General features: G+C 58.8%; 49 protein-coding genes and 1 tRNA gene (1 of these 50 running past the window's edge). 15 read left to right on the top strand and 35 right to left on the bottom strand.

The features are described 5' to 3' along the window. The 3 genes from ACFC20_RS11405 to ACFC20_RS11395 form a co-directional block, all read right to left on the bottom strand. On the bottom strand, positions 1 to 5240 hold the 5' portion of the coding sequence (locus ACFC20_RS11405) for a DEAD/DEAH box helicase (RefSeq protein WP_375193126.1). It extends 13 nt beyond the left edge of the window; 5240 of the gene's 5253 nt are visible here — the first part of the coding sequence; its start codon is at positions 5238 to 5240; its stop codon lies beyond the left edge, outside the window. Positions 5241 to 5553: 313 nt separating this feature from the next. Beyond that, complete coding sequence (locus tag ACFC20_RS11400) at positions 5554 to 5769, bottom strand: hypothetical protein (protein ID WP_375193125.1); 216 nt, start codon at positions 5767 to 5769, stop codon at positions 5554 to 5556. 15 nt (positions 5770 to 5784) lie between these two features. Beyond that, entirely contained in the window at positions 5785 to 6042 is a 258-nt protein-coding gene (locus tag ACFC20_RS11395; protein ID WP_375193124.1) for a hypothetical protein, read from the bottom strand. Between the two features lie 436 nt (positions 6043 to 6478). Between ACFC20_RS11395 and ACFC20_RS11390 the strand changes: the two genes are divergently transcribed. Further along, positions 6479 to 6988: a hypothetical protein gene (locus ACFC20_RS11390; protein ID WP_375193123.1), complete on the top strand. Its 510-nt coding sequence runs from the start codon at positions 6479 to 6481 to the stop codon at positions 6986 to 6988. Between the two features lie 55 nt (positions 6989 to 7043). Here ACFC20_RS11390 and ACFC20_RS11385 read toward each other — a convergent pair whose 3' ends face one another. From ACFC20_RS11385 to ACFC20_RS11330, 12 genes are all read right to left on the bottom strand, one after another. Further along, on the bottom strand, positions 7044 to 7541 hold the full coding sequence (locus tag ACFC20_RS11385; RefSeq protein ID WP_375193122.1) for a terminase small subunit: 498 nt from the start codon (positions 7539 to 7541) through the stop codon (positions 7044 to 7046). Between the two features lie 88 nt (positions 7542 to 7629). After that, entirely contained in the window at positions 7630 to 7854 is a 225-nt protein-coding gene (locus ACFC20_RS11380) for a hypothetical protein (RefSeq protein ID WP_375193121.1), read from the bottom strand. Positions 7855 to 8031: 177 nt separating this feature from the next. Continuing rightward, on the bottom strand, positions 8032 to 10155 hold the full coding sequence (locus tag ACFC20_RS11375) for a hypothetical protein (protein ID WP_375193120.1): 2124 nt from the start codon (positions 10153 to 10155) through the stop codon (positions 8032 to 8034). A gap of 12 nt (positions 10156 to 10167) precedes the next feature. Then, entirely contained in the window at positions 10168 to 12024 is a 1857-nt protein-coding gene (locus ACFC20_RS11370) for a head maturation protease, ClpP-related (RefSeq protein WP_375193119.1), read from the bottom strand. 90 nt (positions 12025 to 12114) lie between these two features. Further along, positions 12115 to 12567 carry a hypothetical protein gene (locus ACFC20_RS11365; protein WP_375193118.1) on the bottom strand — a complete coding sequence of 151 codons (453 nt, stop codon included), beginning with the start codon at positions 12565 to 12567 and terminating at the stop codon, positions 12115 to 12117. Positions 12568 to 12834: 267 nt separating this feature from the next. After that, positions 12835 to 13257 (bottom strand): hypothetical protein, encoded by a 423-nt coding sequence (locus tag ACFC20_RS11360; RefSeq protein ID WP_375193117.1) that lies wholly within the window; start codon positions 13255 to 13257, stop codon positions 12835 to 12837. Positions 13258 to 13488: 231 nt separating this feature from the next. Further along, positions 13489 to 13878, bottom strand: a complete 390-nt coding sequence (locus ACFC20_RS11355) for a hypothetical protein (RefSeq protein WP_375193116.1) — start codon at positions 13876 to 13878, stop codon at positions 13489 to 13491. Then, complete coding sequence (locus tag ACFC20_RS11350; RefSeq protein ID WP_375193115.1) at positions 13875 to 14093, bottom strand: hypothetical protein; 219 nt, start codon at positions 14091 to 14093, stop codon at positions 13875 to 13877. The genes ACFC20_RS11355 and ACFC20_RS11350 overlap by 4 nt, the downstream gene beginning before the upstream one ends. Then, positions 14090 to 14299 (bottom strand): helix-turn-helix transcriptional regulator, encoded by a 210-nt coding sequence (locus tag ACFC20_RS11345; protein ID WP_375193114.1) that lies wholly within the window; start codon positions 14297 to 14299, stop codon positions 14090 to 14092. Before ACFC20_RS11345 ends, ACFC20_RS11350 begins: the two co-directional genes overlap by 4 nt. Before the next feature lie 74 nt (positions 14300 to 14373). After that, positions 14374 to 15243: a hypothetical protein gene (locus tag ACFC20_RS11340; protein ID WP_375193113.1), complete on the bottom strand. Its 870-nt coding sequence runs from the start codon at positions 15241 to 15243 to the stop codon at positions 14374 to 14376. A 1-nt stretch (position 15244) separates the two neighbouring features. Next, positions 15245 to 16543 (bottom strand): tyrosine-type recombinase/integrase, encoded by a 1299-nt coding sequence (locus ACFC20_RS11335; RefSeq protein ID WP_375193112.1) that lies wholly within the window; start codon positions 16541 to 16543, stop codon positions 15245 to 15247. A 147-nt stretch (positions 16544 to 16690) separates the two neighbouring features. Continuing rightward, positions 16691 to 16767, bottom strand: a tRNA-Arg gene (locus ACFC20_RS11330). A gap of 87 nt (positions 16768 to 16854) precedes the next feature. Between ACFC20_RS11330 and ACFC20_RS11325 the strand changes: the two genes are divergently transcribed. Both ACFC20_RS11325 and ACFC20_RS11320 read left to right on the top strand, forming a co-directional pair. Beyond that, complete coding sequence (locus tag ACFC20_RS11325; RefSeq protein ID WP_375193111.1) at positions 16855 to 17562, top strand: TIGR04283 family arsenosugar biosynthesis glycosyltransferase; 708 nt, start codon at positions 16855 to 16857, stop codon at positions 17560 to 17562. Then, complete coding sequence (locus tag ACFC20_RS11320; RefSeq protein WP_375193110.1) at positions 17549 to 18199, top strand: TIGR04282 family arsenosugar biosynthesis glycosyltransferase; 651 nt, start codon at positions 17549 to 17551, stop codon at positions 18197 to 18199. Before ACFC20_RS11325 ends, ACFC20_RS11320 begins: the two co-directional genes overlap by 14 nt. Here the strand turns inward: ACFC20_RS11320 and ACFC20_RS11315 are convergent. Further along, the gene (locus tag ACFC20_RS11315) at positions 18196 to 21018 is read right to left on the bottom strand and encodes an insulinase family protein (protein WP_375193130.1); all 2823 of its coding nucleotides are present in this window, start codon (positions 21016 to 21018) and stop codon (positions 18196 to 18198) included. The genes ACFC20_RS11320 and ACFC20_RS11315 overlap by 4 nt on opposite strands. A gap of 64 nt (positions 21019 to 21082) precedes the next feature. After that, entirely contained in the window at positions 21083 to 21382 is a 300-nt protein-coding gene (locus ACFC20_RS11310) for a hypothetical protein (protein WP_375193109.1), read from the bottom strand. A gap of 392 nt (positions 21383 to 21774) precedes the next feature. Here ACFC20_RS11310 and ACFC20_RS11305 point away from each other — a divergent pair, with 392 nt between their 5' ends. Continuing rightward, entirely contained in the window at positions 21775 to 23760 is a 1986-nt protein-coding gene (locus tag ACFC20_RS11305) for an SDR family oxidoreductase (protein ID WP_375193108.1), read from the top strand. A 51-nt stretch (positions 23761 to 23811) separates the two neighbouring features. On the opposite strand, the gene rnt is transcribed toward ACFC20_RS11305, so the two are convergent. Both rnt and pyrC read right to left on the bottom strand, forming a co-directional pair. Then, the gene (gene rnt, locus ACFC20_RS11300) at positions 23812 to 24468 is read right to left on the bottom strand and encodes a ribonuclease T (RefSeq protein WP_375193107.1); all 657 of its coding nucleotides are present in this window, start codon (positions 24466 to 24468) and stop codon (positions 23812 to 23814) included. Between the two features lie 47 nt (positions 24469 to 24515). After that, complete coding sequence (pyrC, locus tag ACFC20_RS11295; protein WP_375193106.1) at positions 24516 to 25547, bottom strand: dihydroorotase; 1032 nt, start codon at positions 25545 to 25547, stop codon at positions 24516 to 24518. 180 nt (positions 25548 to 25727) lie between these two features. Here pyrC and ACFC20_RS11290 point away from each other — a divergent pair, with 180 nt between their 5' ends. Continuing rightward, on the top strand, positions 25728 to 26651 hold the full coding sequence (locus ACFC20_RS11290; RefSeq protein ID WP_375193105.1) for an OmpA family protein: 924 nt from the start codon (positions 25728 to 25730) through the stop codon (positions 26649 to 26651). Between the two features lie 5 nt (positions 26652 to 26656). On the opposite strand, the gene ACFC20_RS11285 is transcribed toward ACFC20_RS11290, so the two are convergent. Continuing rightward, positions 26657 to 27583 carry a histone deacetylase family protein gene (locus ACFC20_RS11285; RefSeq protein ID WP_375193104.1) on the bottom strand — a complete coding sequence of 309 codons (927 nt, stop codon included), beginning with the start codon at positions 27581 to 27583 and terminating at the stop codon, positions 26657 to 26659. 202 nt (positions 27584 to 27785) lie between these two features. Here ACFC20_RS11285 and ACFC20_RS11280 point away from each other — a divergent pair, with 202 nt between their 5' ends. Further along, positions 27786 to 30530 carry a GNAT family N-acetyltransferase gene (locus tag ACFC20_RS11280; RefSeq protein WP_375193103.1) on the top strand — a complete coding sequence of 915 codons (2745 nt, stop codon included), beginning with the start codon at positions 27786 to 27788 and terminating at the stop codon, positions 30528 to 30530. Between the two features lie 16 nt (positions 30531 to 30546). Here ACFC20_RS11280 and rdgC read toward each other — a convergent pair whose 3' ends face one another. The 8 genes from rdgC to ACFC20_RS11240 all read right to left on the bottom strand — a co-directional run bounded on the left by rdgC (position 30547) and on the right by ACFC20_RS11240 (position 36379). Next, positions 30547 to 31473, bottom strand: a complete 927-nt coding sequence (gene rdgC / locus ACFC20_RS11275) for a recombination-associated protein RdgC (RefSeq protein WP_375193102.1) — start codon at positions 31471 to 31473, stop codon at positions 30547 to 30549. A gap of 111 nt (positions 31474 to 31584) precedes the next feature. Then, complete coding sequence (locus ACFC20_RS11270) at positions 31585 to 31785, bottom strand: DUF2788 domain-containing protein (protein ID WP_091992151.1); 201 nt, start codon at positions 31783 to 31785, stop codon at positions 31585 to 31587. A 24-nt stretch (positions 31786 to 31809) separates the two neighbouring features. Further along, a complete protein-coding gene (gene yaaA / locus ACFC20_RS11265; protein ID WP_375193101.1) occupies positions 31810 to 32580 on the bottom strand; it encodes a peroxide stress protein YaaA in 771 nt (256 codons plus the stop codon). Between the two features lie 12 nt (positions 32581 to 32592). Next, complete coding sequence (locus ACFC20_RS11260; RefSeq protein WP_375193100.1) at positions 32593 to 32826, bottom strand: glutaredoxin family protein; 234 nt, start codon at positions 32824 to 32826, stop codon at positions 32593 to 32595. Continuing rightward, the gene (locus ACFC20_RS11255) at positions 32826 to 33575 is read right to left on the bottom strand and encodes a YciK family oxidoreductase (RefSeq protein ID WP_375193099.1); all 750 of its coding nucleotides are present in this window, start codon (positions 33573 to 33575) and stop codon (positions 32826 to 32828) included. The genes ACFC20_RS11260 and ACFC20_RS11255 overlap by 1 nt, the downstream gene beginning before the upstream one ends. Positions 33576 to 33632: 57 nt before the next feature. Next, positions 33633 to 34301: a phosphoglycolate phosphatase gene (gene gph / locus ACFC20_RS11250; protein WP_375193098.1), complete on the bottom strand. Its 669-nt coding sequence runs from the start codon at positions 34299 to 34301 to the stop codon at positions 33633 to 33635. Then, positions 34291 to 35007, bottom strand: a complete 717-nt coding sequence (ubiG, locus tag ACFC20_RS11245) for a bifunctional 2-polyprenyl-6-hydroxyphenol methylase/3-demethylubiquinol 3-O-methyltransferase UbiG (protein ID WP_091992156.1) — start codon at positions 35005 to 35007, stop codon at positions 34291 to 34293. The genes gph and ubiG overlap by 11 nt, the downstream gene beginning before the upstream one ends. Positions 35008 to 35041: 34 nt before the next feature. Further along, entirely contained in the window at positions 35042 to 36379 is a 1338-nt protein-coding gene (locus ACFC20_RS11240; protein WP_375193097.1) for a TRZ/ATZ family hydrolase, read from the bottom strand. Between the two features lie 110 nt (positions 36380 to 36489). Here ACFC20_RS11240 and mtnA point away from each other — a divergent pair, with 110 nt between their 5' ends. Continuing rightward, positions 36490 to 37548, top strand: coding sequence for an S-methyl-5-thioribose-1-phosphate isomerase (gene mtnA / locus ACFC20_RS11235; protein WP_375193096.1), 1059 nt, complete (start codon positions 36490 to 36492; stop codon positions 37546 to 37548). Positions 37549 to 37562: 14 nt separating this feature from the next. Here mtnA and ACFC20_RS11230 read toward each other — a convergent pair whose 3' ends face one another. The 4 genes from ACFC20_RS11230 to ACFC20_RS11215 all read right to left on the bottom strand — a co-directional run bounded on the left by ACFC20_RS11230 (position 37563) and on the right by ACFC20_RS11215 (position 44173). After that, positions 37563 to 38351, bottom strand: coding sequence for a helix-turn-helix domain-containing protein (locus tag ACFC20_RS11230; protein WP_375193095.1), 789 nt, complete (start codon positions 38349 to 38351; stop codon positions 37563 to 37565). Between the two features lie 23 nt (positions 38352 to 38374). After that, positions 38375 to 40555, bottom strand: coding sequence for a carboxy terminal-processing peptidase (locus tag ACFC20_RS11225; protein WP_375193094.1), 2181 nt, complete (start codon positions 40553 to 40555; stop codon positions 38375 to 38377). A 229-nt stretch (positions 40556 to 40784) separates the two neighbouring features. Further along, positions 40785 to 42935, bottom strand: a complete 2151-nt coding sequence (locus ACFC20_RS11220; protein ID WP_375193093.1) for a 3-hydroxyacyl-CoA dehydrogenase NAD-binding domain-containing protein — start codon at positions 42933 to 42935, stop codon at positions 40785 to 40787. A gap of 29 nt (positions 42936 to 42964) precedes the next feature. Continuing rightward, a complete protein-coding gene (locus ACFC20_RS11215) occupies positions 42965 to 44173 on the bottom strand; it encodes an acetyl-CoA C-acetyltransferase (protein WP_375193092.1) in 1209 nt (402 codons plus the stop codon). A gap of 193 nt (positions 44174 to 44366) precedes the next feature. Here ACFC20_RS11215 and ACFC20_RS11210 point away from each other — a divergent pair, with 193 nt between their 5' ends. Continuing rightward, positions 44367 to 44630, top strand: a complete 264-nt coding sequence (locus ACFC20_RS11210; RefSeq protein WP_091992162.1) for a late competence development ComFB family protein — start codon at positions 44367 to 44369, stop codon at positions 44628 to 44630. Between the two features lie 14 nt (positions 44631 to 44644). Here the strand turns inward: ACFC20_RS11210 and ACFC20_RS11205 are convergent, their stop codons facing one another. Continuing rightward, entirely contained in the window at positions 44645 to 47107 is a 2463-nt protein-coding gene (locus ACFC20_RS11205) for a DUF349 domain-containing protein (RefSeq protein ID WP_375193091.1), read from the bottom strand. 170 nt (positions 47108 to 47277) lie between these two features. Here ACFC20_RS11205 and ACFC20_RS11200 point away from each other — a divergent pair, with 170 nt between their 5' ends. Further along, the gene (locus tag ACFC20_RS11200) at positions 47278 to 47748 is read left to right on the top strand and encodes a regulatory protein RecX (RefSeq protein ID WP_091992164.1); all 471 of its coding nucleotides are present in this window, start codon (positions 47278 to 47280) and stop codon (positions 47746 to 47748) included. A 14-nt stretch (positions 47749 to 47762) separates the two neighbouring features. Here the strand turns inward: ACFC20_RS11200 and mltF are convergent, their stop codons facing one another. Beyond that, on the bottom strand, positions 47763 to 49262 hold the full coding sequence (gene mltF, locus ACFC20_RS11195) for a membrane-bound lytic murein transglycosylase MltF (RefSeq protein ID WP_375193090.1): 1500 nt from the start codon (positions 49260 to 49262) through the stop codon (positions 47763 to 47765). A 348-nt stretch (positions 49263 to 49610) separates the two neighbouring features. On the opposite strand from mltF, the gene purL reads away from it, so the two are divergent. After that, a complete protein-coding gene (gene purL, locus ACFC20_RS11190) occupies positions 49611 to 53516 on the top strand; it encodes a phosphoribosylformylglycinamidine synthase (protein ID WP_375193089.1) in 3906 nt (1301 codons plus the stop codon). A gap of 416 nt (positions 53517 to 53932) precedes the next feature. Continuing rightward, positions 53933 to 54250 carry an NGG1p interacting factor NIF3 gene (locus ACFC20_RS11185; protein WP_375193088.1) on the top strand — a complete coding sequence of 106 codons (318 nt, stop codon included), beginning with the start codon at positions 53933 to 53935 and terminating at the stop codon, positions 54248 to 54250. 12 nt (positions 54251 to 54262) lie between these two features. On the opposite strand, the gene ACFC20_RS11180 is transcribed toward ACFC20_RS11185, so the two are convergent. Next, positions 54263 to 54808, bottom strand: coding sequence for an NUDIX hydrolase (locus ACFC20_RS11180; protein ID WP_375193087.1), 546 nt, complete (start codon positions 54806 to 54808; stop codon positions 54263 to 54265). 97 nt (positions 54809 to 54905) lie between these two features. On the opposite strand from ACFC20_RS11180, the gene ACFC20_RS11175 reads away from it, so the two are divergent. The 4 genes from ACFC20_RS11175 to purT are packed head-to-tail and all read left to right on the top strand — an operon-like array spanning position 54906 to position 57425. Then, a complete protein-coding gene (locus tag ACFC20_RS11175; RefSeq protein ID WP_375193086.1) occupies positions 54906 to 55493 on the top strand; it encodes an NUDIX hydrolase in 588 nt (195 codons plus the stop codon). A 1-nt stretch (position 55494) separates the two neighbouring features. Continuing rightward, positions 55495 to 56028: a gamma carbonic anhydrase family protein gene (locus ACFC20_RS11170; protein ID WP_375193085.1), complete on the top strand. Its 534-nt coding sequence runs from the start codon at positions 55495 to 55497 to the stop codon at positions 56026 to 56028. Further along, complete coding sequence (locus tag ACFC20_RS11165) at positions 56025 to 56213, top strand: DUF1289 domain-containing protein (protein WP_375193084.1); 189 nt, start codon at positions 56025 to 56027, stop codon at positions 56211 to 56213. The genes ACFC20_RS11170 and ACFC20_RS11165 overlap by 4 nt, the downstream gene beginning before the upstream one ends. A 21-nt stretch (positions 56214 to 56234) precedes the next feature. Further along, positions 56235 to 57425, top strand: coding sequence for a formate-dependent phosphoribosylglycinamide formyltransferase (gene purT / locus ACFC20_RS11160; RefSeq protein ID WP_375193083.1), 1191 nt, complete (start codon positions 56235 to 56237; stop codon positions 57423 to 57425). Positions 57426 to 57671 lie beyond the last annotated feature (246 nt).

Genomic DNA, 57671 nt, shown 5'->3' with positions numbered 1-57671 from the left:
GTCTCCCGTTTAGCTGGTTCAGTCATGGTGCCGAATACATCCGGATGGCGCGCAAATAAGGCGGGCCAGCTGTTGGTTTCTTTGGGGAAGCGCAACACCAGGAAGCCCGCGTCTTCAAGATCCCGTGTTTGTTGCTGGTCGATCATGCGGCGGTCTTCGTGGTCGTGATGGGGGCCGTCTACAAAGATCAGGGCCCGGCTATCGCGGTAGGCGAAGTCCGGCCGTACATTGAACTCTTTGAGGTAAGGCTGTGCCGCATCCGGTTGGCGCAGTGAATAGCGCTGGAGCGCATCCAGCCAGGCTTGCTCAAGACTGCTTCCGCTGGCCCGTTTGAGTTGCGCCGCCTGATCCGCTGGCCGATTGCCGCCAGAGCCTGTTTCCAGCGTCATTTCGGTTAGCTGGGTAAGCCACTGCAGTGCTTCCTGGTTGCGGCGGTCGATGTTTTCGTGATCTGGCTGGTTGAAGTAGCTGAGAATGCAGCGATAACAGCCCGCCTCGCAGCTGGCGTTGGTGTCTTGCCATTGGCTTTGAGGCAACTCATGCCAGGCAACGGTGTCATCCGGGCGCTGCCAGTGCATTAGCTCTAGGGCGGTTTCAGCCACCTTGCGCCATGCAGAGGGTTCTGTGGCAAGGCGCGTCAATACCCCGGCACCGCCTTCTGCGGCTTCATAAAAGAGCAGTGCATTGCGCTCATGCATGTTTGGCAGGGGCTCTGCCATCAGCTCGCTTTCTTCCAGCTGGAAGTTGAGCTCAATGCCGCGTTTGATCGCATATTGCAGCGTGGCTGCCGTGGTGGGCGACATGGCCAGTCTGGGCCGAATTACCAGGACATTGCGCCGATCGGTGACGAAGGGAGAAATACGCTGGCGCTGATTCACCGGTTCGTCGGCCTCGTTGTCTTCGTTGCCACCCTGTTCATCGTCTTTCAGCCAGGTGCCATTGAGCGGGTCAATCATGAACCCGTCAATTTCTTTATTTTTGCGTCGTTTCCAGCCCAGGTTGATGCGCCAGATGTGGGCTTGTTGCGCATACTCCATCTCAGCGAGCGGGTCATCGCCCTGTTGCATGTTGCTGCGCACAGCTTTCAGAACACCATTTTCTTCCGGGTACTGGAGCGTGGTGCGAAGGTCGTAGCCCTGGCGCATGCGCTCTTCTTCGTCGCAAGTGATGCGGGTTACCGGGCGCGTGGCCACGTTTTCAATGCGGAAAAGGTTGTGCACCATTTTCCCTTCCGACAGTGGTGTCTGGCAGGCGACGCACAAATCCAGGTCAAGTTGCTCGTTGAAGTGCCCGTAACCACAATGCCCGCACATTTTGGCCTGCTGCTCCGGTAGCTTGGCCTCTGTCACTTGTTGCTGATCCACGGCGCCGAGAATGACCCGTTTAACTCTGTACTGCTGGCCTTCGTGGTAGATAAGACTGAGCGGACCGAATTCCGAAATCGCCAGGAACCGGGGCCGTGACAAGACACGGTTATGGTTTTCCCGCCGACTGGTTCGGGTGCCGGGGATAAAGGCCGCCAGCGGCAGGCGGGGGAAGTTGTAGCCTGGAAGGAAACCCTGGCCAGCCAGATAACGGTAGGTTTCAAAATCCGACTGCCGCTTGCTGTTATCCTGAAGCAGACTGAACTGAATCGAACCTTCCTCCCAGCGCCTTTTTGCAATATCCCGCTCCCGCTTGCTGCTGGCCGGGCTGGTCATCAAGCGATTTGCTTCCTCGATCTGTTTCAACGTGGACTTATAAAGATCACGCCAGCGAGTGAAGCAGTCGTTGAGCCTTGCCATGGCCTGCTGAAGGCGTTTATCTGCCCACCCTGATGCAGCTACTTCCAGCGGCTCCTGGCTGTTGAGCCATACGCCTTGGGCCGGCGTTAGCGCATCGCCGAGCAGCTGCATCAGCCGCTTGCCACGTTGTTGGGCACCGGCAAGCGCCTTTTCGTTGGCCAGGGAGTCGGCATAGCTCTCACTGATTGGCATACCCTCTTCGGTTACGTCGATCAGTTCGTTGATAGCGGCTGGTAATCGAGTTCCCGTTTCAGATAGCCAGGTGGCGAACAGGTGACTGCTGACCAGTTCTTCGTTTGCCAGATCCAGCATGGGCGGGGTCACTTGCCCGTGTACCATGCGTCTCGGCTCTCGGAAAAAATACTGATCATGCGGACTTTGTGCTGCGCAGTACGTGACTACCAATGCTGGCTGGCCAGATCGGCCGGCCCGGCCGCTACGCTGGGCGTAGTTCGCCGGTGTTGGCGGAACGTTTCGCAGGTAGACCGTGTTCAGGGAGCTGATATCTACACCCAGCTCCATGGTCGGGGAGCAGAACATAACCCTCAGCTCACCGGATCGGAATGCACGTTCCCGATCTTCGCGGTCTTCTGGATCAACTTGTGCGGTGTGTTCGTGCGCCAGGAACTGGAACCAATCATGGTGCTGATGTTTCAGGCTGTCTGCGACAGCCTGGTAAAGCGCGGTGAAGTAAGGGTTGTTGGCAATGGCGGGTGCCAGGGGATCGCGCTCCGGAGTTCCACTGCCACGTTTCCAGACCAGAACTTCCCCAATCAACTGGTAACCGTCGAGCTCTTTATCGACGGCTTCGGCTTCAATCAATCCGTAGGTTTCCAGTGCCTGGAGAAGCGCTTCGATGAGCGCCGGCCAGTTCTTATCGTTCAGGGGCTCGTAAGGAGCATTGCCCCAAATACCTGGCTTTTTGAGCTCCTGGGCAAGACGGGACCGGCTGCCCAATGAAACGAGGTCGAACTCCCGGCCCTTGGGTCGGCGGCCGATGATGGCGTGGCTGGCTTTCGCCATGTCTCTTGCGCTGCCCAGCTGCCATTTCTCTGTCAGATGCGTAGTAGCCAGGTTCACCCATTGTTCGTGCTGCAGGTGATCCAGGTAACGGGTGCGGATGCAGAGGTTCTTGCGCATGACATCCAGTACCAGTTTGCACACCTGATAACGAACTGCAGGGGTTGCCTTTGCCAGCATATCGGGGGACTTTTCCCAAACGCTGTCATCTTCTGTCAGTTCTGTCAGTCCGTCGTAGGCTATTTCCAGCAAACCTAATTGTTCGAGGTTCGGCACTGTGAAGCGCCAGCCACGGCGCAGGTCGTGGTATGCCCGGTAGCCCAGTACGTTGCGCATGGCTTCCTCGGCATCACGCTTGAGCCGGGGAATACGTTGCTCTGGGTTCTGGAGGTAGTCTGCCCGGATGGCGGGGTCGTTACTGTCCATTCCCAGGGCGTTGAAGATGTGCTGGGCGAGGTCCCGGTCGGTTAACAGGGCACCATCCTGTTGCTCAAGAGAGGCAAGAACACCGGCTCGAACCAGCAGGATCTGCATAAAATCGTTGAAATGGCCGGCCTGGAGCGCAGCATCCTGGCGGTTGTCGCTGAATCCAAGCAGCTTTCTGGCTTCATCCGCCAGCTCATTATCAGCACCCAGAAGGTATCTCAGTGACGACAGTGTGAGGGTTGTGGTGGCCGAACTCCGACCTTCCGCTGATAAAGAGCCGAGTCGGGTCCAGTCGCGTCCGGAGCTGTGCGCCTGGCCACAGTTCAGGCAGAACCGGAAGCCGCCGGGTAGATAATAGCCGCGCGCGCCTTGTAAGTGCTGGGTGCCACTGGGCAGGACGTGAATCTCCTGGGGCCGGAACTTTGAATAGTAAGACTTTATTTTGGGTGGGTCTTTTTTGAAGTCCAGCCAGGTTTCCGGGTAGTCCTCTTCGTTCCAGTGACCGAGCATGACAAAGCCATAGCCCGTCTCTTCCTCTTCCGCAGACGTTTCCTTGATGTCTCTGGGCTGGAATCCGAGTTCGCCGGTTTCATCATTTTGTTTATGCCAGACAGGGTAGTAATCCTGGCCGCAACTACGGCAGAAATGCACGGTGTAAAAGCGTCGAGAGCGATCACCAGGAACGTATTGTTGGCCGTGTAGATCGAGGGTGCGTTTACCCGGCTCTTCGAGTGTGGCGTAGAGGTCGCCTGCACCCGAGATAAACTGGTGCAGGCGGAACGCAAACAATGGTTTATCGTTTATGTCTCTGGTGCGGTAGGCCAGTAACAGGAACTGTGCGTGGTAACGCTGGCAGTGTTCGGGGGCAAGGCCAGAGGCCTGACTCAGCAGGTCCGCCGCTTCTTCGAGTGTCTTGGGTTTTGCTCGGACCCACATCCCTTCTTCTTTAACAATGCCGAGAGTGAGTTCCACCCAGGCGGCGACAGGGTGCTTTCGTAGAGTGTCGAAATCGATCTGCGCCGGGAGTGGCTGTTGCAGTGCCGCTGCAAGTTCGCCTTTATCCGGCATGTCACCGGGGATTTGGCGCTGCAAGGTTTCGCCAATTATGTTCGCCGCAGGCACTTTCTGGCCAAACATCTTGGAGGCAACCTCTGCTACCTTGGCCTGCCGCTCTTCCCGGGTGCCATCGGTAGCCATGGTCGCAGAGGTACCGATGCAGACAAGGTTTAGATTCATCCGTTCCCGAACACGGCGGACAAGCATGGCAACATCGGCACCCTGGCGGCCCCTGTAGGTGTGCAGTTCGTCCAGTACCAGGAACTGAAGCCCATTGGAGTGCCTGATAACTGCCTTGTCCCGTTCGTTCTGCCGTGTCATCAGCAGTTCCAACATCATGTAGTTGGTCAGGATAATGTCGGGAGGGTTCTGCATGATTCTTTCCCGCTCTTCCTGATCTTCCTGACCGGTGTAGCGGGCGTAACTAATAGGCCGGGTGTCGTCGGCGTAGTCAGATAGAAATTTTTCCAGTTCTTCCTTCTGGCTGTTCGCCAGAGCGTTCATCGGGTAAATGACGATAGCTCGAATTCGAGCGGTGGGGTCTTGCTGCTTATCCCGGATGATGGCATCAACCATGGGAATGAAGTAGGAGAGTGACTTGCCAGAGCCGGTGCCTGTAGTCAGTACGTAGGGCTCACTGCGCTCACAACAATCAATAGCCTCTCGCTGGTGCTTGTAGAGCGTTGCAGGCACTCCAGTGGAAGTGGCGCTCTTGCCGAACCGGAAGATGCTGGCGGTAACGGGCGTAAGAATGCCTTCAGAGGCCAGGGAATCGACGGTGCCAGTGGTGACGTAGGACGGGTTGATCTGAATCAGTGGAGAGGGCCAGTAGCGGCCTCCATCATATTCACTGTCCAGGAAGCTGCTGATGTCTTCAGCCTTGGGTTGAATAAAGGAGCGGGTAAAGTCTCGGTAGTCACCGACCAGCTTGTCCCGAAATTCAAAAACGTCCATCAGGCTTGGCGCCTCCCTTGCCTTATTATTGGTGCCCCAGCAGGCAGAATACTGTTGGCATTGAGCGTTTCAGACTAGCTCCTAAAGTCTACCAAAGTTTCAGGAGAAAACGTGGATAGATCAAGGGCATATTAGCGGCCCTACAAGCGACGAGGCGAGATTTGAAAGCGCGCGATGCATCCGCGAGTAAACGCTGGCGGATTTAAGTATCGTTGCTGGAGGCAAAAATCGTGCGGGTGTCTATTTATGAGTCTAGCTGGCCGAAGCCCACCCTCGCGAAATTGGACTCGGAGGGTGGGCTTTTTGCGACGCCTCAGTGTATGGTTTTCCTCGCATCAAGTTGAGCGTGCTGGCTGGAAGAGTAGTCAACGGTCGCATAGAACTTATTCGGCTCCTCAGAATTCTGGAAGAGATCGAGCGTAATCCAGTCCTCTGCCCGTCGCATCTGGACGGTGAGGTTGATCTCCTCGCAATTGAATTCTTTGGTGAGCGTCGCGGCCAGGTTCTGGGTCTTTTTCATGAAGTCCATGTTGAATCCCTCCGCTCAGAACCAGACGTTCTTTTTGATGGTGCCCAGCTGGTCCGCCGCGCTGGCGGTCGCTGGAGTCAGCTGTGACAGAGAGCTGTCACCGGTGGTGCCATCGCTGTAGTTCTGGAGACTGTCGCCGATCACCAGGCTGGTGCCGTCCGTGCACGACACCCGCACTTCGGCTTTACTCAGCTCGAAGTTGTCGAGAGTTTCCGCCAGAGCGTTGGCTTGTTTGAGCAGGTCGGTAATCTGGTCAATCAAGTGTTTCATCATTTTGGAATATCCTCTGCTTGCTAATTGAATTGGTCACGCCATTCGAGACCTATTTCGACGTTACCCCATTTCGTCGTTCTAGCAAGCAAATAGATTTTGGCCGGACCGTGTGCTTGAATGTCAGGCAAAACAGAGAGATATCGCCCCTATTGAAAAACGGCGGTCGCCAAGTCATAAAAATTGTGTGGCTGGGGGTGAAAGGTTTTGGCTAAAAATTGATCGTTTTAGGGTTGAGGGGTAGGTTGGTGGGTCAGTTGATTTTCTTGGTCTAACTATTTGATTTTAATGCTGGGATGGTACCCCCGGCAGGAGTCTAAGGATTGGCTTAAAGATTTGATTTTATTATCGTTCAATCAGTGCCTATACTCTGAGTACCCTCAAAAGTACCCGCAAAATCTCGCGCTGCATTTCCTAACCATAGACGGAGATGCAAACCATGAACAAATTCTCAAATCGCCTAACTGATTGCCGTTCACGCCTGCTGGATGCTGAGGCTACGCTCAATTTCCTGCGCAACCGTGAGAACCTGAACAACCTGCTGGAGCACGACTCGCCGGATGTTGTCGTGGGTGCAATGATTGACCAGGCTTGGAATCTTGTAGCCAGTGCCTCGGGTGACTGTGAGGCCATGACAGAGGCCACCAACGAGGATCTCGGGGCAGAGCTGCAGAGGACCGCGAATCAGATTATTGAGGCGGGCGGCATCGCTCGGCAGAAGGCTGTCGAGGGCGAGACAAACCAGGCGCTTGATTATTTCGATGAGCTCAACGAGATTCACATTCAAACAGACTCGCTGTTGGCGATGTTTCATCTTTACCTGAATCAGGCCCAGGACGGCGGGGAGACCTTCAACGAGCATCTGTTGGCCAACTACGTCTGGCAGCTTCAACGCAATATGAGTCAGGCCCAGAAGCTGGCCGAGGCTTTGTACGATACGAAGAAGTGAAAGGGTGGGCCCCGGTTCGCCGGGGCTTACGGTTTACTGCGGGATTGTCTGACAGTCAGGCGTCCTGCTGTTCGAGGTAATCCTCGAGAACGTGCTCCAGCGTGTCGCCGGTCCTGGCTATCGCGTTCTGCGATTTCACCACTTGCCGCTTGATCGACTCAATCACGGCAGTCTGCAGCTCGGGATGCCGGCGCCGAATGTCGAGCGGGAGGCTGTCGAGTATCCCGGTTGCCTCTCCGGCAATCTTCGATAACACCAGAGAGATAATCTCGATCGGCGCAGTCTTGCCCTTGGCCAGCTCGTTTTTAATCTCCTGGCCTTCAGCCTGTGCGCGGGTGAGCCTGAGCCGTTCAGCTTCCATATCGCCAGCGGTCAGGCTGTTGCCTTCGGCATGGCTCAGACGGTTGTCCAGAACGCTCCGCACATCGTAATAGACGTTTTTGCCGATCCTGGCCACGGGCTCCACCTTCCAACGGGCGAAAGCGTTTACCGTGATGCCCAGGCTCTCGGCCATCTGAACCTGATTTAGCCAGTGTTCTTGCTTCTTGGTCATACAACAACCGCCCTCAGAAAATTTCGTATGTAGTGAAGAATCACGCCTCCACGGACCCACCACGGGCCCCCGGCCAGGAGGACCCGCGTCAATGCTGCACCTGGTCGTTGTTCACCTGGCGGTGAGCTTCAGAGATAAACCAGTCGCGCTCTTCCTTGGTCAGTTCCTTCTGGAAGTACAGCAGCTCTGCGATGGTCAGCACCACAACATAAGCGGTCTGCCTCGTCTCCTCGTCGGGTGCGCCGGTCAGGTTTCGGAGACTGAAACCCAGCGGGTGAAAGGTGTAGCGCTCTGCGAGTTCGTGCGGCTTCATGGCTCTACCTCATCTCGGAATGTGTGGCAGTTTTGTTGAGGGTGGTCTGCCAACACCCAACCGAACCGTCGGCTGATCGAAGCAACGCTCAGCCAACAACCCAGGCACATTGTCAGGGCCATGTGCCAGAGCCCATACCTCTGCCTCGTCTAGGAGGAGTCAGGACAGAGAGTATTCTCACGATCTGCGGCCTTTCTTGAGCTGTTCGATGTACGTATCCCGCCTGAGCCTGTCCGCTGTCTCGGGTGCGGCGTTCATCGGGTACTGTCTACCGCCAAGGTTCAGGTTCACGGGTGTGCCAGTCGATCCGCCAGAGGGGGCCTGCACCAATCCACCAGCGGCGAAACCCTGCAGCCTTCCCGCGTTCAGCTGATTGAGGAAGTCCAGCCCGTATTTCTTCACGGCGGCAGCCCTCAGCACGTATTCGCCTTTGGAGAGCCTGGCCAGAATGCTGTCTGATGTGGTTGTCCCCGGTCCCTGAATGAAACCACCACGGGCAAACCCGGGCGCCTCTGCTGAGCCTCCAAGGTTGTTGGTCGGCTTCAGCTTGACCGGAACCACGATAGGCTGCTTACTCACCAGATCCTTGATTTGATCGATGACGCGCTTGGCTTCCGCCAGGCTCTTTGTCTCGTCAAAACTGAATGAGATGGATTCGATCAGGTTGATTTGGCTCTGGATCTTGGCCAGGGCGTTCTCGGCTTCTGCCAGGGCGCTGGCTTCCTGTTCTTCGATGCCACCCGAGGCCGCCTGCTGCACCTGAAGGGCCTTTTTCAGCGTTCCCGATAGTTGGGCCTCGGTATACTTCCCGGTCTCCTGCAGGGCCAGAACCACGTTCTTGGCTTCGATGGCGGCCTGAACAGCCCCTTCGTTATCTCCCTCGTTCAGCAGTCGGCGTGCTTCGGTAATCTGCGTGCTGAAGTCGAGCAGGTCGGGATCTTCATTCGACTGTTTCCCGCCACGGATCTTGGCGAATGCCTCGTCAAACTCGGCCGCTGCGTTCTGGGCGTCCCGGGTGGCATTGTTCAGGGCGGCTCGGCGTTGTGCGACAACCTTCTCCTGCGCCTTAAGGGCATCCTCCAGGGTTTTCACTTCCTCTTTCACCAGCTTATCGATGTCCTTGTTGTACTTCTGGCGGTCCTGAATCAGCTGTGAGGTTGTGTTATCGGAGGCGGTCGCAATGTCCCGGGCGCCGTTTTCATAGGCCGCTGCGGCTTCCTGAATGCTTTTCTCGATGCTGTCGCCGGAATCGTCCACGGCGTTCACCAGCTTCTCGAGAGCAATCTCAACCGCCAGGAAGGCTACGCCAACTACTGAGGCAATCTTGAGGCCTCTCAGAGCGGCCCTGGTGGCGTTCAGGCCTTTGGCAGCGGCAATGGATGCAGCGGCTATGCCATAGAGTCCCTGAATCATTGAGGCCAGCTTGATGGTCACGACGAGCTGGGCCACGTCTGCCAGGGCGGCAACGATGGAATCGAAGTTCTCAGCCACCAGAAGGGCGCCATTGGCGAGCCGGTCCAGCTGTGGGGCAAACTTGACCAGGGCGGCGGTCATCTTCACCGAAAGGGTCTTTTGAACGATGGTGAGCTGGTTACTCAGTTCCTCGGCGTTCTCGATGAGTTCGGGCGGAATAATGAGGCCCAGCTCGCCGGCCTGTTCCTTGAGGTTGGCCAGATTGTTGCCCAGCTGCACCAGCTTCACGCCTTCACTGTCGAACAGTTTGGCAGCGAGGGCGTTACGGAGGGTTATGTCCTCCAGGCCCGCCAGCTTCTGGATCGCCTCATCGAATACCTCGTTGGTTGGTCTGAGGTTGCCTTGAACGTCCCGAATGGCAATGCCGAGAGACGCCAGGGCGGGGCGGGCTTCACCGAATCCCTGCGCGGCCTCACCGAGTCGGCGGCCTAATCGCTGGAAAGCGGTATTGAATTCGTTGGTCGAAATCCCGGAAACCTCAGCGGCGAATTGATACCGCTGCAGCTCGGTTGTTGCCAGTCCCAACCGCTGTGCAGTTTTGCCAATCTCGTCAGCGGCTGTAATGGCATTGTTCGCCAGGGCCAGCAGGCCACCGCCACCGAGAGCGAAACTCCCTATGGCAGTGACCAGGCCTTTCACTTTCAGCTGTGCGCCATCGGCGGCACGACTGATGGCGTTGTAGTCGCGGGCAACGGCTTTGCCGCCCCGGCCAGAGGCCTGCTGCATTTTCTTGAACGAGCCGGAGAGGGTTGCCTCAGCTCGGTTCACGACTCGGTTAAAGTCGGCAGCATCGCCTTTAAGCCGATAGGTAACATTGCGATCGACCATTGCCCGGACTCCTTACGCTGCGGGGTTCTTGACGAGGCCCCGGAAGTCTACCGGCACCGCGGCGAACTCCATCCGACACTTCACGCTCCAACCGTCTACTTCCCAACCTTCGCGGGTTTCGTAGTAGGGGCGGGCAGCGCCAGCCAGGTAAGCGCGGGTGATGGTGTCTACCTGAGTCGGGCTGGCGGCCACGTACCATTCAGTTTCGGATACCTCATCCAGGCGGGCATCCACCACCAGTTCCATGTTCCGGATAAACTGAAGGTTCGGCGTGTCATTGTTCTTGGTCGGGTCAACGGTTGAGGCCAGGATTTGCTCTGCCAGGCCTTCCATTGCGGCAGGAACAATCAGGTAACGCGGCTGCAGGTTCAACGGCGCCTTACTGTTCAGGCCTCGCTGTTTGCGCATGATGGTGCGGGCTGCGCTCAATGAAGACACTGAGAGGCCGGCTGCAGTGGCGATGTTCTTATGGTCGGCATGGAACAGGGCCTTGCCGTCCGCCAGCTTCGGGTTACTGGTCAGAGCCGCGTATACCAGGTCGCACTCTTTACGGCGGGCAGACACACCGAACAAGCGCGGTAGGCGGGTGAAGGCCTGCAAGTCATCGTTAATCATGGCCTCGTAGGTCATGGTGTAGGTTTTGCCGAACTTATCCAGCTGGAAAACCATGCCATCGTCAGAGAAAGAGCCGTGCTTGTACTCGGCGCCCTCTTTGACCTTGTCCAGGTCTGGAGCTTCACTGAGCTGAACCAGAGATTGGGGCTTGAAGTCGGGAACTTCCGCCTCGCCGGTCCAAATCATGTGGCTCTCGTTGGCTTCCTCGTAGGCACTGCGCAGAGCCTTGCCGGCGGTGTTGCTCAATACCTGGCTAAAGTCGGCAGTGCTGTGCGTGAAGGCTTCGTTCAGGATCTGCTGCTTATTCATCAGCATGGTCGATTTGCCGGTGAGCTCCACGCTCTTTTTGGCCATATCCACCAGGCTCATGCTGGCCAGTTCCCGGGCGCCATCAGAGGCGTTTTTAACAGGAATGTTGTGGCGCATCAGAATCGCGTCTGAGGCGTCGTTCTTAAACTTTCTGAGTTGGTCGTTCTGGTCCATAACGATGGCTCCATAGGATGAAGGTTTTTGATCTTTGCCGAGTTCGTCCATCAGGTGGGCGCGTACGGCTTCGGGGGTGGTCTTGCCGGAAGCCATCAGCGTTTCGGCTTTCAGCGGTTCGCCTTTCTGGAAGCTGTTGTGCAGTTCCACGATGTTCTGAATTTCCTGATAGTTCTCGCGGGCCTTGGCGTGAACCTGTGCGATTCGTTCCGGCACTTGGTCGAAGGCTGATAGGTCAGCGGAAGCAGCAACGGCCATTGCTTCGATCACCTCATCCACGAAACCCATCTCCAGAGCCTCGGCAGCGGTGAGCCAGGTCTCAGCCGCCAGCATCTCGTTCAGCTTGTCGTCACTGAGGCCGGTCTTTTTGGCGTAGGCACTGACCAGAGTCGGCTGGAACTTGTCGAGGATCTCGCCGGCCTTGCGCATGGCGTCAGAGTCACCAACGGCGCCGGACCAGGGGCGGTGAATCATCATGATGGCGTTTTCAGCCATTCGGCATTTACCGGCCATTGCCACGACTGAGCCGGCACTGGCGGCCAGACCGTCAATGCGAATCACCACGTCCGCCAGCTCGTTCAGGGCGTTGTACATGGCCAGGGCGTGAGCAACGTCTCCACCTTCGGAGTTGATGCGCACATTCACGGTCTGGGAGGTGTTCAGGGTCTTGAGGGAATCGATAAAGGCTTTGGCAGTGATACCGCCTTCACCGATGGGGCCATAGAGGTAAACCTCATTTTCGGCCAGAAGGGCTTTCACTTTGTGGGTCATGGAATCGGGCTCCTGTGATGACTTGGAACCAGATTACCGGGTAGGGTAGGTGTCTGAAATAATGGGTGTTTCGTCGCAATCGGGGAGGCGCTAGCAGCCGTCCCCGTTCATGATTTCAAGGGTTCGGCGCCAGCCGAGGGCCAGGGGCGAATCACCCCGATGATTCATGCAGATTTGCCGGAGCTTGCAGAGTGTGCGCACGGTTTCGTTGCGCTTCAGGGTGAACAGATCCGGTATTGCAGTGTTCATTGCACAGGCTATGAGCTTGGCCGCTGTCACCTTGCCGTAATCGGGAACGAGGTTGCCGGCCGCCTCCCGTATAAGTTGGTTACGCTCCCGGGTCCGCCAGACGTAGCAGAGTTTCTCCCTAGCCTGGCCCTGGCCAACGGAGAGCCCCAAGCTGTCATCCAGCGTTTTCACATAGCCGGCGCGGTAGCGTTTGAGCCCAGCCAGCAACCAATCCTCAACGTCTGTTCGATCTGGTTTCCCTTCCAGGGTGTCGATCAGTTCAAGGGCGGCATCGATGGGGGTTATGGATCTCATGACGCACCTCGGATTTTTCGGCGCGTTTTGGGCCGCCCGGCGTTTTCCCTTCGGTCAACGAGGGCAAATACAACACCCATCCCATGGCATACTGTATGGGGGTACTGATTTAGGACAGAGAGCGGTTTTTCTAGAATCGTAACCATCTGTTTTTCCTCGAATTGCAAATCCTTAAAAATGGTCGATTTTTCGCTCTGGGTGCGTTTTTAGGACAGTCTGTCCTAATTCGTTACCCAGCTCTGGGGCATATTTTGACCCCGGGAATTTTTATGCAGCCCTCCGTGCCTGCGTCTGTTTCCTCGGCAAAGTGAATACCGGCTTGCCGGGTTCCCACTCTGTCCACTTGTCCGAGGGCTCTTTGTTGTTGAGCGGCTCAAAGGTCAATATCCACTCTCTAGCCATTCGCTCCTGCCACATCTCGCCATGGTTGAGCTTGATGAATCCATGCTCTGTCAGCTCCCTGAATGCCTCCTGCGCGGTGTTCTTGGCGCATCCGAGTCTTTCCATTGCCCGCTGCACCGAGATCGACAGGCGGCCATTACGGCCTGGCCTGTAGATGTGCTGAAACTCCATCAGCAAACAGCGGGCGGGCGGGGACAGATCGCGGTACGCTGGCGAGTCAAACCACTGAGCCCAAACCTCGAAATAGCCCCCTTTGCGCTTCTTCCGAAGGGGCTTATTGCTCGACATTCAGATACCTCAGTTTGCCGCGGCTCCAGATGGTCCCGCCTTTTATGAGCCGGACTCCTTCGCTTGTGACTTCCGCAATGGTTTTCCCGCTTTTCTCCCCAGCTCGACAGCAGACAATGCTTATTGGCCTTCCTGTGGCCTCTGTGCGTTGCTGTGCCCATCTCAGGCAGCCGGGAAAGTTGTTTGTGTGCGCCACCTTCTCGATGGCATCGATTGCGAATATGACGCGCATCAGGCAGCCCTCCGTGCTTCGTAGGCCTCAATCAGAGCCTCTACTCTGTCTCTGCCTTCGGGCTCCAGGTGATAGACGCCAGGTCGGGTTTTGAAGCCATCGCGGTCGATCACTTCAATGCGCTCCGTTTTAATCTGAAGCCTGAATTCATGCCGGAGCCGGCTGATGTACTCAGGGGCGTTTGTCGTGCCCGCTACGCGGTCTGCTTCGATGCGGGGGAGAGGGCCAGCCAGAAGGCGTTTCAGCAGCCTTATGTGCCTGCAGGTGAGATGAGTGGCAAGGACTAGCAGACCTTTCTGATTCTGGTTACACTGCTTACTCGACCTAAGTGCATTAGGAGAGCCCTCTACCGGATTGCGGCCGGTTTGGGCTTTTTTTTCGTCTGTCATTTTCTGCCCTCCAGCAAATCGATGAATCTCAGCAGTTCCTCAAACTGAACCACCTTGCAGCCAGACACGCGCTCGATCGGCAGATCCCCACGGGAGACTGCATCTGTGACGATGTGCGCGGGTACTTGCAGGTGTCGGGAAACTTCGGAAAGGGCTATGTACTGGCGGCCTGCTTTCCAGAAAAAACCGGGTTTTACTTGAGTATTGACTCTCATGCTGTCGCCTCCGCTCGCTCGTCCATCCATTTCTGAATGTCACGCTCGCGCCAGGCGATAGCACGGCCAATTTTGAGGGGTTTCGGGAACAGGCCTTTGCTCATCCAGAAGTAGATGGTTGAACGGCGAAAGCCGGTCACTTCCTCTACCTCGCGATAACGCAAAAGGCGGTCAATATTTGATGCGGGGCGTTTTGTTTCGCTCATTGCTGATTAACCTCATCCATTGTTGTACACGGAATCAGTAAATCAGCGGGGGCTATCGGCTTGGCCGAATTCGGTTATGAGTTACCCGAATTCGGTTTTTTTATCTGGGGAGGTGTGGCGGCACTGGCTGCTTTTAGGTGTTCACGGATAGTGTCAGCGTCAACTTGTAGGCCTGCCTTTTCGAGGTCCGCACATATTGAGCCATGGTTCTCTCCGGTGGCTGTATTTCTGCGGCTATCAGGGTCATATCCGTATTTCTCAATGGCCATTCCTAAAATCATCTTGTAGAGGCTATGGTACTGCTTGGAGGATAATGTCTCGGGCGACCGTTGCTCATCGTCAACAAAGAGCTTCTGCAACTCAGTTCTCCTAATCCCGAGATAGCTGTCCTCGGGTATCAGATGTGTTGGTACTGAGTAGACGAGGCCTGTAACCCTGTTGAACAGTTCAATGTGATGGCTGAAACTAATAGTCTTACCACCATCTTTAATTAAGCTGGGCGCCTCCGGCCTTAGGTGGCTGGGATCCTCATCCATTTTCTTTTGAAACCGGTTCCATAGCCTCGTAAAGAAATCTTGGCCACTAGCAAACGTGTTGATATCCCATATAGCCGGCCAGAGCGGTTCTTGGTGCACATAGTCTCCGAGGAACACTTCATTGCCGATTACCGTCGTCATCACCAGTTGCTTGCTTCTTGGAGACTGTTCCATCAACTTTTCATGAGCAGTTATTTCGTCTTTGCTGTATTCACGAATATCAGTGAATTCAGCCATCCATACCGGCGCGTCCGTGGGTTTGGTGGTTCGAATGGAGAGCATGATCTCTCGATCCATTGCGAACTCAAGGAGATCGGTAGGAGAGACTGGGCCATTGTCACTGATTTCAGAAAGCATTCGAGAGGCATCTGTAATCGTCATCCATTCCTTCTGCTTTAGCTTTGCCACGTCAAGCCTCCCGCTTTGCTTTGAACGGCACAACAGAGCCGCCTTTTTTCAAATTGTCTAGGTAGTCAGCCCATTGCTGCATCATTGCCGTGCGCTCATCCATTCGGGCAGATCGGTTGTACGCGGCTGCTACTTGGTTGCGCTGTTGGTGAGCCAGTTGGAGTTCAATGATTTCTGGAGGCCAGCCCATCTCATGCAGGAGCGTTGAGGCTGTGGCCCTGAATCCATGCCCGACCATCGTTTCACTATCGTAGCCCATGCTTCTCAGGGCGGTGTTGATGGTGTTATCTGAGAGGGGGCGGCCTGGCTTGATCGATTCAAATACATAGGGCCTTTTCCCGGTCAGCTGCTTTAGAGGTTTCAGGATCTCGATAGCCTGGCGTGGTAGGGGTATTTTGTGGTCTGGCACACGGCCCGCACGTTTGGCCTTCAATGTGCCTTTCATCCGGTCGCCGGGAACAATCCACATACCGGCCTTGAGATCGATCTCAGCCCAAACGGCCTTTCTCAGCTCCCCAGGGCGCAAGAAAAGCATCGGGGCTAGCTGAAGGGCTGCACACGTTGCCGGCTGGCCTGAATAGGCCTCAATGGCTCTGAGAAGTCCTCCAAGCTCGTCAGGTTTCGTGATGGCGGCTCTGTTCTTTGCGGGTACCGCCTTCAAGAGTCCTCGCAAATCGGCGGCAGGGTCTCGGCCCGCTCTGCCCTCGGATATGGCGAAGCGGTAAATCTGGCTGATTCTTTGGCGCATCCGGTGCGCGGTTTCGTGCTTGCCCTTGGTTTCGATCTTGCGCAATACCTGCAGGACCAGGGGCGGCTCAATCTCAGTTATTGGCATACTGCCAAGGTGCGGATAAATCCAGTTGGTCAGGCGGTTGCGGGTAACGTCTATGGTACTGTCCTGCAGCTGGCCTTTCTGGAGTTTGAGCCAGTCCTCGGCAACGGCCTTAAAGGTGTTGGAGGCCGCTGAAAGGTTCTTGGCGCCCTCTGAGCGGCGATGCGTAACGGGGTCTTTTTTCTGTTGCAGCAGCTTGCGGGCTGCGTCTCGTCCCTCGCGGGCGTCCTTGAGTGAAACCTCTGGATAACTGCCCAGGCTATAGGTCTTTTCCTTTCCGCCAAACCGATAGCGAAACCACCAGACTTTTGATTCGGGTTTGATGACCAGTGTCAGGCCGCCACCGTCCGCCAGCTTCCGCCTTTTCTGGCCTTCGGGTTTGGCAGCTTTGACCATGCTGTCGGTCAGCTTATTGATTTCTCTCGCCATACGCGCCACCTGTGCATCATTGCGGGTACCAGTGGTCATTCATTGACCAAGTACCCGCAACAGTACCCGCATTTTGTGGGTACGTCTAGTATTGTGCAGAGGTGTACAGTGTGTGCTATGGTTGTTCTTGAAGTCTTGCAGCGCGCGGCTTTCGGGCTCTTTTGTGGGGCGGGGTAGACACTGAACTGGTACCCCCGGCAGGACTCGAACCTGCTACCTTCCCCTTAGGAGGGGGACGCTCTATCCAGATGAGCTACGGGGGCAAAACCGCGAGAAGGGCGGTATGATAGCGGTCTGGACCGTGCGGCTCAAGGTTCAGCCCTGTTTCGTTGACTTTCCCGGAGTGTGTTTTGTCCGAACCTTTCTCGTTAAGCGTGATCGTGCCGGTGTGGATGGAAGCCGCCTCCGTGGTGGACACGCTTGAGGCCCTGGCGCCCGTCCGTGCCCGCGGCCATGAGGTAATTGTGGTGGATGCCGGCAGCAGCGACGGTACCGCCGAACGTGCCCGGCCCCTCTGCGATCGGGTGCTTCAGTCCGATAAGGGCCGGGCGGTGCAAATGAACGCCGGTGCGGCTGTGGCGAGGGGAGATCTTCTGCTGTTCCTGCATGCGGACACGCGCCTTCCCCCGGGTGCGCTGGAGCAATTGACGGCCTTCGTTCAATCCCGCCGGGCCTGGGGTCGGTTTGATGTTCGGCTGACTGGCAAGCGGCCGCTGTTTCGGGTTATTGCCTGGTTCATGAATCAACGCTCCCGCCTGACCGGAATCTGCACCGGCGATCAGGCCCTGTTCGTGCGTCGAGATGTGTTTGAGGCCCTGGCCGGGTTTGCGCCGTTGCCGCTGATGGAAGATGTCGAGTTGTCCCGGCGCCTGTGTCTGGTCTCGCGCCCTTTTTGCATCCGGGAGCCCGTTTTGACCGACAGCCGTCGCTGGCAGAAACACGGGGCCTGGCGTACGATTTTTCTCATGTGGCGTCTGCGCTGGCGTTATTGGCGTGGCGAGTCGCCGGAGAGTCTGGCCCAAGTCTATCGATCGGATGTTCGTCATGCCCCAGAGTAGTCCCTGTTCGGCGGTGTTCCTCCAGTTTGCCAAATGGCCGGAAGCGGGCCGGGTCAAGACCCGGCTGATGCCGGAGCTTGGTGCCGCTGGCGCTCTTGAGGCCCATGTTCAGCTGACCCTGGCGGTGCTGGATAACCTGTGCACTACCGGGTATCCGGTGGAAGTCTGGTGGGACAGGGCGCCCGGAACTGAACCGGGTGAACGGAGTGAGGCACTGCCGATTCTCGAAGAGATTGAGGGGGCGGGCCTGGCTCAGGGCGTACAGCAGGGCGGCGATCTTGGCGCGCGTATGTACAACGCCCTGACCGAAGCGCTCTCAGCGTGTGACCGCGCTGTGATCGTGGGCAGTGACTGCCCGTCGGTGGATCCGGACTATGCCCGCAAGGCCATAGCCTGCCTGGCGGATCACGATGTGGTGCTGGGTCCCTCGGACGATGGCGGTTATGTGCTGATTGGTGCCTCCCGCGTGGTTGCGGGGATGCTTGAAGGCATCGAGTGGGGCACTCCGAAGGTGCTTGAGCAGACTTCCGGGCGCCTGGATAAAGCGGGGCTCAGCTACTGTTTGCTTGAGCCCCGCTGGGATGTGGATGAACCCGAGGACTGGCAACGATTCCTCGAGATGGGCGTTGCCGGTTAGCCCGCCGGTACCGGTGGCAGCTCCAACAGCTGGCTCAGGGCCTTGTCTTCGTTCAGGCCTTCGCCCCCGGTCACCACGCGCAGTGCCTGAAGTCTTGCCTGCACAGCCTCCCGGAAGGTGGTCAGAAGTTCCTGCCGACCCACCTGCCGAACGGCGTCTGCCAGTTGTTCCCGCGAGTTGAACCCGGTTTCGCCCCGGTCAATCTCCTGCCAGTACCGACTGGAAATTTCCCCGAGCTGTCGATCTTTCTCCAGCAAGCTGCTGATTACGGCCTGCTTCTCCCTGGCCAGACCGGCCTCAGTCATTGCGGTGAGGCTTTGTTCGAACTCGGCAGCGAAGGCCTGAACGGCCTGGTCAATCTCCTCGGGAGAGGCAGACGGCGATTGGACCACGAAGCCCAGGGCAGGGGTTTCCAGCATCTCGAATGGCGTTGCATAGACGATATAGCCAAGTTGCCGGTTGGTACGGATGGCCTCATAGAAGGGGCTGCTGATGATCTGTGCCAGCAACCGGAAGCGGGCCCGTTCCCGGAAACTGGTGTTATCACCCTGCATATACAGGGTGTACCCGGTGTCCGGATGGTCGACCTTGAGCGAGACCTGGGTTTCGCGCTCCGGCAGTTGGCGCACCCGGCTGCGCTCCACGGTGATCAGCTCGCTGTCGCGAAGCACAAGGGCGTTAACCTGGCGGGCCAGGTTCAGGGCAGACGCCCGGGTAAGATTGCCGTGGGCCAGCATCACCGGATCCACCTGGGACAGCACTGCCTCGGAGAACGACACCAGTTCGTCGAAGTTAACCTGCTGAGCCGCCCGCAGTTTGTCGTCAGTATTCCAGACGCCTTCGATCAGGGCGCTCTGGATAAACTCGGAGGTCTGTTCCACCGGCCGGTCTTTGGCCTTGTTCTGAAGGCTGTCGATCAGATTCTGCCGGGCAATCCGGAACCGTTGCTCGGTCAGCTCCGGCTTGGCCAGCTGCAAGAGGATGCGGTTCATCAAAGTGTGCAGTTTGTCGTTGTAGCCGCCCACGCGCACGGTGATGCCCCGCAGATGCGGGTAAACGCTGTAATCCAGCCCGGCCAGGCTGGCGGAATAGGCCCAGGCGTTGAGGTTGGCGTTGATGCTGTCTACCAGCAACTGGGTAAGCACGTAGCTTCTCGCCGATGCCCGCGTGGCCGGGCTGCGTAGGCCAATGAACACGTTTGCTTTCGGGGTTTCAAACCGGGTATCTCTGGCAAACCACACGTCCATGCCTTCTATCGAACCGAGTTTGGCCGGCTTATCCATGGTGGCGCCAGCCACCATTTCCAGGTCTTCCGGAACAAACGGGTTGGGTTCGGGCAGGCGAAGCTGCGCTGCGAGTGCAGGCAGGCTCTGGGCTGTCAGGGCCTGGCTGTCCAGCTGCTCGATGGACCAGGCCGCCTCGTACCACTGGGTGCGGTTGGGATTGTCCAGTCCGGGTTCCGGGGCCAGGATAAACGCCAGCAGGTTGGATGGCGTCAGCCGGTCCAGTATTTCCCGATACTGCTCAGGCGCGTAGCGTTCCAGCAGCCAGGGGGCGCGCAGGATGTCTTCGGGCGGGTATTCCTGCAGGTAACTGGACAGGCGCGTTACTTCGCTGATCGGGTTGCCTTCCTCCCGAAAGCGGAAATCAATGCGGGCCAGGTTCTGCATTTCCCGAAAACGCTGCTCGCTGATGCCTCTGGTCCGGATTTTTTCAATGTAATCGAACACCAGGGGCAGAATGGCGTCCTGGCGTTCGAGGCCCTCCGGTGTCAGGGCAATGTTAATCTCCAGGGTGGCGTTTTCGCCGGTATCCATGCCCAGACCTGCGGACAGGCTGTCGGCGAGGCCGGCGCGCTTGAGCACGTCGAACAGGCTGCCCGGTCCTTCATGCCCCAGCAGGTTGGCTACGTAACTGGCGGGCTTGGTACGGTACTTGTCCTGCTGGGACGGAATCGGGAAGGTCAGGGTCAGGCTGCGCACATCCTTCAGCGCCTCTACCGTCACCTTGGCAGGCAGGTCTTCACTTTTATACAGGGCCGGGCGGTGACGTTTGGCCTCGAGGTTGCGGTTTTCGATGGCGTCAAAGCGACTCCGAACCATGGCTTCCAGCTGATCCAGCGATTGCGGGCCGTACACCGCCAGAGTCATCAGGTTGGAGGAATAGTGCTGCTTCCAGAACTCGATCAGGTCAGGGCGCAGCGGGTTGTCCTCGGTGTTTTCAAGCGTACTCAGGTTGCCCACCGCAAACTGGTTGAAGGCGTGGTCGGGATTGCTGACGGCTTTCTTTACCGAGTAAAAGCGCCGGCCATCGTCCTTCTGCTTCGAGCTGAATTCCGAGTGCACCGCATTGCGTTCCCGGTCCACCAGTTCGGCAGTAAACAGCGGCGCGGCGAACTGCTGGGCAAAGCGATCCAGAGCGGGCTCAAGAAACTCGGCCTGGATGTCGAAGAAGTAATTGGTGTCCTGGAAAGCCGTGAAGGCGTTGTGCTGTCCGCCGTGGCTCTTGATGAACTGCTGGTACTCGCCCGGGTCCGGGTATTTTTCGGTGCCCAGGAACAGCATGTGTTCGAGAAAATGGGAGAGCCCCTCGCGGTCCTTGGGGTCGTCACCGCTGCCCACCGCTACGTTCATGGAGGCCGCTGCCTTGTCGGCATCACTGTCCGACACCAGGATCACCCGCAGTTCATTGTCCAGTTCAATAAACCGGTACTGGTTGTCGTCGTTCGGACTCTTCTCCGGCACCGTGGCCGCCAGGGCGGAACCGCCGGCGAACAGGAAAAGGAGCAGGGTTGCCAGGCGTATTGCCGGCTGCAGCATGGTCACTCTGGAAGCGTTGCGGTTGCTCATAGGCTCTCTTGGGTCCTCGGAAACGGTTTGACGATCAGTGCATCAGCGCGTTACGGGTGCTTTCCGGCTGCTGGTCAAGGGTTTTACGGGCGAGGTCGGCGGCTTTCTCACCATCCAGCTGGCCGGAGGCAATGCGCTCCAGCACCGTTGCCATGATGGCCACCGATTGCCGATAGTCTGAAAATTCCGCCTGGAAGGCCTGATCGATGGCCTCGTATACCGCCTGAATCTTCTCTTCACGGCTTCCGGTGTTCTCCGCGGTGTCGTTGATTGCCCGCAGGCAGGCTCTGGCGATGGAAATATAACGTTCGGCGTTGGGATTGTCGTTTTGCATGGCTGGTCGTCCGGAATCTGTTCAGGGGTCGAAAAAGAGAGAGGCCCAAAGGCCTGATAAGTTCCCGATTATGTCATTGCTGGCGGGGTGTTTCATTGCCTTGTGGTAATTGTTTGCCGGGGCATGCACGGGTGGATTCCTGTGCTAGTCTCAAACACATTGTGTCGGCGAACCGGACAGGCGCCCAGGCTGCGCAGGTGCGGAATTTAGAGTAACGGCTCTAATAAAAACAAGGGCTTACAGAGTAAAAACTCTAAAAAAGTTCGGTACATGAGGGTTGCAATTAAGTGCAATGCCGGCGTTTCCGGATCGATATACGACTTTAGTCGTAGCGAGTCGAGCGATCCGGCATGGATAGACAACAACTGAGCAACAGGCAGGGTGGAAGATCGATGAATTATTTCCTGACGGGTGGCACCGGATTTATTGGCCGGTTTCTGGTAGAAAAACTGCTCGCACGGGGTGGCACGGTTTACGTGCTGGTGCGTGAACAGTCGCAAGAAAAGCTGGACAAGCTTCGTGAGCGCTGGGGTGCAGACGACACTCAGGTAAAAGCCGTGATTGGCGACCTTACCAGCAAAAACCTGGGTATCGACGCCAAGACTCTCAAGTCGCTCAAGGGCAACATCGACCACTTTTTCCACCTGGCGGCTGTCTACGATATGGGCGCCGACGAGGAGGCGCAGCAGGCGACCAACATCGAGGGTACCCGTGCCGCGGTGAACGCCGCCGAGGCCATGGGCGCCAAGCACTTCCATCACGTGTCATCCATCGCGGCAGCCGGACTGTTCAAGGGCACTTTCCGCGAGGACATGTTCGAGGAAGCCGAGAAGCTGGACCACCCGTACCTGCGCACCAAGCACGAATCCGAGAAGGTCGTGCGCCAGGAGTGCAAGGTGCCGTTCCGCATTTACCGCCCGGGTATGGTCATCGGCCACTCCGCCACCGGTGAAATGGACAAGGTCGACGGCCCCTATTACTTCTTCAAGATGATCCAGAAGATCCGCCATGCCCTGCCGCAGTGGGTCCCTACCGTTGGTGTTGAGGGTGGCAGGCTGAACATTGTGCCGGTGGACTTCGTGGTCAACGCCATGGACCACATTGCTCATCTGGAGGGTGAGGACGGCAAGTGTTTCCACCTGGTGGATTCCGATCCCTACAAAGTGGGTGAGATTCTCAATATTTTCAGCGAAGCCGGTCACGCGCCCAAGATGGGCATGCGTATCGACTCGCGCATGTTCGGCTTCATTCCCCCGTTCATTCGCCAGAGCCTGAAGAACCTGCCGCCGGTGAAGCGTCTGACTGCCGCGGTACTGGACGACATGGGCATTCCGCCCTCCGTAATGTCGTTCATCAACTATCCGACCCGCTTCGACGCCCGTGAAACCGAGCGGGTGCTGAAGGATACCGGCATTGAAGTGCCCCGCCTGCCGGATTATGCACCGGTGATCTGGGATTACTGGGAGCGGAATCTGGATCCCGACCTGTTCAAGGACCGTACCCTGAAGGGCACCGTGGAAGGCCGCGTGTGCGTGGTGACCGGCGCAACCTCGGGCATTGGTCTGGCGACTGCTCAGAAGCTGGCTGACGCCGGTGCCATCCTGGTGATCGGTGCCCGCAAGCTTGAGCGCCTGAAGGAAGTGACCGCAGAGCTGGAGTCCCGGGGCGCCAGTGTGCACGCTTACCCCTGCGACTTCTCGGACATGGACGCCTGCGACGAGTTTGTGAAAACCGTTCTGGATAATCATGGCCACGTGGATGTGTTGGTGAACAACGCCGGCCGTTCCATTCGCCGGTCGCTGGATCTGTCGTTCGACCGTTTCCACGATTTTGAGCGCACCATGCAGTTGAACTACTTTGGCTCGGTACGCCTGATCATGGGCTTTGCGCCGAAGATGCTGGAGCAACGTCGGGGGCATGTGGTCAACATTTCGTCCATCGGTGTACTCACCAACGCGCCGCGGTTCTCTGCTTACGTGGCCTCCAAGTCGGCGCTGGATGCGTTCAGCCGCTGTGCTGCCGCCGAGTGGTCCGATCGGAACGTTACCTTCACCACCATCAACATGCCGCTGGTGAAAACGCCGATGATTGCGCCCACCAAGATCTACGATTCGGTACCCACCCTGACACCGGACGAGGCGGCGGGCATGGTGGCCGATGCTATCGTTTACCGTCCCAAGCGGATTGCAACGCGTCTGGGCATCTTTGCCCAGGTGCTGCACGCCCTGGCTCCGAAAATGGGCGAGATCGTCATGAACACCGGTTACCGGATGTTCCCGGATTCGCCGGCGGCCGCCGGCAGCAAGTCCGGCGAAAAGCCCACGGTTTCCACCGAGCAGGTGGCCTTCGCGGCGATCATGAGAGGTATCTACTGGTAAGTCCCGGTAGCCATAAAAAAACCCGCTTCGGCGGGTTTTTTTATGTGGGCGTTATTCGGGGTCTGTCGGCACCGGCGGGGGCGGGAAGCCGCCCAGCTCACGCCAGCGATTGACAATCCCGCAGAACAGGTCGGCAGTTTTCTCGGCGTCGTAGGCTGCCGAATGCGCTTCCTTGTTGCTGAACGGAATGCCGGCCAGCTTGCAGGCCTGGGCCAGCACGGTATGCCCGTAGGCCAGACCCGCCAGAGTGGCGGTGTCGAAGGTGGAGAACGGGTGAAAGGGGTTGCGGCGGATATCTGCCCGCTGCGCGGCGGCAAAGATGAAATTGTGGTCAAACGTGGCATTGTGGCCGACCAGAACGGCGCGCTTGCAGTCGTAGGCCTTCACCGCCTTACGGATGGGGCTGAAGATTTCGCTCAGGCCTTCCCGTTCCGGAACGGCTTCCCGCTCTGGATTCCACGGATCGATGCCGGTGAAATCCAGCGCCGACTGTTCGAGATTGGCACCCTCGAACGGGTCGATCTGCTGCACATGGGTCTCAGCGCGGGTCAGCCAGCCGTCCTCATCCATGGTCAGGATAACGGCCGCTACTTCCAGCAGGGCATCCCGCTCCGGGTTGAAGCCGGCGGTTTCAACATCGACAACCACGGGCAGAAAACCGCGGAAACGGCGGGACATGGGGTGGGGTGGTTTGTTCTCGTCAGTCACTCAAGCTCCGGTCTTGGCCGTGTGAGAAGGAATCCGTTCAGTGAGGTTTACGCCTGCCGCCAGTTAACGGTTTCACCTGCCTTCAGGGGCACAATGGTGCCGTCTGCGAGGGGCAGTTCTGCCGGCATGGTCCAGGGCTCGCGCACCAGGGTGATGGTATCGGTATTTCGTGGCAGGCCGTAAAAATCGGCGCCATTGAAGCTGGCAAAGGCCTCGAGTTTGTCGAGAATGCCCAACTCCTCAAAAATGTCAGCGTACAGGCCAATAGCGCCGTAGGCCGAGTAGCAGCCCGCACATCCGCATGCCGTTTCCTTGCGGTTCTTTGAATGGGGCGCGGAATCGGTACCGAGGAAGAACCGCGAATCGCCGCTGGCCACGGCATCGCGCAGGGCCTGCTGGTGGCGATTGCGTTTGAGGATCGGCAAGCAATACAGATGTGGCCGGATGCCACCCACCAGCATATGGTTGCGGTTGTACATCAGGTGCTGGGGAGTAAGGGTGGCGCCCAGGTTGCCGCCGTTGTGCTGCTTAACAAACTCTGCGGAATCGGCGGTGGTAATGTGTTCCAGCACTACCCGAAGCTTCGGAAAAGCCTCCAGGATCGGGGAAAGAACCCGCTCGAGGAACACTTTCTCGCGATCAAAGATGTCGATGTCGCCGTCCGTCACTTCACCATGGACCAGCAGTAGCATGCCGCAGTCGGCCATGGCGTCCAGCACCGGGTAGATGTTGCGTACGTCCTTCACGCCCGAGGCCGAGTTGGTAGTGGCGCCCGCCGGGTAGAGCTTGGCGGCCACGACACCGGCGGCCTTCGCCTCGCGAACGATTTCGGGGGTGGTGCTTTCGGTCAGGTACAGGGTCATCAGTGGCTCAAAACCCATGCCTTCGGCGGCGGCCAGAATCCGGTCCCGGTAGGCGCCGGCGTCCGCTGCAGTGGTCACCGGCGGCACCAGGTTGGGCATGATGATGGCCCTGCGGAAACAGGCGGCGGTTGCCGGAACCACGTCGGTCAGGATGTCGCCGTCCCGGACGTGCAGGTGCCAGTCGTCCGGGCGTGTGATAGTGAGCTTTTCAGTCATGTTGGTTGTCCGCGATGCCTTGGGCAAGAGGAGTTCCGGAGCGGCGGCATGTCCGGAGGCCGAAAATTTGGCGGATTATACCAGATCGGGCCCGCGATTGTTTTCTGGTTAAGCCCTAAAGACACCGGCGAATCGGCCGTTAACCGGGGTATACCGATTTGGATTCAAGCAGCCATGGCCATGCCGATAAGATCCCCTGATTTCAAACGATCACTGTTGCTGGCGGCCGGCGTGTTGGCCGGTGCGTCTACTCCCCTGGCGGTGCAGGCCACCAGCTATGGCGCCGGCATTGAGAACAGCCAGTGGTATCTGTCCGAGTCTGTGTTCGAGTGTCGCCTGGTACACGAGGTGCCCGGCTACGGACGCGCGGTATTCAACCACCGCGCCGGCGAGGACCTGTCGTTTTTCCTGGAGGCGAGTACGCCTCTGATGCGGCCGGGTCGTGGCGATCTGGTCGTTGAGGCGCCGGTATGGAGACCTGGAATCGCTCCCAGACCCGTGGCCAGCGTCAATGTCGCGGAGGGCAACAGACAGGTCTCGCTGGGAACCCGCCAGGCCCACGTTCTGGCACACAGCCTGCTGGATGGCATGCGACCCACGATTACTCGCGAGGCCTGGTTTGACGACCGACCGGTGCGGGTGCAGGTGTCCAACATCAACTTTGCGGGCGAGTTCGAGCGCTATCAGCGCTGCACTTCGAACCTGCTGCCGGTGAACTTTGATCAGATCCAGCGTTCCAGAATTCCGTTTGGCAGCGGCAGCACCAGCCTGTCAGACGCCGACCGGAAACTGCTCGATAATATCGTGTCCTATGTGATGGCGGACTCAACGGTGGAGCGCATCTTTGTGGACGGTCACAGTGACAGCATCGGAAGCCGGATCGACAACAGGGCGCTCTCGGAGGAGCGGGCCAATGTGGTGGCCGACTACCTCAAGGCCAGTGGCATCGACGAAAACATGATTACCGTCCGGGCGCATGGCGACCAGTACCCGGCATCCAATCGCCCGGCAGATAACCGGCGCACCAATATCCGCCTGCAGAGGGCCGGCGACCGGCCAGAGTTGCAGCAGGCCACGGGCTACGGTGGGGAGCCGACGGGGTAAGGGCGTCAGTAGACGGAATCGAGCACTTCCAGGTGGGCGTTGACACTCTCGGCCAGCGCCCGCAGGTGATACCCGCCCTCCAGGGTTGAAATAATCCGGTCGTTGCTGTGCTCGTGGGCGACGCCCACAATCAATTCCGTCAGCCAGCGATAGTCGTCGGTTTCCAGATTGAGCTCGGCCATGGGGTCCAGCCTGTGGGCGTCGAAGCCCGCAGAAATCAGAATCAGCTGTGGCTTGAAGTCATTCAGCCTCTCCATCCAGCCATCCTGTACTCGCTGACGGTATTCCTCCGACGAACAATCGGCGGCAATGGGGATGTTCACGATGTTGCCCGCCTGCCTGTGCACATGCGAGTGGGGGTAGAACGGGTGCTGGAAGCTTGAACACATCAGGATGCGCTCATCGCCGCCCACAATATCGACGGTGCCGTTGCCCTGGTGCACATCAAAGTCGATGATGGCGACACGCTCCAGGTGGTGAAACGTCAGCGCCCGCATGGCCGCAATGGCCACGTTGTTGTAGAAGCAGAAGCCCATGGATTTCGACCGCTCCGCATGGTGCCCCGGTGGACGCGCGCAGACAAAGGCGTTGGTCACCTGGCTGCTCATCACCATATCAACCGCCTGCACGTTGGCTCCGGCGGCCAGCCTGGCGGCCCGTAAGGTGTCTGGCATCATTGCGGTGTCCGGGTCGGTGAACACTCGGCCCCGAGTCGGCTGCATCAGGTCTAGCTGGTGCAGGTATTTCTCAGGATGCACCATCAGCAGTTGGTCGCGGGTTGCCTCTTCGGGGCGCACCCAGTCGAGTTTCTGGTCCAGTCCGGTGTCGGCCAGGTAACTGATGATTGCAGCCAGCCGTTCCGGACTCTCCGGATGCTCAGGCCCCATGTTGTGCTTCATGAAATCATCGTGGGAAAAAAATGCCGTGGTCATACGTTCGGACTGTCCTGGATGTACTTATATTTTCTTTTACTCTATCAGGGATACCCGTGGGGTGCCGTGTTTCTTTGGTCTTATAGGGGTGATAGACGTTTTACATCGTCCGCTCTGTGCCTAAGATAGGAGGACACATAGAAGCGACCGCTGCCCTTTATAGGCCAAAGGAGCGGTCGACCGATCGCCAAGGAGAGACCGCTTGAGTACCCGTTACCTGGAAAGCCTGTTTAACCCTGCATCCATTGCGGTGATAGGCGCGTCGGAGCGGGCTGACAACCTGGGCGGCATGGTGCTGCGGAACCTGATGGGCGGCGGCTACCCCGGGCGCTTGCTGGTGGTCAACCAGAACGACTACGACAACGTGCACGGTGTGCCCTGCGTGCGCCGCGTCTCGAAGATGGATTTTTGCCCGGACCTGGCCATCATCTGCACGCCGCCCGATACGGTGGCCAAAACCATCAAGAAACTCGGTGAGGCCGGGGTGCGCACTGCCATCGTGATGACCGGCGGCATGTCGCGTACCCACAGCAAGACCGGCCAGCCGCTGATGTATGCGGTGCGGGAAGCGGCGAGGGAAACCGGCATTCGTGTGCTCGGCCCCAACACCATCGGCCTGATGGTGCCTGCCCGCAGCCTCAACGCAACCTATGCCCACATGGGCGCTATCCCGGGTCGGGTGGCGTTTGTGGGGCAGTCCGGCACCATTGCCAGTTCGGTTCTGGACTGGGCTTTCGCCCGGGGTGTCGGGTTCTCCTATTTCCTGACCCTCGGCGATGGCATGGACATTGATCACGACGATCTGATCGATTACCTGGCCCAGGACACCCAGACCCGCGCCATTCTGCTGCACATCGAGAACATACCGAATGCCCGGCGATTCATGTCGGCGGTTCGTGTGGCCTCCCGCACCAAGCCGGTGATTGCCGTGAAATCCGGCCGGGTACCCGAATCCGAGTGGTTCCCCCATGAGCTGCCCGCGGGCCTGAAGCGCAGCGATCCGATATACGACGCCATGCTGCAGCGGGCCGGTGTGCTCCGGGTTGACGGTCTGGGCCAGATGTTTGACGCCCTGGAGACGCTGACGCGGATGCGCCCGTTGCGCAGGGAATCCCTCGCGATCATGGCCAATGGCGTGGGGCCGGGTGTGCTGGCGGTGGACCGGCTGGCGGATCTGGGCGGCGAACTGGCCCGTTTGTCCGAAACCAGCATTGAAGCGCTTGCCGAACTCCTGCCCCCATACTGGACCCGGAAGAACCCGATTGACCTTAATTACGACGCCTCGCCGGAACTCTATGGTAAAGCCATCAAGATCCTGGCCCGGGATCCGGAAGTGGCCAATGTGCTGGTGATGTATGCGCCCAGCCTCACTGAAGACAGCCTGAGAATCGCAGACGCGGTGGTCCAGGCGTCCAAGGGCACCCGGTTGAACGTGTTCACCTGCTGGCTCGGCCAGAGCACGGTGATGGATTCGAGGGAGGAGTTCTACCGGGCCGGCCTGCCTTCGTTTTTTAATCCGGAAAAGGCGGTGATGGCGTTCATGCAGCACGTTCGCCACCAGCGGGTCCAGCGACTGCTTACCGAAACACCCGAATCCTTCACCGATCATTTCGCCGATCGCACCCAGACCCGGCGTCTGGTGGCATCCGCCAGGCGTTCGGGACGCTACCATCTTTCCAACCGGGAAGCCCGAGACCTGGTGCGCGATTATGGCATCAGCACCATCGAAACCATGTACTGCGACGACATGGAGGAGGTGCTGGAGGTATTTGCGGTAGAGCGCCGCCCCATCGACATCACCATCATTCACGAGCAGGCCTGCCATCCGTTCCTGGATCTGAGCCCGACCCAGCGCCGCTATAAGGGGACCGTCCAGAAGCTCAACAGCGAGGCTGCCATCATGGATTCCTGCCGCTACCTGATGGACGAGTACCGCAAGCATTTTCCCGACAGCGGTTTTCTCGGCTTTGCGGTTCAGCGTTCCTACCAGCACGTGGGCGGTATCGAGTTCAGTGTCGGTATTACCCGGGACCCCCTGTTTGGTCCGCTGGTGGTGTGTGGCGCCGCCGGCGCACAGATCAACGTGATGACCGACCGGCAGATTGCACTGCCGCCGCTGAACATGGTGCTTGCCCGCGAGCTTTTGCGCCGTACCTACATGTACAAGCTGCTCAAGGAGCACAGTCTGAAGCCGGAGGAGGATATCCGGGCGGTCTCCGAGACCCTGGTGACACTCTCACAGATCGTCATCGACATTCCTGAAATCCAGGGCCTGGAAATTTCACCGCTGCTGTTCAACGAGCAGGGCGCGGTGGCGGTGAACATTGCCATTGATCTGTCGGACAAGCCCGGCAAGCCCATTATCCAGCCTTACCCGCGAGAGCTTGAGGAGTGGATCGTGCTGCCGAAATCCGGCCGGAGGGTGATCATCCGTCCCGTGCTGGCCGAGGACGAGCCCGCCCACCGGGCCTTTCACGAACTGCAGTCGCCGGAGTCCATCCGTTACCGGTTCTTCCAGTATCGCAAGCACTTCTCCCGGGAAGACGTCGCCCAGATGGTGCAGATCGACTACGACCGGGAGATGGTGTTCATTGCCAACGCGCCCCGGGAGGACGGCGAGGGTGAGGAAACCCTGGGCACCGTGCGCACCTGGACAGACGCCGACAACCTGCAATGTGAGTTTGCCGTAATGGTGCACGACAAGATGAAGGGCGAGGGGTTGGGCGTCGCGCTGATGCAGAAAATGATTGATTACTGCAGGGCCAGGGGCACCATGGAAATGGTGGGCAACGTGTTGCCCGACAACCGCCCGATGCTGCAACTGGCCGAACACCTGGGGTTCGAGATCAAGTTCAATACCCAGGAAGAAGTCATGGATTTGCGTCTGGTGCTGAACGAGCCGGAAAAGGACTGGCAGCGGGAGCGGCTGGGCAAGAGCGCCCACTGAGGGCGCTCACCGGGATTCACTCTTCAACGATGGCCGAGCGATCCTCGCCACCCAGGGCCTCCAGCAGTCCGGGAATCAGGCGGGACAGCTCCAGGGTCATCAGGGTGAAGGCGGCGTCGAACTTGGCGACAGCGTCGTCCACGTCGACATCGTCGAGCTGCTCCTGCAGCGTTTCGCCGAACTTCAGGCGACGAATGCCCAGCTCTTCATCCAGCACGAATGAGACGTTGTCGTCCCAGGTCAGGGCAAGTTTGGTGACCTGCATTCCGGCGTCGAGGTGATTGCGAATCTCGTCGGCCCTCAGATCCAGGCCCTTGCAGCGCACCACGCCGCCATCTTCCGACGGGTCTTTCAATTCGCACTCGTTGCCCAGAACAATGCTTCCGGGCAGATCGATGGTTTCATTAAGCCACCCGGTGAAGGTAAACGCCGGTGCCTGTTCCACGGCTGGAGGCCGAACCGGCAGCGAACCCAGGCTCTTGCGCAGGGTAGACGCCAGGTCTTCGGCCTGTTTCGCCGAGCCGGCATCCACCACCAGAACGCCGTCCTGTGGTGCCAGGTAGGCATAACAGCGCCGGTTTCTGGAGAAGGCCTGGGGCAGCATTTCCAGCATGACCTGTTCCTTGATCTCGTCTTTTTCCTTGCGCCGGACCTTTCGGCTCTGTTCAAACTCGATGGCTTCGGCCCGCTCTTCAACGGCCTCCTTGACCACCGGGCCGGGGAGGATTTTTTCCTCTTTGCGCAGCGCAATCAGGTGATAGCCACCGGCGCTGTGCACCAGCATTTCTCCGTGTTTGCCCAGGGGAGGCACCCAGCCCTGGCGGCTCGTTTCCTGAGGTCCGCAGGGTTTGAAGGCATCCGCCCCCAGCTTTTCCTCGAGTTCTTCAGCGGTAATGGCGAAGGGCTTGGTAAAACGGAATACGCGGGCATTACGAAACCACATCAGGCTCGGTCCTTGCTGTTTATTTGCATCGATCTGAACCGGTGACGGTTCGAAAAACGGAGAGGGATGATACGGCCACCGGGCAGTGGCCGTAAAGTGACGGTTCTGGCGCTAGATCTGCATGATCTCGACAAGTACGGTCTTCACGATAAAACCCACCACACCGGCCCCCAGCACGGTAAACAGGGCGATGGTGCCAAACCGGCCGGCCTGGGATTTCTTGGCGAGGTCCCAAACGATGAACCCCATCCAGACAATCAGTCCGGTCAGGAACACCAGCAGCGCGAGTTGCGAAAAGACGGCTTCGTTCATTGCTTGCTCCGATATCAACGTGGATTACTGTTCGTCACGCAGGAAAACCCAGTTGTTGTTATCGGATTGGTCTTCACTGAAATAATAGCCTTCGAGGTTGAAGCCTTTCAGGTCGTTGGCCTGGGTGATGCGGTTCTGGATGGCATAGCGGCACATCAGACCCCGGGCCTTCTTGGCATAGAAGCTGATCATCTTGTACTGCCCGTTCTTCCAGTCCTTGAATTGCGGGGTTACCAGGCGGCCATCCAGCTCTTTCTTTTTAACCGACTTGAAGTATTCGTTGGAGGCCAGGTTCACCAGCACCCCGTCGTCCGCTGCCAGCAGGCGATTGATTTCCTCGGTTATCTTGCTGCCCCAGAACTCGTACAGGTCCTTGCCTCGCTTGTTTTCAAAGCGGGTGCCCATCTCCAGCCGATAGGGCTGCATCAGGTCGAGCGGTTTCAACACACCATACAGCCCGGACAGCATGCGCAGGTGATTCTGGGCGAACTCGAAATCCTGTTCGCTGAAGCTTTCTGCGTCCAGGCCGGTGTAAACGTCGCCCTTGAAGGCCAGTACTGCCTGCCGGGCGTTTTCCGGGGTAAATGGCGTGTGCCAGTTCTGAAACCGTTCGGCGTTCAGTTGGCCAAGTTTGTCACTGATGCTCATCAGGTTGCTGATCTGGTGTGGCTCCAGCTCCTTGAGCTGATCGACCAGTTCGCAGGCGTCGTCGAGAAAATCCGGCTGGGTGTAGCGCTCCGTTGCCAGCGGGCTCTCGTAATCAAGCGTTTTTGCAGGGGAAATAACCATCAACATGTCAGGCAATCCTCATTGCAGGAATGTGAGTAATTCATCCCTGGTAAACGGCCAGTCCAGCTCCGCACCGGTGTCGTTGCGTCTGAGCACCGGTATACGGGTGCCGTAGCGTGCCACCAGCTCTTCGGACTGGGCAATGTCCACCACATCGACCGGAATCGGTTCCGGCATGGGCGTGTTAACAAGCAGGGCTTCGGCCAGTTCGCACAGATGGCACTGGCTCGTGGTGTAGAAGAACAGTTCCATTACTTTGGCTGGGCATCCAGCTTCTGGCCGTTTACACCCTCGCTGTCCTTGCCCATGAGATACAGATAAACCGGCATCAGATCTTCCGGGGCAGGATTCTGCTGCGGGTTCTCTGCCGGGTACGCATGGGCTCTCATGTTGGTACGCGTCGCGCCCGGGTTCAGACTGTTTACCCGAATGTTGTGGCGGTCGTCGTCCAGTTCCTCCGACAGCAGCTGGCTCAGGCCTTCTACTGCAAACTTGGACACCGCATAGGCGCCCCAATAGGCCTTGGCTTTCCGGCCTACGCCGGAGGACGTGAAGATCACCGAGGCGTTATCGGATTTGCGAAGCAGGGGGATCATGGCCCGGCTCAGCAGAAACGGCGCCGTTGCATTCACGTGCATGACCTTGTTCCAGGTCTCCGGGTCGTAGAGCTCAACGGGGCTGCGATCACCCAGAATGGCCGCGTTATGCAGCAGGCCATCCAGTTGCCCGAAGTTGTCTTCCAGGGTCATGGCCAGTTCTTCGTAATCCTTGACCGCGGCCCCTTCAAAGTTCATGGGAACGATCGCGGGTTTGGGATGGCCAGCTGCCTCAATCTCGTCGTAAACCGTTTCGAGCTTGCTGACGGTACGCCCTACCAGAATGACGGTCGCGCCGTGGGCGGCGTAGGCCTTCGCGGCTGCCCGGCCAATACCACTACCCGCGCCCGTCACCATGATGATGCGGTCTTTCAGAAGATCGGCGGGTGCCTGGTAATCCTGCATAACCTGTCTCCGTGTCGAGCTGTGTGCGGTTGGAAACCGCGTCCTGAAAATAAGCGCTTATTGTAACAGCTTTGCCAGGTCTCTGACGGTATCGGCGATCAGGTCCGCTTGCCAGAGATCAACGCGCTCCGGCTCCTCAATGTAGCCATAGCGCACGGCCACGGTTCGCATTCCGGCGTTTCGACCGGCCTCAATGTCGCGCTCGTGGTCACCCACGTACAGGCCGGTACCGGGCTCGGTGCCGATCTGGCGGCAGGCCAGGATCAGCGATTCGGGATGGGGCTTGCGGTGTGTAACATGATCGGGGCAGACCAGTGTGGCGCAGCGGGAGGACAACCCAAGTGCCTCAATGAGCGGAACGGCAAAGCGGGCGGGCTTGTTGGTCACAATTCCCCAGGGGATTCCCCGATGCTCCAGCGCCTGCAGGAGCTCCTCCATACCTTCGAACAGTCGGGTTTCCTCGGCAACGCCTGCTTCATAAAGGTCCAGGAACGCCGTGTGCTTTTCCAGATAATCCGGATGCTCGGGTTCCAGCCCGAAACCGACCCGGATCATGGCGCGGGCGCCGTTGGAAACGGAGCGTCGGATCTGCTCCGCTGGCAACGGTGCCAAACCGTGTTGCAGGCGCAGCTGGTTCAGGCACCGAATGAAATCGGGCGCTGTGTCGATCAGCGTGCCGTCCAGATCGAACAGAACGGCGGAAATCGGGGGCGAATCAGGCGTCACGAGCGTCCCTGGCGTGCATCAGATAGTTAACGTCCACATCCCGGCCGAGCTTGTACACCTTGGTGATCGGGTTGTAGGTCATGCCCGTCAGTTCCCGGACCTCCAGACCCGCGTGGCGCAGATGGTCGGACATCTCGGACGGCCGGATGAATTTCTTCCACTCATGGGTGCCTTTGGGCAGCAGCCTCAGTACGTACTCGGCGCCGACAATGGCAAACAGGAACGACTTCGGGTTGCGATTGATGGTGGAAACGAACATGTGTCCGCCGGGCTTGAGCATGGCCGCGCAGGCTCGAATGACAGAAGCAGGGTCGGGCACGTGCTCGAGCATTTCCAGGCAGGTGACCACATCGTACTGGCCCTTGTGCTCCGGATCATTGGCCAGCTCTTCCACGGTGGTCTGGCGGTAGTCGACGTTCACGCCGCTTTCCATGCCATGCAATCTGGCAACGGACAGGGGCGCTTCACCCATGTCGATACCGGTTACGTGGGCACCTCGCCGGGCCATGCCTTCGGACAGCAGGCCGCCCCCGCATCCCACGTCCAGCGCTCGCTTGCCAGCCAGGGATACCCGTTCGTCGATGTAATTCAGACGCAGCGGGTTGATGTCGTGCAGCGGCTTGAACTCGCTCGTCGGGTCCCACCAGCGGCTGGCGAGCGCCTCGAACTTGGCGATTTCGTTCCGGTCTACATTCTGGTTTGTCATGTTGCTTCTGCCTGATGAATCAATCGGAAATCGGTCAATCGGCCTGACGGCGAATCTGTTCAGCCCAGTCCCGGACCCGGAGCGCAAGATCGGCCACGTCAATCCGGGTTGGGCGGCCGTCCTGTAACTGTGGTACGCCGTTGATCCAGCTATGGCTTACCGCACGGCCATGGTTGCTGTACACCAGATGCGAGGCGGGGTCATATACTGGCTGCAGGAATGGGTCGCTGAGATCTATGGCAATGATATCCGCCAGTTTGCCTTCGGCCAGGGTGCCCAGTTCGTGGCTTCGGCCCAGGGCTCTGGCGCCGTTGATGGTAGCCATCTCGAGGGCCTTGTGGGCCGACAGGGCGGACGCATCGCCGGCCACGACTTTAGCGACCATGGCGGCGGTACTCAGCTCGCCGAACAGGTCCAGGTCGTTGTTGCTGGCCGCGCCGTCCGTGCCTATCGCCACGTTCACGCCGTTATCGAGAAGCCTCTGGACCGGACACAGGCCGCTGGCCAGTTTCAGGTTGGACTCGGGGCAGTGAATCACATGGGCACCGGTTTCGCGGAGCAGGGCCAGGTCGCTGTCATCAATTTGCGTCATGTGTACACACTGGGTATTGGCGCCCAGCAGACCGAGCTCCGCCAGGCGGGCGGTCGGTCGTTGCCCCAGTTTCTCGCTGGCCTCGGCCACTTCAAACGCGGTTTCATGAAGATGGATCTGGATGGGCGCGCCCGTGTCCCGTGACAGGGCCACGGCCTCCTTCAATGGGGCATCGGACACCGTGTAAGGTGCGTGCGGGCCAATCGCCGGTGTGATGTATCGATTCGATTGCCAGGTCTCGATAAACTCGCGGCCTTTTCGCAGGTATTCCTCCGGGCCAGAGCCCCATGGCGTGGGGAAGTCCAGCAGTGGAAAGCAGATCTGGGCACGCATGCCGGCATCGTGTGCCACCTGGGCAGCAACCTCCGGAAAGAAGTACATATCCGAGAAGGTCGTGGTGCCGGTACGCAGCATCTCGGCCATTGCCAACTGGGTGCCGTCGGCGATGAACTGCTCGCTGATGAAACGGCCCTCCGCGGGCCAGATGTGATCGTTCAGCCAGGTCATCAGGGGCAGATCGTCGGCCATGCCGCGGAACAGGGTCATGGCTGCGTGGCCATGCATGTTGATCAGGCCGGGCATTACGACGTGATCGGGCAGGTTCACGGTTTCCCGGGTCCGGTAAAGCCGGTCGGCCTCGGACTGGGAGAGCACCGCCGCAATCCGGTCGCCCTGAAGAATGATCGCCTGATGTTCAAGCACCGTGTCGGCCGGCTCGATCGGGATCAGCCAGCGGGCATTGATGCGGATATCGGCCGCGTTGATGGTGTCTGCCGTCATTGATCCTGCCTTTCAGCGCCCGGTGACTTACCAGCGCATGTCAGAAATGTAGCCCGGAAGTATAACCGTTATACTGGCGGTTTTCAGCGCTTGAAACTGGAGCAAACCACATGGCAAGACAAGGCACCTCTTCCACCGCTATGGGCACAGTGGCGATTCGCTGGCATGGCAGCCGTCTCGAGTTGCTGGACCAGAGGCTGCTGCCCGGGGAGGAGCACTGGATCACTCTCGAGGGGGCTTCCGGGGTGGCCCAGAGTATCCGCGATATGGTGGTTCGGGGGGCGCCCGCTATCGGCATCAGTGCGGCCTATGGGGTGGCCCTGGCGGCCCGGCATGCAGGCGGCGGCGACTGGAAGGCGGAAATCAAGCAGGCGATCCGCGAACTGGCGGCCTCCCGCCCGACGGCGGTCAACCTGTTCTGGGCCCTGCAGCGAATGGAACGTGTGTTTCACGCCTGTCACTCACTGGATGAGGCGGTTAAGCGACTCGCCAGCGAGGCGGAGGCCATTCACCGTGAAGACGTGGAAGCCAATGTGGCCATGGCCGACCATGCCCTGGAGTTGATGGGCCTGGAGAAGCCGGTTTCGGTACTGACCCACTGCAACACCGGCGCACTGGCCACGGGCGGCTATGGAACGGCTCTTGGCGTGATTCGGCGAATGCATGAGAAACAGCTGCTCAAGGAAGTGTTTGCGGATGAAACCCGGCCCTGGTTGCAGGGTAGCCGTCTGACCGCCTGGGAACTGGCCCGGGACCAGATCCCGGTGACCCTGAACGCCGACGGTGCGGCCGCCTCCATTCTGGCCCGCAAGGACGTGCGCTGGGTTATCGTTGGCGCCGACCGCATTACCGCCAACGGCGACGTGGTGAACAAGATCGGCACTTACAGCCTTGCGGTACTGGCACGGCATCACCGGGTCCGCTTTATGGTTGTGGCGCCTTCAAGCACTGTCGACATGTCCCTGCCATCTGGAGCGGAGGTGCCGTTGGAAGAGCGGGATGGCCTGGAAGTGCGCGAGATCCGGGGTATTCCCCTGGCCCCGGAGGGAGTCAATGTGTTCAACCCGGTGTTCGACGTAACGCCCGCCAGCATGATTGATGCGATCGTCACCGAGAAAGGGGTTGTACACAGCCCCAACATCACAGGAATGAAGGCACTGTTTGGCTAAAGGTATGCAGGGGTTCAGGATTCTCCGGAGGGCGGTTTTCTGCCCTTGGGAGCCTGCCCGGCCCTGGTGCTCTCTGAGGGCTGGCCCTGCGTTTGTGCGGCCTTTATCTCGGCCACCTGTCGTTCTTGCTCCTCGACAAAATGCAGTGACATCTCAAAGCTCTGTCGGGTGAACTCGAGCACCCTGCGGAAACCCTCGTCGGACAGGGCGCGGGCGTCGTCGTGGCGCCGGAAAATATTGATGAACTCCCGCTCGCGCTCGAACTGCAATGGCAGTCGGGCGACGCCCCAGTCGTTCAGGATCTGCCAGACCTCAGGATTGTAGTTCCGGGTGGTGCGCATGATGAACGGGATGGGGTCGTTACGGGCGATCAGGGCTGCCAGACGCAGGATCAGCTCGAAAGAGAGGGTGGTTGTGCCGTTTTCAATGGCTTCGAGTACGGACTTGTCCCGGAGATTCAGGGCTTCGCTCATCTCGGAGAGCGTCAGCCCGGCCACCTCACGAATATCCCGTAAGGATTGCCCGGCGGTGAGCATGGCCCGAAGCTGATCCTGTGAATTGATCAGTGCCCGGCCCACCCGCAGCGATGTATCCGTTGCTCTGGCGCCAAAGCGCAGGGCCGAACCGGTAAGGCTGGCCAGCCGGTCGACCAGGCCCTCTGGCGTACGCTCGGCTGCGTCCGGTTTCTCCAGGCCTTCCACTTGTTCCATGGAGCGCATGGCGTGCAGCGCATCCAGGAGCATGTCCTGGAGTACGCGTGCCTTTTGGGGACTGGCCGGCGTTTCCTTTTCCCTGTCAGTCATCGTTCATCCATGGTGGTGCCGGACTATCGTACAGCCGCTGCCGGGGCTTGCACGGCAAACTGCTGCGGGTCCAGGATGGACGCCATTTTCTGATCCAGGTCCAGCATGTCTGCCATGATGTGGCCGCCTTCACGGATAATGAAGTCGAGTTCGTCGTCGGTGGTGTCCGGATCGGCTGCCTGCTGGTCCTGCCAGTCCTCCAGATCTTCCAGAGAGTCGAACGGCTCCTTGCCCTGCAGTTCGCGACGGGCATTGGCGATGGTCAGTCGGGTACGCTCGATCCGCTCGTGCTGGGCCCGCCGCTCTTCGAGGTTCAGGCTGACCGTGTCGGTTTCACGCTGCCTTTCCAGGAAATCGATTTCCTGTTGCAGGAGGCTGAACTCCGGATTGGTGGCGAAACGCTCCTCGTGGCGCTTGCGAAGTTCATCAATGATGCCGCTGAAATCGAAGTAGCGAGTGTGCGGAACCGCTTCGATCTGGTCCCAGGGCAGGGCATGTTCCAGTGCGTCTTCGCCAATCCTGGATTTGTCGATCCGGGACGGGATTTCAATATCAGGAATCACACCCTTGTGCTGGGTGGAGCCGCCAGAGACCCTGTAGAACTTGGACTGGGTGATCTTCAGCTGGCCATGATTCAGGGGCCGCACGGCCTGCACGGTGCCCTTGCCAAAGGTCTGGGAGCCCACAACCAGGCCGCGACCATAATCCTGGATGGCACCGGCGAAGATCTCAGAGGCCGAGGCGCTCATGCGGTTGGTGAGTACAACCAGCGGCCCGTCGTAGGCAACGGAGGGGTCCTCGTCGTTAAGCACCTGGACATCGTTGTTGGCGTTACGGATCTGTACTGTGGGCCCTTTGTCGATGAACAGTCCCACCAGATCGTTGGCCTCGTGCAGGGCGCCGCCACCATTGTTGCGCAGATCGATCACCAGGCCTTCAACGCCCTCGGCTTCCAGCTCGGTGATCAGCTGTCGAACGTCACGGGTGGTGCTCTTGTAATTCGGATCACCGGCCTGCATGGCCTGGAAGTCCGCGTAGAAGGTGGGAATGGTGATCACGCCGATGCGGTAGTCCTTGCCGCCCCGGTTCAGCTGGATTACATCCTTGCTGGCACTCTGTTCCTCGAGCTTCACTTCATCGCGTTTGATGGCAATGGTCTCGGTGATGGTTTCATCCGAGGCGTTGGCCGGAATCACCTCAAGGGTCACGGTAGAATTCCTGGGGCCGCGAATCAGGTCAACCACTTCGTCCAGGCGCCAGCCGATCACGTTCACCGGCTTCTCACCCTCCTGAGCGACCGAGACAATACGGTCCGCGGGCTGCAGTTCGCCCTGCTTGGATGCAGGTCCACCCGGTACCAGTCGCACGACTTTGGTGTACTCGTTGTCCGACTGCAACACAGCGCCGATACCTTCCAGAGACAGGCTCATGTTGATGTTGAAGTTTTCGGACGTACGCGGTGAGAAGTAGGAGGTGTGCGGATCCCACATGCCGGTGAAGGCGTTCATATAGGCCTGGAAGGCGTCTTCACTGCGGGCCTGATAGGCACGCTTTAACTGGCCTTCGTAGCGGCGGCGCAGGGTGTCGGCAATGTCTTCATCTTTGGCTCCGTTCAGGCGCTGGGCCAGAACGGCATTCTTGATGCGCTTGATCCAGAGCTCGTCCAGGGCCTTGGCATCCGGTTCCCAATCGGCTTCGGAACGATCCACGAGGATTCGCTCATTCGAGGAAAAATCCAGAGAGTCCAGGCCGCTGTCGATGGTATTCAGTGCAAACTTCAGGCGCTCGATAATCCGCTGCTGAACCAGATTGTAGATATCAAAGCCCGGCTGCAGTTGGCCGGTCTTGAGTGCAGAGCCCAGTTTGGTGCGTACCTGATCGAATTTCGCAATGTCTTCCTGGGAGAGATAGATCCGTTGTCCGTCCAGGTAATCCAGGTAGGCGTCAAAGACATCGCCGGACAGCTCATCGCTGATTCCCAGATCGCGGAAATGGGTGAACTGAAGCTGTCGAGCAATCAGGATGTTCGCCCGGGCCTGGTCGATGGTTGGAGAAACCGGCTCATACACAGCATTGGCGTCAATTTTCGCCTGCAAACCGAGTGGTGCCGACAGCAGGAGGGCAATCGTGATTGCCTTGCCTACCCCGGTGCGGCGACTGCCTGCCAGGGTGGAACGAGCCGAGATGATTTCCGCAATGGTCATAGAATTACTTACCTGACGGTGGGACAGAGGCCCGATGCTGCTGGCCATTTCCCGTGATCGATTAAAATGATTGTAGGCAAGCGCCACATCGGTTGCCATAGGCGCGGCGTATCGGTTCGTGACAATCTGTCCATGAAGTTGGCAGGTTGGTAACGATGGCACGGGGTAGAGAGGGCCCGATCGGGACGTGCGGCGGGAAGCAGCTTTGGGGCGCACGGAGGTGCTCAGATCACGAGAAAGCCGTATTGCTTTCGGCCTTTTCCAGAAGCAGCCTGGGCGGCGCAAACCGCTCGCCGTAGGCGTCAGCCAGTTCTGCCGCGCGCTGGGCAAAGGCCCTGACACCGTACTGGTTGATGAACTGGATGGCGCCACCGGTCCAGGGGGCATAGCCAATCCCGAAAATACTGCCGATATTGGCATCTTCCACGGTTCTGAGAACGCCCTCTTCGAGACAGCGCACCGTCTCGATGGCCTGGATAAACAGTATCCGGTCTTTCAGTTCCTGCAACGGCACGGATCTGGCGGTTTCCGGGTTCACGAACAGCTGCTCCAGCTCGGGCCAGAGGTATTTCTTGCCGTTGGCGGGGTATTCATAGAAACCGGCGCCGGCGGCCTTACCCTTGCGGCCGTGCTCGTTCACCATGGCATCGATGATGGCTTCGGCCGGGTGCGGGTTCCAGGTACCGCCTGCGGCTTCGGTATCTTTCCGGCTCTGGTTACGGATGTGCTGCATGAGCGTCATGCTGACTTCATCAGAGATGGCCAGGGGGCCCACCGGCATGCCCGACAGCAATCCGGCATTTTCAATGCTGGCAGGGTGGATGCCCTCGCCCAGCATACAGATGCCTTCGTTGACGAACGTGCCGAATACCCGCGAGGTGAAGAAGCCACGACTGTCGTTGACCACAACCGGGATCTTGCCAATCTGCTGCACGTAATCGAACGAGCGCGCCAGGGTGTCATCGGAAGTCTTCTCGCCCACGATGATTTCCACCAGCTGCATCTTGTCCACCGGCGAGAAGAAATGCAGACCGATGAAATTCTCGGGTTTTGCCGACGCCTCTGCGAGCTGGGTGATGGGAATGGTGGACGTGTTGGACGCGAAGATTCCGTTAGTCACCAGTTTGGGCTCCGCTTCCTGGGTGACTCGGGCTTTCAGTTCGCTGTCCTCGAACACGGCTTCAATCACCAGATCACAGCCTTCAAGATCATCTGCGGAATCGGTGGGCCTGATGCGGTCCAGGACAGCGGCTTTCTGCTCTTCGGTCATCCGGCCCCGGCTGACCTTCTTGGCCAACAGTTTCTCGGAGTAGGCCTTGCCTTTCTCGGCATTTTCCAGGGATACATCTTTGAGAACCACGTCGATGCCTCGGGTCGCCGTGGAATAGGCAATACCCGCCCCCATCATGCCGGCACCGAGCACACCCACCTTGCGGAAGGTCTCTTTTTCAACGCCGTCCGGCCGGCTGCCCCCTGCCTTGATGGCATTGAGCTGGAACCAGAAGGTGCCGGTCATGTTCTTGGCTACCTGGCCAATGACCAGCTCGGCAAAGTACCGGGTCTCAATCAGGCTGCCGTTGTCGAAATCCACCTGGGCCCCTTCCACGGCAGCCGAGAGAATCCGCTCGGGCGCCGGGTAACAGCCCCGGGTTTTCTGCTTGAGCATGGCCGGGGCAATGGCCAGCTTCTGGGCCATGGCCGGGTGGTGGGGGGCACCGCCGGGAAACTTGAAGCCTTTCTGGTCCCAGGGTTGCTGACATTTCGGGTTGGCGTCGATAAACGTGCGGGCCCGGATCATCATGTCTTCTACCGAGTCGGCCAGCTCATCGACGATGCCGGCTTTCAGGCCCGCCTTTGGATTCACCTTCTTGCCTTCCATCAGGAAGGGGAAAGCCGCTTCCAGACCAATCATTCTTGGCAGCCGCTGGGTGCCGCCTCCGCCCGGTAACAGGCCCAGGGTCACTTCCGGCAACCCCAGTTGAATGCTGTCGTCATCCAGAACAATACGGTGATGACAGGCCAGCGCAATTTCCAGCCCGCCACCCAGGGCGGTGCCGTTGATGGCGGCGACGACCGGCTTTCCGGCGGTTTCCAGAAACCGCATGTCGGCTTTCAGGCCGTTGACCATGTCCTCAAAGGCCTGGGCATCATCACGAGTGACCTTGTGGAGCTCTTTGAGGTCGCCACCGGCAAAAAAGGTCTTCTTGGCAGACGCGATGATGACGCCCCGGATCTTGTCGAGATCGCCTTTTACCCGGGCCGTTGTCTCCGAAAGGGCGTCCCGGAAGGCAGCGTTCATGGTGTTGGCGGACTGGCCGGGCATATCGATGGTAAGAGTCAGAATCTGGTCTGACCCCAGGTCGTAACGAATGGCATTCATGTTCGGTTCTCCTTGAAACGTGATCGGGGTCAGATGCGCTCGATAATGGTGGCAATGCCCATGCCGCCGCCCACGCACAGGGTGGCCAGGCCATAGCGCAGTTCCCGCCGCTCGAGTTCGTCCAGCAGGGTACCGAGGATCATCGCGCCCGTGGCACCCAGCGGATGACCCATGGCGATGGCACCGCCATTCACGTTCACTTTGTCGTCGGGAACCGAGAGCTCCCGCTGGAAGCGCATCACCACCGAGGCGAAGGCCTCGTTCACTTCAAACAGATCGATCTGGTCGACGGTCATGCCGGCTTTAGCCAGAGCCTTGCGGGCGGCCGGGGCAGGGCCGGTGAGCATGATGGTGGGGTCGGTACTGGTAACCGCGGTCGCGACAATCCGGGCGCGGGGTGTCAGGCCCAGGGCCTTGCCCTTGGCTTCGCTCCCGATCAGCAGGGCGGTGGCGCCGTCAACAATGCCGGACGAATTGCCGGCGTGGTGCACGTGGTTGATTTTCTCTACATAGTGGTACTTCTCGCGTGCTACGCCGTCGAAGCCCATTTCTCCCATCATCTGGAACGAGGGCTTCAGGCCGGCTAGCGATTCCACGGTGGTATTACCGCGCACGTGTTCGTCACGATCAAGGATCACCACGCCATTCTGGTCACGGATCGGAATGATGGATTTTCCGAAGTAGCCCTTTTCCCAGGCATTGGCCGCCTTCTGCTGGGATTTCACGGCAAAGCCGTCGACATCTTCCCGGCTGAAGCCCTCGAGGGTGGCGATCAGGTCGGCGCCGATGCCCTGGGGCATAAAGCCGGTGTGCAGGTTGGTTTCCGGGTCGGTTGCCCAGGCGCCGCCATCGGAGCCCATGGGAACCCGGGACATGGCTTCTACGCCACCGGCAACCACGAGATCCTCCCAGCCGGAACGCACCTTCATGGCCGCGAGGTTGACCGCTTCAAGGCCAGACGCACAGAACCGGTTGAGGGTAACGCCGGCCACCTGTTCGTCCCAGTCGGCTGCCAGCGCAGCGGTTTTGGCAATGTCGGCACCCTGATCACCCACGGCGGTGACGCAGCCCATAACAATGTCGTCTACCTGCGCCGTATCCAGGCTGTTTCGCTCCTGCAGGGCGGTAAGTACCGTGGTGAGCAGGGTGATTGGCTTGACGCTGTGCAGGGAGCCGTCTTTCTTTCCGCGCCCCCTGGGCGTGCGGACCGCATCGAAGATGTACGCTTCGGTGGTCATGGTCTGTCCTCTGATTGTCGTTGTCCTGAAAGTGGATAACCTGTGTGATGCAACCATAGCCGGTTGCAGCGGCGCGGGGTAATGACGCCGGCTGCCAATCGCATTGACAAAATTGCTCAGGGTCCATGACAAGCTCCGCCGGGGCTTCTATGGTGATAGCAAGAGCGGTATGGATTCAGGGGGGGCGAGAGCCATGTCTCTGCGCGATGCGATCGACAATTTTTACGAACGCCTGGTGGTGGACGCAATAGACGCGACCCGGGAGGAGGCTGACACGGCGGACTTCCTGACGGACGTGATGTGCGTGGCTTTGAATCGGCTGCCAACGCGCTATTATCGCCATTCCATCGATATGATGTTCTATCTGGCTGACGATGAACTGAAGGAGATGAAGCGCAAATCCCTGGCCGCTGTGAAAGAGGCCAGGGCATTTGTCAGGGAACACCAGCGGGACTGACTGGCCTTGATCGATCAGCTCGGTTTGAGGCTGGCCACCGCTGAGCTGAGACGGGCTGCCAGGTCCGAGTCGGCGCTGTCCGATTGTCCCAGACACCAGGACGCGACCAGCGACTCGACCTCTTGCAGCGGATCGGCCTCATTGCCCGAGGCACCCATACCGTCTGCGAGGCGTTTAACCTGGATTTCCATGCGGCGTTGCTGGTCACTCTCGGGCGATGGGACGCCGCACAGGATTTCTGCCCGGATGACCAGTTCGGCCGGGCTTTCCACGCCAATCCCCTGTGCCAGTGACGGCCAGTGGTCTGGAATCTGCTCATTTACCGGCTCGCCGTTGGCGGCGGCTGTGATCAGCTTCTGCCAGGACACCACCTGATTCTGCAGGCGAAGGGTGGACAGCAGTGCCTTGACTCGCTGCTGCTCCTGCTGGACCTGCTCCCGAACAGTTCGTGAAACCGTCGATGTGTCGATAACGCGCAGTGTTGACAGGGCTTTGCTTGCAGATGCCTCGTCGTTGGCCACAGCCAGCCCGGCTGCCTCTTGCAGACGGGCTTGTGCCGCTTCGTCAGCGGCCCGGGCGGCTTCCTGCTGTTCACTGCGCTCGGCATCCCGACGGGCGAAGATCTGGTCGCAGGCCTTGCGGAATGCCTGCCACAACTTGCGGTCTTCCCGGTGCCGGGTAATGCCGATGGATTTCCACTCGGACTGCAGGGCCTTGGCCTGGTTCATGGCGTCCTGCAGTGGTTCGTGCTGCACCAGTGCCTCGGCCCGCTGCACGATGTCCTGCTTCAACTGCTCGTTGTTCAGACGCTCCTGATCCAGTGGCGCCTCCAGGCGTTTGAGAAGCTCATCGAAGCGCTTCTGCACCTGTCGGTTATCCCGGAACTCCACGGGCCAGGCTTCTTTCCATTCCTGCCTGGCGGTCTGGTGAATGCGCTCGGCCGCTTTCCAGTCCACGGACGACCAGTCGGCGTTGTCGAGGAAGGCTTCCAGTTGGTCGCAAATGGCGGTGCGCTTCTCCAGATTCGCCTGCTTTAGCCCGGATTTTGCGGAGAAGTAGGCCTTGCAGGGTTCGAAGGCACGATCCGATGCTGCCTTGAAGCGTGACCAGAGCGTGCGGTCGGAAGAACCGCCGAGTTCCCGCCACTCATTTTGCAGTTCCTTGATCCGTTCGGCTTTTGCCTCCGGGTCCATGGGCTGCTCGGCCAGATATTCCATCTGCTCACAGAGGGCGATTTGCTTGGGTTCGGTGGCAAAGCCCTGCCAGTCGCTCAGTTCCCTCAGTTGGCCATTAAGCAACTGCATTCGGGGCTGGAACGGTTTGCTTCGGCGCCCATCCAGCTCACGAAGTTGTTGCTGGGCAGCCTTGAACAGCTGTTTGGATTCCTTGAGCTGTTTCGCCTCAAGGGCGGTTTCCAGCTGCGCAATGGTGCGTTCCAGTCGTTCCACCAGGGCTTTCTGGCGCTCTGGGTTGTCGGAGGTGGTGCTCGTTGATGCGCGTTTGCCGGACAGTTGCCGCAGAGACGCCACAGGCTCGGGCTCGGGATAGCCGTCCGGCCAGTTGATTTCTTTCAACAGAATGCTGGCTCTGGCGCGCTGTTCGTCAGAGGCGCTTTCTCCGTTTGCCTGTGTGGCAGTAATGTGGCTGATTTCCTCCCGTGCCTGGGTGGCCCGTCTTACGGCGTTCACATAGTTGCGAAGCGTCAGCATGGAGGTCTCGTAGCTCTTTTGCTCCTGTTTTTCCACGGAGGTGTCGCGGGTGGCCTCCAGCCAGCGGTTCTCCTGGGTTTTCTGCAGCGCATCAAGGGATGCCAGGGAGGGCAGGGTGTCAGGCGTATGGCGTTTCAGCTCATCGAGTGTATCAGCCAGCAGGCTCAGGGTTTCTGCTCGCTGCGTTGCCTGGTCGCGCTGGCGCTGTTCGTCCTCCGCTGCCGATTGCATGGCAGCCAACCGCTCCCGGCAACGGTGGATCGCCTCCAGGAACGCCTGGGTCTGCTCGGGCGTGGCGTGCTTTTCCACCTCGGCCCACTGGTTAATCAGGGCATCCAGTCGCGCCTTGTAGAGTTTGGTGTCTTCGCTTTTGGCCTGCTCGCTGGCATGACTGATCAGGGTGGCGATGCTCTGGTGGATGTTGCCGAGCCGGGCCTGTTTTTCCCGGTGCGCCTGCAGGGCCAGTTTGACGGTCTGGTAAACGCCTTTGTCTTTGCCTTTTGCCCGCTTCTGCACGTCCTGCAGCGTATCGGGGTCGGACAGTCGGGCAGCCGCACTCTGGCGTATGTCTGCCGTGGCACCGTTTATGGCGAGTTCTGCGAGGTCTGCCTGTGAGGGTGAGCCATCCAGAATCCGAAGCTGTTCCTCGCGCTGGTCTGACCGCGACGGTTCCTGCTCGTCCGCTACGGGCGCCGGTGCACGTTTTCCAGTGCTGGGGGTTTCCGGTGTTTTTCTGGATCTGAACAGTTTCTGGATGAACGCGGCCATTAGAGTATCCTTCGGTATTGCAACCAGTTCACGGTGTCGGGCATGGTTTCGCCGCCACCGGCCATCGGCCCCGGAGAAGGGCCGGACAGTTCTGATCTGCCAGGGGCTGGTCAGTCAGTGAAAATCGCGGGTAGTCTAGCGTTTTGTGAGCATCAGCGGAAAGGGTCTGTATGGCAAAACCGGAAAATCAGGACGATCAGGAATACCGGGCCCGGTCGGCAGCGCTGAGGCTGCTGGCCCGGCGCGAGCATAGCCGGCTGGAACTGACCCTGAAATTGCGCCAGCGAAAGCTGCCAGGGGAGATTATTGAGGCGGTTCTGGATGAGTACGAGCAGGAGGGCTGGCTTGATGATGACCGGTTTGCGGATGTCTACGCCCGGCAGCGGATGGATCTGGGGTATGGTCCGCTCCGGATTCTCGGTGAACTCCAGCAGCGGGGTGTGCATCAAAGCCCGGAATGCCTTGAGGCCATGACCGACGAGGATTGGTGCCAACAGGCCATCAGCCTTCGCGAGAAGCGTTTCGGTCTGGCCAATCTCGCCGACGACTGGGACGAAAAAGTACGACAGGCGAGATTTCTGAGCCGTCGCGGCTACTCAGCCACCCAGGTAGAGAGGGCTCTGGAGGCTAGGGAGGACTGACGGGTTGGCCCGGGCTACAGCGTTGGCGGAATCATGCCGAGTTCACGGGGCAGGGCGGCGCGAAGTTCGCCCTCGGCAGCGCCGGTGTCCGGTTTGGCTTTTTCTGGGCCCTCAATCCGCACAAAACGCTCTGTTTGATCGGGTTCCGGCTCCAGGGGCGCGTTCAGCCTGGAGAGTACGTCGTAGTAACGCCGGATGTTCTGAACGTAGATGACCGGTTCGTGGCCTCGTGCATAGCCAAAGCGGGTTTTGCTGTACCACTCTTTCTGCGCCAGCAGGGGCAGAAATTCCTTCACGTCCATCCAGCGGTCCGGGTCCCGGCCCGCGCCCTCTGTTAGCCTCCTGGCGTCCTCCAGGTGGCCGAAACCAACGTTGTAGGAGGCCAGTGCGAACCAGGTGCGGTCCGGTTCTGGAATCCGCTCCGGAATTTTTTCGTGCACGATTCGAAAGTACTTGGCGCCGCCCTGAATGCTCTCCTCTGCATCCAGCCGGTTGTTGATGCCAATGTGGCTGGCGGTGTTTCGGGTCAGCATCATCAGGCCCCGTACACCCGTGGGTGAAACCGCATTGGGGCGCCAGTGGGATTCCTGGTAGCCAATGGCCGCGAGCAACCGCCAGTCCATGTTGAATGCTTCCGCATAGTCCCGGAACAGGTCCTCGTATTTCGGCAGCCGGTTTTCGACGTGGTGCATGAAGGTGCGTGCGCCAACGTAGTTCAGTCGATCCAGGTGGCCGTAGAAGCGTTCGGATATCTGTGCAAGGGTGCCATCGTTGCTTTTTTGTTCGAAGAACGCTTTGACGGCATTGCTCAGGGAGTTGTCTTGGGTCGCCGGGAAGAACCACGCCAGGTCGGTGGTGTCACCCACCGCAAACGCTTCTTTCACCATCGGGAAGAACACGTGGTTCAGATCGAGCTCGTTGGACGAGACCATGGCATAGGGGAATTCGCCACTTTCGACCCGCGCCAGGACTCCCGCTGCGTCGAGTCCCGAATGAACCTGCCACTGGAGACCTTCGTGGGCCTGCCTCGCCGTACTGAGCCGGAACTCGTGATTGCTGTCGGCGGCAACGTGGATGGTTTTCCCGGCCAGCTCTGCCAGGGATTCCGGGCGGTCAAGCTCACGGTGGTACACCAGCATGGATTGAGCGGCAATGCCAATGGAAACGGTCTTGTAGCGGCCCTCCAGGGCGGGCTGTGGTGACAGGCCGGCCATACCGATGTGAGCGAAGTTCTTGTCGAGGACCGAGAGGATTTCGGTGTTGTCGCTGGCCACTCGTACCCGCAGCTCCACGCCCAGCTCGTCGGCGAGCAGTTTGGCGAGCTCGTAGTCGTAACCGCTGGGTCCGTCCTGGCCTTCTATATAGATGGAGGGAGACTGCCGTGTGATGACGTGGAGAACGCCTTCGTCCCGAATCTCCTGCAGCGTGGAGGGTTGGGAGCACCCGGCCACGACCAGCACGGCACACAGCGAAACCAGCGCCTTGTGTGGAGCATGTTTGATGGCAGTGAGCATTCTGGACAAATCCCTGATCTCCGGTACGGCTGGAACGTCTCGCTACGTGCGCCCTGACGGGGCACTATTTGCGGGCACTTTGCAGGCGCGAATTGCGCGCCGGCTACGGGGTAGATAACCCGCTTGCCTGACTATCGGATACGCAAAACTCCCTTTTGCGTTTCACAATGATCCTTCCTGACGCATGGTCGGTCAATAAATCTGCTCAATTAATATGCAAAATAATGTCAATTCGACGGCGTGTGAATAATCCTTTCCGCGCTGTATCCCGGCCTGCCTTTCGAGTATCATGGCGGCCTTTCAGAATGCACCCGGATTTCCCCGTTACGCGCGATACAGGTTGATATCATGCTTGAACTTCGCGGCGCTCCCGCGCTCTCGCCTTTCCGCTCCCGCAAGCTGCACTCCCGGATTCAGGATATCGTGCCTGAAGTCGAACACATCTACGCCGAGTTCATGCACTTCGTCGATCTGGAGGCTGATCTCTCGGATGCGGAACAGGCTATTCTCGATCGTCTGCTGACCTATGGTCCGAGTGTACCGGTTGAAGAGCCGGATGGCGTACTGTTTCTTGTGGTCCCGCGGCCGGGCACCCTCTCGCCCTGGTCGAGCAAGGCGACGGATATCGCCCGTAACTGCGGGCTTCGGCAGATTCACCGTATTGAGCGCGGTACGGCTTTCTATGTGCGTTCCGGCTGCAAACTGGGTCTGGAACAGCGCGAAAAGATAGCGGCGTTGTTACACGATCGGATGACCCAGAAAGTGTTTCACGAGATGGGCGGGGCAGAGCTTCTGTTCAGCCATGAGGAGCCCCGCCCGCTGGGTCGCGTACCGGTACTGGCAGGCGGTCGTACCGCCCTGGTGGAAGCCAATGCGCGGCTGGGCCTGGCGCTGGCGGAAGACGAAATCGATTATCTGGTCAAATCCTTCACTGACCTCGAGCGCGACCCCACCGACGTAGAGCTCATGATGTTTGCCCAGGCAAACTCCGAGCACTGTCGGCACAAGATTTTCAACGCCTCCTGGGACATCGATGGTGAGGGCCAGGAAAAATCCCTGTTCGCGATGATCCGCAACACGTTTGAGATGAACAGCGAGGGCGTGCTGTCGGCTTACAAGGACAACGCTTCGGTGATCCGCGGGAGCCGTGGCGGTCGGTTCTTCCCGGATCCGGACACCGGCGTCTACGGTTACAATCAGGAAGATATTCACATCCTGATGAAGGTGGAAACCCACAACCACCCCACGGCGATCGCACCGGCATCCGGTGCCGCCACCGGTTCCGGGGGCGAGATCCGGGACGAGGGCGCAACCGGTCGTGGGTCCAAACCCAAGGCGGGCCTGACCGGATTCACTGTTTCCAACCTGAATCTGCCGGACGATGCCCAGCCCTGGGAGATCAACTACGGCAAGCCAGAGCGGATTGCCTCCGCGCTCGATATCATGATCGAGGGGCCCATAGGCGGTGCCGCGTTTAACAACGAATTTGGCCGGCCAAACCTGGCGGGTTACTTCCGCACCTTTGAAGAAAAGGTGCCCGGCGCTGCCGGTGAGGAAGTGCGGGGCTACCACAAGCCGATCATGATCGCCGGCGGTCTTGGCAATATCCGCGAAGAACACGTGGAGAAGGGCAACATCCCGGTGGGCGCCAAGCTCATCGTGCTGGGTGGCCCCTCCATGCTCATCGGGCTGGGCGGCGGTGCTGCATCGTCCATGGATTCAGGTTCCAGTCATGAAAACCTGGACTTCGCTTCCGTGCAGCGCGATAACCCCGAGATGGAGCGCCGCTGCCAGGAAGTGATTGATCGCTGCTGGCAGATGGGTGACAGCAACCCGATCGCCTTTATTCACGACGTTGGCGCCGGTGGTTTGTCCAATGCCATGCCGGAGCTTGTCAAGGACGGCGGCCGGGGCGGTAAATTCGAGCTCCGTGATATTCCCAGTGACGAGCCGGGCATGTCGCCTCTGGAAATCTGGTGCAACGAGTCACAGGAACGTTACGTACTTGCGGTTGCGGCTGAAAACCTTGATCTGTTTGACGCACTGTGTCGTCGCGAGCGCTGCCCCTATGCAGTGATTGGCGAGGCAACCGAGGCCCATCACCTGGAGCTCGGCGATTCCTATTTTGATGACAAGCCGGTCGATCTTCCGATGGAGGTGCTGTTCGGCAAGCCGCCGCGGATGCACCGGAGCATCACGCGAGCGTCGTTCACCAAGCCGATCTTCGACTCCACGAAGATTGATCTCCACGATGCCATTCGGCGGGTTTTGCGCCTGCCATCGGTTGGCTCCAAGAGCTTTCTGATTACCATTGGCGACCGCACCATCACAGGCCTGGTGGCACGCGATCAGATGGTCGGGCCCTGGCAGGTGCCGGTGGCGGATGTGGCGGTAACGGCCAGCTCCTTCGATGTTCGTACCGGTGAAGCCATGGCCATGGGCGAGCGCACGCCGGTTGCGACCATTGATGCACCCGCGTCTGGTCGTATGGCGGTGGGCGAGGTCATCACCAACCTGGCGGCGGCGCCCATCGGCAAACTTTCCGATATTCGTTTGTCGGCGAACTGGATGGCTGCTGCCGGTCACCCGGGTGAAGATGAAAACCTCTATGAGACCGTGCGGGCAGTCGGTATGGAGCTGTGTCCGGCCCTGGGTATCACCATTCCTGTGGGTAAGGACTCCATGTCCATGAAGACCGTCTGGGAAGAAGACAACGGCGAGCAGAAAAGTGTGACGGCGCCTTTGTCACTGATCGTCAGCGGCTTTGCACCGGTAACCGACGTGGCTCGAACCCTTACCCCGCAGCTGGCAACGGATGCCGGGGAAACGGATCTGATTCTCGTGGACCTGGCGGCGGGCCAGAATCGTCTTGGTGGTTCTGCGCTGGCTCAGGTGTACCGCCAGGTTGGCGCGGTGGCGCCCGATCTTGATGACCCGGAAGACATCAAAGCGTTTTTTGCCGTCATCCAGGGACTCAATGCCGATGGCAAGCTCCTGGCATACCATGACCGCTCGGACGGCGGTCTGTTCGTGACCCTTGCAGAGATGTGCTTTGCCGGGCGTTGCGGTGCAGATATCAAGCTGGATGGTCTGGCGGAAGACCAGAGCCAGTTCGCGCGGGAGCTGTTCAACGAGGAACTCGGAGCGGTTATCCAGGTGCGTCGGGAAGACACAGGCTTTGTTCTGCAGCAGTTCTCTGCGGCCGGTCTCGGTGATCACATCAGTGTGATCGGCAGTCCGAACGAATCGGATCGCCTGCGGCTGAGTTTTGAAGGCGCGGCGGTGGTCGATGAGTCGAGAGTCGAGCTCCAGCGTCTCTGGGCCGAAACCAGCTACCGGGTCCAGTCGCTCCGGGACAATGCCGACTGCGCCCGGGAAGAATTCGACAACCTGCTGGACACCAGCGACCCCGGTTTGCAGGCGCAATTGTCCTACGACATTAATGAAGACGTTGCTGCTCCCTATATCAACAAGGGCGCCCGTCCGAAAGTGGCGGTTCTCAGGGAGCAGGGGGTCAATGGCCAGGTCGAGATGGCTGCGGCCTTTGATCGTGCCGGTTTTGACTCGGTGGATGTTCACATGAGCGACCTGTTGTCCGGTCGCGTCACTCTCGATCACTTCAACAGCCTTGTGGCCTGTGGCGGCTTCTCTTTCGGCGATGTGCTCGGTGCCGGCGAGGGCTGGGCAAAATCCATCCTGTTCAGCGACCGTGTTCGGGACCAGTTTGCCGCCTTCTTCAACCGTCAGGACACATTGGCGCTCGGGGTATGCAACGGGTGCCAGATGCTTTCGAACCTTCACGAACTGATCCCCGGGAGCGAGGGCTGGCCTCGCTTTGTTCGCAACCAGTCAGAGCAGTTTGAGGCGCGGCTGGTCATGGTGGAAGTTCTGCCGTCACCGTCGGCGTTCATGGATGGTATGGCCGGGTCTCGCATGCCGATTGCGGTTGCGCACGGTGAGGGGCGGGTAGAGTTTGCCAGCGGTACGTCCGCATCCAGCCTGGCCGAGAATGAGCTGGTGGCCCTGCGCTATGTCGACAACCGCGGTGCGGCTACCGTTCGCTATCCCTATAATCCGAACGGTTCCGAAGGCGGTATCACCGGTGTTACCACTCGCGATGGCCGGGTTACCATCATGATGCCGCATCCAGAACGGGTATTCAGAGCCGTGCAGCATTCCTGGCGGCCCTCGGACTGGCAAGAGGACGGTCCCTGGATGCGTATGTTCAGAAATGCGAGGCGCTGGTTCGGCTGATTTCCGGCGACTTTACAGGGCCGGTTTCGGGAGCATGTCTTTCAGGCGTGAATTCCGGAACCGGCCTTTTTGTTTCTGTGCCCATTATTTGTGCGACTGTCGGGGTGAAATTTCTCGGAAAGTGGCAAAAAAATCCTTGACTCACTAAGTTTATGCACATTCCTGGTGCCTTTCTGTTTGTTCTGTGAGCAAAGCTCTGGGTTTCGGTTCAACTTTTGTTCAATGCTTGTAAGGTATTGAAAAATAAAACAATTGCGAGAAAGGTGATTTTGTCGCCAATTTGAGAGAAGTGCAGTGATTACGGGGTTCGGGGCGCTGTTCCCAAAAACTTTCCCCAGAGTTATCCACAGTTTCTGTGGGTAAGTGGCTAAGCCATTAATCTGTACAAAAAATATCCGCTATGAGGGAGGTTTTCGATGTATAAGATGTGCTATTTCGTCCCCTCCAGCCACCTGGATGAAACCAAGCAGGCCCTTTTTGAGGCAGGTGCAGGTCGCATTGGGGATTACGATAGCTGTGCCTGGCAATGCCTTGGGGAAGGCCAGTTTCGACCTCTGGCAGGAAGCGACCCGTTTCTTGGCAAAACCGGAGAGCTGGAACGTGTGGAAGAATACAAGGTAGAGCTGGTGTGTGAGGATCGGCTGATACACGACGCCCTGGCAGCGCTGAAGCGGTCGCACCCTTACGAAGAGCCTGCCTATGAGATCTACCGGATGGAAGACATCCAGGGATAGAGGCCCGTCTGGTCAGTCCCGGCCCATGGGGCGGCGAATATCGCTTACGTGTACGCCGAAGGATTCTTGCGCGAGGTCAGTCAGGAACAGCTCCAGCGTGCGTTTGACCGTCGGGAAGGAAATCTCGTTCCAGGGAATGTCATCCACGTCGAACAGTCTGGACTCAAGGGATTCCTCGCCGGCGCCAAACTGGCCATCCTTCAGGGTGGCGCGATAGAACATGTGCACCTGATTGATGTGGGGGACATCAATGATCGAATACAGGCCCTCGATATTAACTTCGGCCAGGGCTTCTTCCCGGGTTTCCCGCTCGGCAGCTTCGATCGTGGTTTCCGCGTTTTCCATGAATCCGGCCGGCAAAGTCCAGTAGCCATAGCGGGGCTCAATGGCTCGTCGGCATAGCAGAATCCGGCCTTCCCAGACGGGTACGGTTCCGGCGACAATCCTCGGGTTCTGGTAATGTATGGTATTGCAGCTTGTACAAACATAGCGGTGCCGGTTATCGCCTTCAGGGATGCGTTGCTCAACCGGTTGGCCGCATGTGCTGCAGTACTTCATGTTTTTCCCCGTATACTGAAATTGGTTTGGTAGTCAGTTTAACGATCCCGGCTGCCTCTGTCTCATCCAAGATACAGCTGTACCCTGGAGATACGATTTGCGTGATTTACTTGCCGAGAGGCTCGCTGGCTATGCACCCCGTCAGTTGGCTCTCGATTACCCTGAAGCCGGCATTCTGGTGCCGGTGACTGACAATCCGGGTAACCCGGAGATGGTGTTTACGCTGAGATCGGAAAATTTGAGCACCCATCGTGGTCAGGTGGCCTACCCGGGAGGCAAGCGCGACCCCGAAGATCCATCCCTGGCGGCAACCGCGCTCCGGGAAACCCACGAAGAAATTGGTCTGCCGCCAGACCAGGTCCAGATCATCGCACCCCTGAGTCAGGTGATGTCCCGCTACGGAATACTGGTGACGCCGTACGTTGGCGTGATCCCTGGCGATCATCCGCTGGAACCCAATCCACACGAAATTGACAGCGTCTTCAAGGTACCGCTGTCATTCTTCCTGGAAGACCGTCGGGAACGGACCGATGCCCTGAATTTTCTCAACCACACATTCTATGTGCCCTGTTACCGATGGGAGCGATATGAAATCTGGGGGCTTTCGGCGGTGGTTCTGGTCGATTTCATGAACGCTGTGTACGATGCCGGGATAGATTTGCTCGAACCTCCTGGAGGAGATTGATGTGTTTTACCAGTTGAACGATCAAACGCCGGAGCTTGAGGGCGATGGGCATTTTGTTGCCGAAAATGCCTCGGTGATCGGGCGGGTGCGCCTGATGGACAAAGCCAGTGTCTGGTTCAATGCGGTTATCCGGGGTGACAATGAGCTCATTCTGGTGGGCCCGGAATCCAACATCCAGGACGGATCCGTTCTCCACACCGACCCGGGCATGCCGCTCACTCTGGGGCGTGGCGTCACGGTCGGGCACAAGGTCATGCTGCACGGCTGCGAGATCGGCGATTACTCGCTGATCGGTATCAACGCGGTGGTTCTCAACGGCGCGAAAATTGGCAAGCACTGTCTGATCGGCGCCAATGCGCTTATCCCGGAAGGCATGGAAGTGCCGGACGGTTCACTAGTGGTTGGCTCTCCGGCGAAAATCAAGCGCGAGCTCAATGATAATCAGAAGAAAATGCTGGAAATGAGCGCTCAGCATTACGTGCAGAATGCCCAGCGATATCGGAACGAACTGAAACCCTGTGAGCCCCGTACATGAGCGTTGCCGATAAAGTTCGCTCACCCTGTGTGAGCATCTGTTGTCTGGATGAAAACGATATCTGCATTGGATGCCATCGAAGTGGTGATGAAATCACTCGATGGAGCCAGTTGAATAATGACGAAAGGCTGGACGTGCTCAAAAAGGTTGCCGAGCGCGAACAGAAGTCCCTGATTCAGAGTTGATTCGAAAGGCGCTGGTAAACCATGACAGAAACGGTTCGAATTGGAACCCCTTTGAAGGGGAATGCGTTCAAGGTGCTTTTTTGCGGTTCCGGAGAGCTTGGCAAGGAAGTGGTGATTGAGCTTCAGCGGTACGGCGTTGAGGTCATTGCTGTTGACCGCTATGCGGATGCTCCGGCCATGCAGGTTGCGCACAGGAGTCATGTCATCGACATGCTCGACGGAGCAAGCTTGCGCCGAATCATTGAGCAGGAGAATCCGGATCTGGTTGTTCCGGAGATCGAAGCCATTGCAACGCCGGAGCTGGTCAAGCTGGAAGAAGAGGGGTTTCGCGTGGTGCCAACGGCCCGGGCGGTGAATCTCACCATGAATCGGGAAGGCATACGACGGCTGGCCGCGGAAGAGCTCGGGTTGCCTACATCTCCATACCGTTTTGCTGGAAGCCGGGAAGAATACCTCGCCGCCGTAGAGGAGGTGGGGCTGCCTCTGGTGGTCAAGCCGGTGATGAGCTCATCTGGAAAGGGCCAGTCAACGGTTCGGACCGAGGCGGATATCGAACCGGCCTGGGAATACGCGCAATCTGGCGGCCGAGCAGGCAAGGGTCGGGTTATCGTGGAAGGCTTTGTTGATTTCGACTACGAGATTACTCTCCTTACCGTGAAGCATCGTGACGGTGTGTCTTTCTGTGAGCCAATAGGACACAGGCAGGAAGACGGCGATTACCGGGAATCCTGGCAGCCCCAGCCGATGGCACCACTGGCGTACCAACGCTCTGCTGAGATCGCAAGAGCGGTCGTCGAGAATCTTGGGGGCTATGGAATCTACGGTGTCGAGCTGTTCGTCAAGGAAGACAACGTATGGTTTTCAGAGGTGTCGCCAAGGCCTCACGACACCGGGCTGGTCACGCTGGTTTCCCAGGATCTGTCGGAGTTTGCGTTGCACGCACGGGCCATCCTCGGGCTCCCGATTCCGACCATCCGACAGAACGGTCCGTCTGCTTCTGCCGTGATCCTGCCTGAAGGCGATTCGGCAGAAGTCGCATACTCGGGCCTTGAGGTCGCGCTTGCGCAACCCGACACCCAGTTGCGCCTTTTTGGTAAGCCTGAGCTGAAAGGTCGTCGCAGGATGGGGGTGGCGCTCGCAAAGGGGGCGTCCCTGGATGAAGCGAGATCGATGGCGCGAAAAGTTGCAGACGCGGTGAAAGTGGACATCTAGAGGGCAGGAACGGGGCCGGAAGAAAAAAGTTGAATTGCCCCGTTGACTCCTTCGTGGAGGTCTGTAGAATGCGCATCTCCTTCGGGTGATGAGGCCAGAAAACAGGCTCTTCACCAGCGAGGCAACCGCTTGAAAATATTGAAGAAACCGAGCAATCAAATTCTTCAAATAAACGGTTGACAAGGCGGCGCAACGATGTAGAATACGCGGCCTTGATTGAGCAGAGGCTCAACGCTCTTTAAAAAG

This window comes from Marinobacter sp., assembly GCF_041984545.1.
Taxonomy (GTDB): Bacteria; Pseudomonadota; Gammaproteobacteria; order Pseudomonadales; family Oleiphilaceae; genus Marinobacter.
This window is presented reverse-complemented; position numbering and strand designations above follow the sequence as displayed.

Bases quoted from the DNA above. Each gene is read 5' to 3' on its own strand.
- ACFC20_RS11220 (WP_375193093.1), bottom strand. From the start codon at position 42,935: ATGAATGCCATTCGTTACGACCTGGGGTCAGACCAGATTCTGACTCTT.
- ACFC20_RS11395 (WP_375193124.1), bottom strand. From the start codon at position 6,042: ATGATGAAACACTTGATTGACCAGATTACCGACCTGCTCAAACAAGCC.
- ACFC20_RS11385 (WP_375193122.1), bottom strand. From the start codon at position 7,541: ATGACCAAGAAGCAAGAACACTGGCTAAATCAGGTTCAGATGGCCGAG.
- ACFC20_RS11375 (WP_375193120.1), bottom strand. From the start codon at position 10,155: ATGGTCGATCGCAATGTTACCTATCGGCTTAAAGGCGATGCTGCCGAC.
- ACFC20_RS11355 (WP_375193116.1), bottom strand. From the start codon at position 13,878: ATGACAGACGAAAAAAAAGCCCAAACCGGCCGCAATCCGGTAGAGGGC.
- purL (WP_375193089.1), top strand. From the start codon at position 49,611: ATGCTTGAACTTCGCGGCGCTCCCGCGCTCTCGCCTTTCCGCTCCCGC.
- ACFC20_RS11380 (WP_375193121.1), bottom strand. From the start codon at position 7,854: ATGAAGCCGCACGAACTCGCAGAGCGCTACACCTTTCACCCGCTGGGT.
- ACFC20_RS11400 (WP_375193125.1), bottom strand. From the start codon at position 5,769: ATGGACTTCATGAAAAAGACCCAGAACCTGGCCGCGACGCTCACCAAA.
- ACFC20_RS11185 (WP_375193088.1), top strand. From the start codon at position 53,933: ATGTATAAGATGTGCTATTTCGTCCCCTCCAGCCACCTGGATGAAACC.
- ACFC20_RS11180 (WP_375193087.1), bottom strand. From the start codon at position 54,808: ATGAAGTACTGCAGCACATGCGGCCAACCGGTTGAGCAACGCATCCCT.
- pyrC (WP_375193106.1), bottom strand. From the start codon at position 25,547: ATGACTGAAAAGCTCACTATCACACGCCCGGACGACTGGCACCTGCAC.
- ACFC20_RS11255 (WP_375193099.1), bottom strand. From the start codon at position 33,575: ATGCAGGATTACCAGGCACCCGCCGATCTTCTGAAAGACCGCATCATC.
- ACFC20_RS11360 (WP_375193117.1), bottom strand. From the start codon at position 13,257: ATGTCGAGCAATAAGCCCCTTCGGAAGAAGCGCAAAGGGGGCTATTTC.
- ACFC20_RS11320 (WP_375193110.1), top strand. From the start codon at position 17,549: ATGCCCCAGAGTAGTCCCTGTTCGGCGGTGTTCCTCCAGTTTGCCAAA.
- rdgC (WP_375193102.1), bottom strand. From the start codon at position 31,473: ATGTGGTTTCGTAATGCCCGCGTATTCCGTTTTACCAAGCCCTTCGCC.
- ACFC20_RS11390 (WP_375193123.1), top strand. From the start codon at position 6,479: ATGAACAAATTCTCAAATCGCCTAACTGATTGCCGTTCACGCCTGCTG.
- ACFC20_RS11315 (WP_375193130.1), bottom strand. From the start codon at position 21,018: ATGCTGCAGCCGGCAATACGCCTGGCAACCCTGCTCCTTTTCCTGTTC.
- ACFC20_RS11165 (WP_375193084.1), top strand. From the start codon at position 56,025: ATGAGCGTTGCCGATAAAGTTCGCTCACCCTGTGTGAGCATCTGTTGT.
- ubiG (WP_091992156.1), bottom strand. From the start codon at position 35,007: ATGACAAACCAGAATGTAGACCGGAACGAAATCGCCAAGTTCGAGGCG.
- ACFC20_RS11225 (WP_375193094.1), bottom strand. From the start codon at position 40,555: ATGACCATTGCGGAAATCATCTCGGCTCGTTCCACCCTGGCAGGCAGT.
- ACFC20_RS11285 (WP_375193104.1), bottom strand. From the start codon at position 27,583: ATGACCACGGCATTTTTTTCCCACGATGATTTCATGAAGCACAACATG.
- ACFC20_RS11240 (WP_375193097.1), bottom strand. From the start codon at position 36,379: ATGACGGCAGACACCATCAACGCGGCCGATATCCGCATCAATGCCCGC.
- ACFC20_RS11310 (WP_375193109.1), bottom strand. From the start codon at position 21,382: ATGCAAAACGACAATCCCAACGCCGAACGTTATATTTCCATCGCCAGA.
- ACFC20_RS11215 (WP_375193092.1), bottom strand. From the start codon at position 44,173: ATGACCACCGAAGCGTACATCTTCGATGCGGTCCGCACGCCCAGGGGG.
- ACFC20_RS11260 (WP_375193100.1), bottom strand. From the start codon at position 32,826: ATGGAACTGTTCTTCTACACCACGAGCCAGTGCCATCTGTGCGAACTG.
- ACFC20_RS11270 (WP_091992151.1), bottom strand. From the start codon at position 31,785: ATGAACGAAGCCGTCTTTTCGCAACTCGCGCTGCTGGTGTTCCTGACC.
- ACFC20_RS11335 (WP_375193112.1), bottom strand. From the start codon at position 16,543: ATGACCACTGGTACCCGCAATGATGCACAGGTGGCGCGTATGGCGAGA.
- ACFC20_RS11370 (WP_375193119.1), bottom strand. From the start codon at position 12,024: ATGACCCACAAAGTGAAAGCCCTTCTGGCCGAAAATGAGGTTTACCTC.
- mtnA (WP_375193096.1), top strand. From the start codon at position 36,490: ATGGCAAGACAAGGCACCTCTTCCACCGCTATGGGCACAGTGGCGATT.
- ACFC20_RS11210 (WP_091992162.1), top strand. From the start codon at position 44,367: ATGTCTCTGCGCGATGCGATCGACAATTTTTACGAACGCCTGGTGGTG.
- ACFC20_RS11200 (WP_091992164.1), top strand. From the start codon at position 47,278: ATGGCAAAACCGGAAAATCAGGACGATCAGGAATACCGGGCCCGGTCG.
- ACFC20_RS11205 (WP_375193091.1), bottom strand. From the start codon at position 47,107: ATGGCCGCGTTCATCCAGAAACTGTTCAGATCCAGAAAAACACCGGAA.
- ACFC20_RS11345 (WP_375193114.1), bottom strand. From the start codon at position 14,299: ATGAGCGAAACAAAACGCCCCGCATCAAATATTGACCGCCTTTTGCGT.
- purT (WP_375193083.1), top strand. From the start codon at position 56,235: ATGACAGAAACGGTTCGAATTGGAACCCCTTTGAAGGGGAATGCGTTC.
- mltF (WP_375193090.1), bottom strand. From the start codon at position 49,262: ATGCTCACTGCCATCAAACATGCTCCACACAAGGCGCTGGTTTCGCTG.
- ACFC20_RS11290 (WP_375193105.1), top strand. From the start codon at position 25,728: ATGCCGATAAGATCCCCTGATTTCAAACGATCACTGTTGCTGGCGGCC.
- ACFC20_RS11365 (WP_375193118.1), bottom strand. From the start codon at position 12,567: ATGAGATCCATAACCCCCATCGATGCCGCCCTTGAACTGATCGACACC.
- ACFC20_RS11305 (WP_375193108.1), top strand. From the start codon at position 21,775: ATGAATTATTTCCTGACGGGTGGCACCGGATTTATTGGCCGGTTTCTG.
- ACFC20_RS11350 (WP_375193115.1), bottom strand. From the start codon at position 14,093: ATGAGAGTCAATACTCAAGTAAAACCCGGTTTTTTCTGGAAAGCAGGC.
- ACFC20_RS11230 (WP_375193095.1), bottom strand. From the start codon at position 38,351: ATGACTGACAGGGAAAAGGAAACGCCGGCCAGTCCCCAAAAGGCACGC.
- yaaA (WP_375193101.1), bottom strand. From the start codon at position 32,580: ATGTTGATGGTTATTTCCCCTGCAAAAACGCTTGATTACGAGAGCCCG.